The sequence below is a fragment of the Mesorhizobium sp. AA23 genome, from assembly GCF_001672435.1.
Classification (GTDB): Bacteria; Pseudomonadota; Alphaproteobacteria; order Rhizobiales; family Rhizobiaceae; genus Mesorhizobium.
Genome location: NZ_LYTP01000001.1, coordinates 638,507 through 693,243, shown reverse-complemented (window position 1 = coordinate 693,243; position 54,737 = coordinate 638,507). Strand labels below are relative to the sequence as shown.

The 54,737-nt window shown below is 64.2% G+C and carries 57 protein-coding genes, 1 other RNA gene and 2 pseudogenes (2 of these 60 running past the window's edge); 42 read left to right on the top strand and 18 right to left on the bottom strand.

Translation table 11 applies throughout. From position 1 onward, the window contains the following. A protein-coding gene (locus A9K66_RS03360; protein ID WP_067319561.1) for an endonuclease/exonuclease/phosphatase family protein crosses the window boundary here: on the bottom strand, window positions 1–36 show its 5' portion. 828 nt of this gene lie to the left of the window's left edge; the window shows 36 of its 864 coding nt (coding positions 1–36); it begins with the start codon at window positions 34–36; its stop codon lies beyond the left edge, outside the window. A gap of 148 nt (window positions 37–184) precedes the next feature. Between A9K66_RS03360 and obgE the strand changes: the two genes are divergently transcribed. The 5 genes from obgE to A9K66_RS03335 all read left to right on the top strand — a co-directional run bounded on the left by obgE (window position 185) and on the right by A9K66_RS03335 (window position 5,877). Continuing rightward, window positions 185–1,222, top strand: a complete 1,038-nt coding sequence (gene obgE / locus A9K66_RS03355) for a GTPase ObgE (RefSeq protein ID WP_067319559.1) — start codon at window positions 185–187, stop codon at window positions 1,220–1,222. After that, window positions 1,219–2,376, top strand: coding sequence for a glutamate 5-kinase (gene proB, locus A9K66_RS03350; protein ID WP_067319557.1), 1,158 nt, complete (start codon window positions 1,219–1,221; stop codon window positions 2,374–2,376). The genes obgE and proB overlap by 4 nt, the downstream gene beginning before the upstream one ends. Before the next feature lie 18 nt (window positions 2,377–2,394). Continuing rightward, on the top strand, window positions 2,395–3,681 hold the full coding sequence (locus A9K66_RS03345) for a glutamate-5-semialdehyde dehydrogenase (RefSeq protein WP_067319555.1): 1,287 nt from the start codon (window positions 2,395–2,397) through the stop codon (window positions 3,679–3,681). Window positions 3,682–3,930: 249 nt separating this feature from the next. Continuing rightward, window positions 3,931–4,518 (top strand): nicotinate-nucleotide adenylyltransferase, encoded by a 588-nt coding sequence (locus A9K66_RS03340; protein WP_067319708.1) that lies wholly within the window; start codon window positions 3,931–3,933, stop codon window positions 4,516–4,518. A gap of 81 nt (window positions 4,519–4,599) precedes the next feature. Then, window positions 4,600–5,877: an MFS transporter gene (locus A9K66_RS03335; protein WP_067319553.1), complete on the top strand. Its 1,278-nt coding sequence runs from the start codon at window positions 4,600–4,602 to the stop codon at window positions 5,875–5,877. A gap of 5 nt (window positions 5,878–5,882) precedes the next feature. Here the strand turns inward: A9K66_RS03335 and A9K66_RS03330 are convergent, their stop codons facing one another. Further along, on the bottom strand, window positions 5,883–6,734 hold the full coding sequence (locus tag A9K66_RS03330; RefSeq protein WP_067319551.1) for a mechanosensitive ion channel domain-containing protein: 852 nt from the start codon (window positions 6,732–6,734) through the stop codon (window positions 5,883–5,885). 241 nt (window positions 6,735–6,975) lie between these two features. Here A9K66_RS03330 and rsfS point away from each other — a divergent pair, with 241 nt between their 5' ends. From rsfS to A9K66_RS03280, 10 genes are all read left to right on the top strand, one after another. After that, window positions 6,976–7,353 (top strand): ribosome silencing factor, encoded by a 378-nt coding sequence (rsfS, locus tag A9K66_RS03325; RefSeq protein ID WP_059189846.1) that lies wholly within the window; start codon window positions 6,976–6,978, stop codon window positions 7,351–7,353. Between the two features lie 61 nt (window positions 7,354–7,414). Beyond that, a complete protein-coding gene (rlmH, locus tag A9K66_RS03320) occupies window positions 7,415–7,897 on the top strand; it encodes a 23S rRNA (pseudouridine(1915)-N(3))-methyltransferase RlmH (protein WP_067001603.1) in 483 nt (160 codons plus the stop codon). 147 nt (window positions 7,898–8,044) lie between these two features. Further along, window positions 8,045–9,379: a murein hydrolase activator EnvC gene (locus A9K66_RS03315; protein WP_067319549.1), complete on the top strand. Its 1,335-nt coding sequence runs from the start codon at window positions 8,045–8,047 to the stop codon at window positions 9,377–9,379. Between the two features lies 1 nt (window position 9,380). Further along, window positions 9,381–10,712 (top strand): S41 family peptidase, encoded by a 1,332-nt coding sequence (locus tag A9K66_RS03310; protein WP_067001610.1) that lies wholly within the window; start codon window positions 9,381–9,383, stop codon window positions 10,710–10,712. Between the two features lie 212 nt (window positions 10,713–10,924). After that, a complete protein-coding gene (locus A9K66_RS03305) occupies window positions 10,925–12,124 on the top strand; it encodes a divergent polysaccharide deacetylase family protein (protein ID WP_067319547.1) in 1,200 nt (399 codons plus the stop codon). Between the two features lie 51 nt (window positions 12,125–12,175). Next, the gene (locus A9K66_RS03300; protein ID WP_067319545.1) at window positions 12,176–12,691 is read left to right on the top strand and encodes an RNA pyrophosphohydrolase; all 516 of its coding nucleotides are present in this window, start codon (window positions 12,176–12,178) and stop codon (window positions 12,689–12,691) included. Window positions 12,692–12,891: 200 nt separating this feature from the next. Further along, window positions 12,892–14,034, top strand: coding sequence for an alanine racemase (alr, locus tag A9K66_RS03295; RefSeq protein ID WP_067319543.1), 1,143 nt, complete (start codon window positions 12,892–12,894; stop codon window positions 14,032–14,034). Between the two features lie 271 nt (window positions 14,035–14,305). Continuing rightward, window positions 14,306–14,725, top strand: a complete 420-nt coding sequence (rnk, locus tag A9K66_RS03290; protein ID WP_067319541.1) for a nucleoside diphosphate kinase regulator — start codon at window positions 14,306–14,308, stop codon at window positions 14,723–14,725. Then, complete coding sequence (locus tag A9K66_RS03285; protein WP_067319539.1) at window positions 14,722–15,252, top strand: hypothetical protein; 531 nt, start codon at window positions 14,722–14,724, stop codon at window positions 15,250–15,252. Before rnk ends, A9K66_RS03285 begins: the two co-directional genes overlap by 4 nt. A 20-nt stretch (window positions 15,253–15,272) precedes the next feature. Further along, window positions 15,273–16,532 carry a D-amino acid dehydrogenase gene (locus A9K66_RS03280; RefSeq protein ID WP_067319536.1) on the top strand — a complete coding sequence of 420 codons (1,260 nt, stop codon included), beginning with the start codon at window positions 15,273–15,275 and terminating at the stop codon, window positions 16,530–16,532. 1 nt (window position 16,533) lies between these two features. Here the strand turns inward: A9K66_RS03280 and A9K66_RS03275 are convergent, their stop codons facing one another. Both A9K66_RS03275 and A9K66_RS03270 read right to left on the bottom strand, forming a co-directional pair. Next, a complete protein-coding gene (locus A9K66_RS03275) occupies window positions 16,534–18,624 on the bottom strand; it encodes a phosphatidylserine/phosphatidylglycerophosphate/cardiolipin synthase family protein (protein ID WP_082953670.1) in 2,091 nt (696 codons plus the stop codon). Between the two features lie 68 nt (window positions 18,625–18,692). Beyond that, a complete protein-coding gene (locus A9K66_RS03270; RefSeq protein ID WP_067319532.1) occupies window positions 18,693–19,133 on the bottom strand; it encodes a hypothetical protein in 441 nt (146 codons plus the stop codon). Here A9K66_RS03270 and A9K66_RS03265 point away from each other — a divergent pair. After that, on the top strand, window positions 19,132–19,509 hold the full coding sequence (locus A9K66_RS03265) for a hypothetical protein (RefSeq protein ID WP_156750996.1): 378 nt from the start codon (window positions 19,132–19,134) through the stop codon (window positions 19,507–19,509). The two genes, A9K66_RS03270 and A9K66_RS03265, sit on opposite strands and share 2 nt — an antisense overlap. Before the next feature lie 37 nt (window positions 19,510–19,546). Here A9K66_RS03265 and A9K66_RS03260 read toward each other — a convergent pair whose 3' ends face one another. Beyond that, entirely contained in the window at window positions 19,547–20,428 is an 882-nt protein-coding gene (locus A9K66_RS03260) for a LysR family transcriptional regulator (protein ID WP_067319528.1), read from the bottom strand. A 366-nt stretch (window positions 20,429–20,794) separates the two neighbouring features. Between A9K66_RS03260 and A9K66_RS03255 the strand changes: the two genes are divergently transcribed. From A9K66_RS03255 to A9K66_RS03240, 3 genes are all read left to right on the top strand, one after another. Next, window positions 20,795–22,291 (top strand): CoA-acylating methylmalonate-semialdehyde dehydrogenase, encoded by a 1,497-nt coding sequence (locus A9K66_RS03255; RefSeq protein WP_067319526.1) that lies wholly within the window; start codon window positions 20,795–20,797, stop codon window positions 22,289–22,291. A gap of 419 nt (window positions 22,292–22,710) precedes the next feature. Continuing rightward, entirely contained in the window at window positions 22,711–23,010 is a 300-nt protein-coding gene (locus A9K66_RS03250; protein WP_067001648.1) for a hypothetical protein, read from the top strand. Between the two features lie 241 nt (window positions 23,011–23,251). Next, on the top strand, window positions 23,252–23,569 hold the full coding sequence (locus A9K66_RS03240; RefSeq protein ID WP_067319522.1) for a hypothetical protein: 318 nt from the start codon (window positions 23,252–23,254) through the stop codon (window positions 23,567–23,569). Between the two features lie 42 nt (window positions 23,570–23,611). Here A9K66_RS03240 and A9K66_RS03235 read toward each other — a convergent pair whose 3' ends face one another. Beyond that, on the bottom strand, window positions 23,612–24,271 hold the full coding sequence (locus A9K66_RS03235; protein WP_067319520.1) for a GntR family transcriptional regulator: 660 nt from the start codon (window positions 24,269–24,271) through the stop codon (window positions 23,612–23,614). 115 nt (window positions 24,272–24,386) lie between these two features. On the opposite strand from A9K66_RS03235, the gene A9K66_RS03230 reads away from it, so the two are divergent. The 13 genes and pseudogenes from A9K66_RS03230 (at window position 24,387) to A9K66_RS03170 (ending at window position 39,116) form a co-directional block, all read left to right on the top strand. Beyond that, window positions 24,387–25,280 carry a dihydrodipicolinate synthase family protein gene (locus A9K66_RS03230; RefSeq protein WP_067319518.1) on the top strand — a complete coding sequence of 298 codons (894 nt, stop codon included), beginning with the start codon at window positions 24,387–24,389 and terminating at the stop codon, window positions 25,278–25,280. Between the two features lie 64 nt (window positions 25,281–25,344). Beyond that, window positions 25,345–26,661: an FAD-dependent oxidoreductase gene (locus tag A9K66_RS03225; RefSeq protein ID WP_067319517.1), complete on the top strand. Its 1,317-nt coding sequence runs from the start codon at window positions 25,345–25,347 to the stop codon at window positions 26,659–26,661. Between the two features lie 36 nt (window positions 26,662–26,697). Continuing rightward, window positions 26,698–27,699 carry a 4-hydroxyproline epimerase gene (locus A9K66_RS03220; protein ID WP_067319515.1) on the top strand — a complete coding sequence of 334 codons (1,002 nt, stop codon included), beginning with the start codon at window positions 26,698–26,700 and terminating at the stop codon, window positions 27,697–27,699. A gap of 453 nt (window positions 27,700–28,152) precedes the next feature. Then, complete coding sequence (locus A9K66_RS03215; protein WP_067001669.1) at window positions 28,153–29,055, top strand: branched-chain amino acid ABC transporter permease LivH; 903 nt, start codon at window positions 28,153–28,155, stop codon at window positions 29,053–29,055. A gap of 5 nt (window positions 29,056–29,060) precedes the next feature. Further along, complete coding sequence (gene livM / locus A9K66_RS03210; RefSeq protein ID WP_067319513.1) at window positions 29,061–30,452, top strand: high-affinity branched-chain amino acid ABC transporter permease LivM; 1,392 nt, start codon at window positions 29,061–29,063, stop codon at window positions 30,450–30,452. Continuing rightward, window positions 30,452–31,525, top strand: a pseudogene (locus A9K66_RS03205) (ABC transporter ATP-binding protein); the annotation flags it as partial. The gene livM and the pseudogene A9K66_RS03205, both read left to right, overlap by 1 nt. Window positions 31,526–31,557: 32 nt before the next feature. Continuing rightward, window positions 31,558–32,286, top strand: a complete 729-nt coding sequence (locus A9K66_RS03200) for an ABC transporter ATP-binding protein (RefSeq protein ID WP_067319509.1) — start codon at window positions 31,558–31,560, stop codon at window positions 32,284–32,286. Window positions 32,287–32,303: 17 nt separating this feature from the next. After that, window positions 32,304–32,651 carry a DUF6867 family protein gene (locus A9K66_RS03195; RefSeq protein WP_067001681.1) on the top strand — a complete coding sequence of 116 codons (348 nt, stop codon included), beginning with the start codon at window positions 32,304–32,306 and terminating at the stop codon, window positions 32,649–32,651. A 139-nt stretch (window positions 32,652–32,790) separates the two neighbouring features. Then, a complete protein-coding gene (locus A9K66_RS03190) occupies window positions 32,791–33,909 on the top strand; it encodes a branched-chain amino acid ABC transporter substrate-binding protein (protein ID WP_067001684.1) in 1,119 nt (372 codons plus the stop codon). Window positions 33,910–34,172: 263 nt separating this feature from the next. Beyond that, entirely contained in the window at window positions 34,173–37,631 is a 3,459-nt protein-coding gene (gene pyc / locus A9K66_RS03185) for a pyruvate carboxylase (RefSeq protein ID WP_067319507.1), read from the top strand. 355 nt (window positions 37,632–37,986) lie between these two features. Continuing rightward, window positions 37,987–38,247, top strand: coding sequence for a DUF2312 domain-containing protein (locus A9K66_RS03180; protein WP_067001689.1), 261 nt, complete (start codon window positions 37,987–37,989; stop codon window positions 38,245–38,247). A gap of 121 nt (window positions 38,248–38,368) precedes the next feature. Next, window positions 38,369–38,809, top strand: a complete 441-nt coding sequence (locus A9K66_RS03175) for a hypothetical protein (protein WP_067001692.1) — start codon at window positions 38,369–38,371, stop codon at window positions 38,807–38,809. Between the two features lie 7 nt (window positions 38,810–38,816). Further along, a complete protein-coding gene (locus tag A9K66_RS03170; protein WP_082953654.1) occupies window positions 38,817–39,116 on the top strand; it encodes a hypothetical protein in 300 nt (99 codons plus the stop codon). Between the two features lie 51 nt (window positions 39,117–39,167). Here A9K66_RS03170 and msrB read toward each other — a convergent pair whose 3' ends face one another. From msrB to A9K66_RS03145, 6 genes are all read right to left on the bottom strand, one after another. Beyond that, window positions 39,168–39,572 carry a peptide-methionine (R)-S-oxide reductase MsrB gene (gene msrB / locus A9K66_RS03165; RefSeq protein ID WP_067319505.1) on the bottom strand — a complete coding sequence of 135 codons (405 nt, stop codon included), beginning with the start codon at window positions 39,570–39,572 and terminating at the stop codon, window positions 39,168–39,170. A gap of 136 nt (window positions 39,573–39,708) precedes the next feature. Next, window positions 39,709–40,899 carry a VWA domain-containing protein gene (locus A9K66_RS03160; protein WP_067319503.1) on the bottom strand — a complete coding sequence of 397 codons (1,191 nt, stop codon included), beginning with the start codon at window positions 40,897–40,899 and terminating at the stop codon, window positions 39,709–39,711. A 10-nt stretch (window positions 40,900–40,909) separates the two neighbouring features. Further along, on the bottom strand, window positions 40,910–41,314 hold the full coding sequence (locus A9K66_RS03155) for a type II toxin-antitoxin system HicB family antitoxin (protein WP_067319501.1): 405 nt from the start codon (window positions 41,312–41,314) through the stop codon (window positions 40,910–40,912). An 11-nt stretch (window positions 41,315–41,325) separates the two neighbouring features. Further along, window positions 41,326–41,487, bottom strand: a complete 162-nt coding sequence (locus tag A9K66_RS29030) for a type II toxin-antitoxin system HicA family toxin (protein WP_280944304.1) — start codon at window positions 41,485–41,487, stop codon at window positions 41,326–41,328. Between the two features lie 84 nt (window positions 41,488–41,571). Next, window positions 41,572–42,018 carry a GNAT family N-acetyltransferase gene (locus tag A9K66_RS03150; protein WP_067319706.1) on the bottom strand — a complete coding sequence of 149 codons (447 nt, stop codon included), beginning with the start codon at window positions 42,016–42,018 and terminating at the stop codon, window positions 41,572–41,574. 90 nt (window positions 42,019–42,108) lie between these two features. After that, complete coding sequence (locus A9K66_RS03145; RefSeq protein ID WP_067319499.1) at window positions 42,109–42,948, bottom strand: MoxR family ATPase; 840 nt, start codon at window positions 42,946–42,948, stop codon at window positions 42,109–42,111. A 150-nt stretch (window positions 42,949–43,098) separates the two neighbouring features. On the opposite strand from A9K66_RS03145, the gene ssrS reads away from it, so the two are divergent. The 5 genes from ssrS (at window position 43,099) to A9K66_RS03120 (ending at window position 46,303) form a co-directional block, all read left to right on the top strand. After that, a non-coding RNA gene (ssrS, locus tag A9K66_RS03140) (6S RNA) lies at window positions 43,099–43,254 on the top strand. A gap of 82 nt (window positions 43,255–43,336) precedes the next feature. Then, window positions 43,337–43,921: a 5-formyltetrahydrofolate cyclo-ligase gene (locus tag A9K66_RS03135; protein WP_067319497.1), complete on the top strand. Its 585-nt coding sequence runs from the start codon at window positions 43,337–43,339 to the stop codon at window positions 43,919–43,921. Window positions 43,922–44,014: 93 nt separating this feature from the next. Next, on the top strand, window positions 44,015–44,440 hold the full coding sequence (locus A9K66_RS03130; RefSeq protein ID WP_067319495.1) for a DUF3592 domain-containing protein: 426 nt from the start codon (window positions 44,015–44,017) through the stop codon (window positions 44,438–44,440). A 190-nt stretch (window positions 44,441–44,630) separates the two neighbouring features. Beyond that, entirely contained in the window at window positions 44,631–45,455 is an 825-nt protein-coding gene (locus tag A9K66_RS03125) for a YmdB family metallophosphoesterase (RefSeq protein WP_067319494.1), read from the top strand. 80 nt (window positions 45,456–45,535) lie between these two features. Beyond that, window positions 45,536–46,303: a TerC family protein gene (locus A9K66_RS03120; RefSeq protein ID WP_067001713.1), complete on the top strand. Its 768-nt coding sequence runs from the start codon at window positions 45,536–45,538 to the stop codon at window positions 46,301–46,303. Between the two features lies 1 nt (window position 46,304). Here the strand turns inward: A9K66_RS03120 and A9K66_RS03115 are convergent, their stop codons facing one another. Both A9K66_RS03115 and A9K66_RS03110 read right to left on the bottom strand, forming a co-directional pair. Continuing rightward, window positions 46,305–46,694 carry a VOC family protein gene (locus tag A9K66_RS03115; protein ID WP_278053523.1) on the bottom strand — a complete coding sequence of 130 codons (390 nt, stop codon included), beginning with the start codon at window positions 46,692–46,694 and terminating at the stop codon, window positions 46,305–46,307. 25 nt (window positions 46,695–46,719) lie between these two features. Further along, a complete protein-coding gene (locus A9K66_RS03110; RefSeq protein WP_067001716.1) occupies window positions 46,720–47,202 on the bottom strand; it encodes an SRPBCC domain-containing protein in 483 nt (160 codons plus the stop codon). 51 nt (window positions 47,203–47,253) lie between these two features. Between A9K66_RS03110 and A9K66_RS03105 the strand changes: the two genes are divergently transcribed. The 3 genes from A9K66_RS03105 (at window position 47,254) to A9K66_RS03095 (ending at window position 48,888) form a co-directional block, all read left to right on the top strand. Beyond that, complete coding sequence (locus tag A9K66_RS03105) at window positions 47,254–47,577, top strand: helix-turn-helix domain-containing protein (RefSeq protein WP_067001718.1); 324 nt, start codon at window positions 47,254–47,256, stop codon at window positions 47,575–47,577. A gap of 217 nt (window positions 47,578–47,794) precedes the next feature. Next, window positions 47,795–48,544 (top strand): YebC/PmpR family DNA-binding transcriptional regulator, encoded by a 750-nt coding sequence (locus tag A9K66_RS03100; RefSeq protein WP_067319492.1) that lies wholly within the window; start codon window positions 47,795–47,797, stop codon window positions 48,542–48,544. Between the two features lie 32 nt (window positions 48,545–48,576). Beyond that, the gene (locus tag A9K66_RS03095; protein ID WP_095799760.1) at window positions 48,577–48,888 is read left to right on the top strand and encodes a SelT/SelW/SelH family protein; all 312 of its coding nucleotides are present in this window, start codon (window positions 48,577–48,579) and stop codon (window positions 48,886–48,888) included. Window positions 48,889–48,917: 29 nt separating this feature from the next. On the opposite strand, the gene A9K66_RS03090 is transcribed toward A9K66_RS03095, so the two are convergent. After that, the gene (locus A9K66_RS03090; protein WP_067319488.1) at window positions 48,918–49,394 is read right to left on the bottom strand and encodes a DUF1772 domain-containing protein; all 477 of its coding nucleotides are present in this window, start codon (window positions 49,392–49,394) and stop codon (window positions 48,918–48,920) included. A 1-nt stretch (window position 49,395) separates the two neighbouring features. Continuing rightward, window positions 49,396–50,222, bottom strand: a pseudogene (locus tag A9K66_RS03085) (NAD(P)H-binding protein). A gap of 110 nt (window positions 50,223–50,332) precedes the next feature. On the opposite strand from A9K66_RS03085, the gene A9K66_RS03080 reads away from it, so the two are divergent. Next, complete coding sequence (locus tag A9K66_RS03080) at window positions 50,333–50,971, top strand: TetR/AcrR family transcriptional regulator (protein WP_067319486.1); 639 nt, start codon at window positions 50,333–50,335, stop codon at window positions 50,969–50,971. A 92-nt stretch (window positions 50,972–51,063) separates the two neighbouring features. On the opposite strand, the gene rpmE is transcribed toward A9K66_RS03080, so the two are convergent. Beyond that, window positions 51,064–51,285: a 50S ribosomal protein L31 gene (gene rpmE / locus A9K66_RS03075; protein WP_040974396.1), complete on the bottom strand. Its 222-nt coding sequence runs from the start codon at window positions 51,283–51,285 to the stop codon at window positions 51,064–51,066. 205 nt (window positions 51,286–51,490) lie between these two features. Here rpmE and A9K66_RS03070 point away from each other — a divergent pair, with 205 nt between their 5' ends. Next, window positions 51,491–53,293 carry an ABC transporter transmembrane domain-containing protein gene (locus tag A9K66_RS03070; RefSeq protein ID WP_067319702.1) on the top strand — a complete coding sequence of 601 codons (1,803 nt, stop codon included), beginning with the start codon at window positions 51,491–51,493 and terminating at the stop codon, window positions 53,291–53,293. Window positions 53,294–53,312: 19 nt separating this feature from the next. Here A9K66_RS03070 and A9K66_RS03065 read toward each other — a convergent pair whose 3' ends face one another. After that, on the bottom strand, window positions 53,313–54,737 hold the 3' portion of the coding sequence (locus A9K66_RS03065) for a peptidase M32 (RefSeq protein ID WP_067319484.1). The gene runs 60 nt beyond the window's last position; only the last 1,425 of its 1,485 coding nucleotides appear in the window; the start codon falls outside the window, past its right edge; the stop codon is at window positions 53,313–53,315.

Here is a 54,737-nt window from a genome sequence, read left to right as displayed (position 1 = left end):
GATGCCATACTGGATATTGTAAGTGACAAGCTTCATTCGCCCCTCCCGGTCTCGCCCGCGAACAGTGCTACCGCGCCCCTGGCTAAAGTGCATCCGGCGCTTTAGTTGCAAACGGGCCTCGCCCTTGGCTCCACCTTGGTTTAGAGCAATCCCGCAAGCGCAATAGCAGAAACCTGAAAATCCGATGAAATTCCTCGACCAAGCCCGAGTTTACATCCGGTCCGGCGACGGTGGTGCCGGATCGATGTCGTTCCGCCGCGAGAAATTCATCGAGTTCGGCGGTCCGGACGGCGGCGACGGTGGCCGAGGCGGCGATGTCTGGGTCGAAGCCGTCGATGGCTTGAACACACTGATCGACTACCGTTACCAGCAGCATTTCAAGGCCAAGACCGGCATGCACGGCATGGGCCGCAACATGACGGGCGCCAAGGGCGCCGACGCGACCCTGAAAGTGCCGGCCGGCACCCAGGTATTCGCCGAGGACAATGAGACGCTGATCTGCGATTTGACCGAGGTCGGCCAACGCTTTCTGCTCGCCAAGGGCGGCAATGGCGGCTTCGGCAACCAGCATTTCAAGACCTCGACCAACCAGGCGCCGCGCCGCGCCAATCCCGGCCAGCCGGGCGAGGAGTTGAGCATCTGGCTGCGGATCAAGCTCATCGCCGATGCCGGCCTTGTCGGCCTGCCCAACGCCGGCAAGTCGACTTTCCTTGCGACTGTCACCGCCGCCAAGCCGAAGATCGCCGACTATCCCTTCACCACGCTCTATCCCGGCCTCGGCGTGGCCCGCATCGACGGCCGCGAATTCGTCCTGGCCGACATCCCCGGCCTGATCGAGGGCGCGCATGAGGGCGTCGGCATCGGCGACCGCTTCCTCGGTCATGTCGAGCGCACGCGCGTGCTGCTCCATCTCGTCTCGGCGCAGGAGGAAAATCCCGGCAGGGCCTACAAGACCGTGCGCGCCGAGCTCGCAGCCTATGGCCATGGGCTGGCCGAGAAGATCGAAATCGTCGCCCTCAGCCAAGTCGACATCCTCGACGCGGACGCCCGCAAGAAGAAGGCTGCCTCGCTGAAACGCGCCGCCGGCCGCGCGCCGATGCTGTTGTCGGCCGTCACCGGCGAAGGCGTCGAGGCTGTGCAGCGCGCGCTGATGGCGGTGGTCGCCGAGGCGCGCGACGCCGTTCCCGCTACAGTCGATACGCGCTGGCGGCAAAACCCATGAAATCGCTGAAGTCATACCGGCGCATAACCGTGAAGATCGGCTCGGCGCTGCTCGTCGACCGCGCGACCGGCTTGAAGCGCGATTGGCTGACCTCTTTAGCCGAGGACATCGCGGTGCTCGCCAATGCCGGCGCGGAGGTGCTCGTCGTCTCCTCGGGCGCCATCGCGCTCGGCCGCACCATTCTCGGGCTTGGCAAACGCGCGCTGAAGCTCGAGGAAAGCCAGGCGGCGGCGGCCGTCGGACAGATCGCGCTTGCGGGCGCCTGGTCGGACGCGCTGGGCAGGGACGGGCTCAAATCCGGGCAGATTCTGTTGACCCTCGGCGATACCGAGGAGCGCCGCCGCTACCTCAACGCCCGCGCCACGATCTCGACCTTGCTCAAGATGAAGGCGGTGCCGGTCATCAACGAGAACGACACGGTCGCGACCTCCGAAATCCGTTATGGCGACAACGACCGGCTGGCAGCGCGGGTGGCGACCATGATGGGCGCCGATCTTCTGGTGCTGCTTTCCGACATCGACGGGCTCTATACGGCGCCGCCGGCCAAGGACCCGCAAGCCAAGTTCATTCCGGTGGTCGAGCGCATCACGCCGGACATCGAGGCGATGGCGGGCGCCGCCGCTTCGGAACTCTCGCGCGGCGGCATGCGGACGAAACTCGACGCGGGCAAGATCGCAAACGCCGCCGGCACGGCGATGATCATCACCGCCGGCACCAAGCTGTCGCCGCTGATGGCGATCGAGCGCGGCGAGCGCGCCACTTTCTTCAAGCCCAGCGCCAACCCGGTGAAGGGCTACAAGACCTGGATCGCGGGACAGTTGGAGCCGGCCGGGCGGCTCACCGTCGATGCCGGCGCTGTCGGCGCGCTGAAATCGGGCAAGTCGCTGCTGCCGGCCGGCGTCAAGCTCGTCAGCGGCAATTTCTCGCGCGGCGACACGGTGGCGATCCTGTCGCCCGAGGGCCGCGAGATCGCGCGCGGGCTGGTTGCCTATGATGCCGCCGATGCCGTAAGGATTGCGGGTTTGAGGACGGCCGAGATCGAAAATGTGCTCGGCTATGAAGCGCGCTCGGCGATGATCCATCGCGACGACCTTGTGGTAAGCCGATCCAGTGATCAAGTATTGGCCGACGACCAAGTTTTGGCCGACGAATGACCCAGCGGAGGATGAACCATGCTGAAGCTGCATGACAAATCCGGGGAAGATACGGTGGCGCTGATGGCCGATATCGGCTTCCGCGCCCGCGCCGCTGCCCGACCGTTGGCCGTCGCATCGACCAAGGCCAAGAACGACGCCTTGGCCGCGATGGCCGACGCCATCCTGCGCAACGAGCAGGCGATCCTAGAGGCCAACGCCATCGATATGTCGAACGGCGAGGAAGCCGGGCTGTCCGGTTCCTTCATGGACCGGCTGAAACTCAACCCCTCACGTATCAAGGCGATGGCCGACGGCATTCGCGACATCGCGGCGCTCAAGGATCCGGTCGGCGAGGTAATTGCCGAATGGGACCGGCCGAACGGCCTCCATATCGAGCGCGTGCGCACGCCGCTCGGCGTCATCGGCGTCATCTATGAAAGCCGCCCGAACGTGACGGCCGATGCCGGCGCGCTCTGCCTGAAAGCCGGCAATCCCGTGATCCTGCGCGGCGGCTCGGATTCGATCAATTCGTCATCGGCTATCCATGCCTGCATGGTCGAAGGGCTGAAGGCAGCCGGCCTGCGGCAAGACGCCATCCAATTGGTGCCGACCACCGACCGCGCCGCGGTCGGCGAGATGCTCAAGGGCCTAGCCGGCAATCTCGACGTCATCATCCCGCGCGGCGGCAAGAGCCTGGTCGGGCGCGTGCAGACCGAGGCGCGCGTGCCGGTCTTTGCCCATCTCGAAGGCATCTGCCATCTCTATGTCGATCGTTCGGCGAAACTCGACATGGCGGTCCAGATCGCCGTCAACGCCAAGATGCGGCGCACCGGCGTGTGCGGCGCCGCCGAGACGCTGCTAGTCGACCGCGCGGTGGCGTCCACGCATCTGGTGCCGATCCTGGAGGCCCTGCGCGCCGCCGGCTGTGAGGTCCATGCAGAGGTCGAGGTGATGAAAGCCTTCGCCGACGCCAGCCCGGCGACCGACGCCGACTGGGTGACGGAATATCTCGACGCGATCATCGCGGTGAAGCTGGTCGACGGCGTGGCCGGCGCGATCGAGCATATCGAGACCTTCTCCTCGCATCACACCGAGGCGATCGTCGCCGAGGATGCGCAAGCGGTCGACAAATTCTTCAGCGAGATCGACTCGGCGATTTTGTTGCACAATGCCTCGACACAGTTCGCCGACGGCGGCGAGTTCGGCATGGGCGCCGAGATCGGCATCGCCACCGGCAAGATGCATGCGCGCGGACCCGTCGGCGTCGAGCAGCTGACCTCGTTCAAGTACCGCGTGCGCGGGTCGGGGCAGGTGAGGCCTTGATATCGCTTGCCCTAAGAGGCTGAAGCTTGCGCCTAGGCACCCCCCTCCGGCCTGCCGGGCATCTCCCCCGCAAGGGGGGAGATCAGCTGATTCTCCCGGTTTCGCCGGTCACCAACACTGCAGGATTTGCGGCTGCGAAGGAGCTGCCAATCTCCCCCCTTGCGGGGAGGATGCCCGGCAGGGCAGAGGGGGGTGCCTAGCGTCATGCTTTCCCAGCCCGAGCAGCCCGTCCCAGCGCCCTATCTCCACATGCCCCACGCTGGCAAAGGGCTGGCCGTCGGCCTGTTCGGCGGCTCGTTCAACCCGCCGCATGCCGGTCACGCGCTGGTCGCCGAGATTGCGCTGAGAAGGCTGGCCCTCGACCAGCTCTGGTGGATCGTGACGCCCGGCAATCCGCTGAAAAGCGCGCGCGAGCTGGCGCCGCTCGCCGAGCGCGTCGCGCTGTCCGAAAGGATCGCCAGGAATCCGAAGATCAAGGTTACTGCCTTCGAGGCGGCGCAGCATGTCCGCTACACCGCGGACACGCTGGCGCTGGTCAAGGCGCGCAATCCGGGCGTCGACTTCGTCTGGATCATGGGTGCGGATTCCTTACGCGACTTCCATCGCTGGCAGCGCTGGCGCGAGATCGTGCTGACCTTCCCGATCGCCGTCATCGACCGACCGGGCGCCACGCTCTCCTTCCTGTCCTCGGTCGTCGCCAAGACCTTCGACTATGCCCGCGTCGACGAAGGCGACGCCCCGCTGCTCGCCCGCATGCGGGCGCCGGCCTGGACCTTCATCCATGGCCCGCGCTCGTCGCTTTCCTCCACCGCGATCCGCAAGGCGGCGAAGGGCTGAGGCGCCCTTCTTCCACAAGGGGCCGAGCGATGTCGCTTTTACGGCGGCCTTTCGCATTCCGATCAGCCAAGCTGCGAGGGCATGCTGACGCAGACCCAAACCGATCCCGGACAATCGGCGCCGCTGATTGCCATTGCCGGCGTCATCGTGTCGATGGCGCTAATCGCGATCGGCAACGGGCTGATGTTCGCCTTCATTCCGGTGCGGCTCGGCGCCGATGGTTTCGATCCGACCTGGGCCGGACTGATCGTCACCGGCCTTTCGGCCGGCGGGCTCGCCGGCTGCATCCTGACCGGACCCTTGGTGCGCCGGGTCGGCCATGCCCGCGCGTTCATGGTGCTTTCGGCGCTGATCGCGCTCTCCAACGTGGCGATCGGCGCCGGACCGATGCCGCTGCTGTGGATCGCGGCGCGGGCGCTCTACGGCTTCGCCATATGCGGCCTCTTCATCGTCGCGCAGAGCTGGCTCAACGACGCCTTGCCGAACGCCATACGCGGCCGGGTGATGGCGGTGTTCTACGTCGCCTATATCGCCGGATTGGGCGTCGGTTATGCGACGCTCGCCGCGATCGACATCCAGACGGCGGCGGCGCCGCTGATCGGCATCGCCTTCACCGCGTTGTCCATCCTGCCGGTGGGCATGACGCGGCTTGCCCAGCCGCCCGCGCCGCAGGCCGCTTCGGTGGCGCTCGGCCAAGCGTGGAGGATCTCGCCAGTCGGCGTCGTCGGCATGCTGGCGGTGGGCGGCCTGTCGATGATCATTTCCGGTTTTGCGCCGATCCACGCCACCGCCAAGGGTTACAGCCAGGCAGAGGTGGCGCTGCTCTTGTCGGCGATGCCGGTCGGCACGCTGATCCTGCAGATACCGCTCGGCTGGCTCTCCGACCGTACCGATCGCCGCTATGTGCTGGCGGGCACGGCGGCGCTGGCGGTGGTGGCGAGCCTGCTCGCCATCGCCTTCGACGGCGGCGCGCTGATGGCCCTGGTGGCGATCTATCTCATCTGGGACGGTGCATCGGAATCGATCTATTCGCTGTCCAGCGCCCACGCCGCCGATCGCGCCAGGAAGGAAGAGCTGCTGGCGCTGTCGAGTTCGCTGCTCTTTGCCTGGTCGCTGTCCGGCTTCATCGTACCCGGCATCGTGACGGCGCTTTCCGCCGTCTTCGGCACCGAGACCTTCATCTATGTCGGCATCGCCATCGCTTCCGCGTTCTGCCTGTTCGTGCTGTGGCGGGTGTTTGCGGCGCGACCGATGCCTGCTGCCGCAACCGGCAGCTTCGCGCCGATGTCGGCGCAGACGCCCCTGCCGGTGGAGCTCGCCTTCGCGTCGGAGGAGCCGACAAAGCCGGCCAAGGACTGACGAGATTATTGTTTGCGGACTTCCTGGGACGGTATCTCGGGCGGCGGCAGGGGGATCGAAATGCCCTCGTTGTCGAAGGCCAGCTTGGCGCGTTTGGTCATGTCGATCTGGGTGGCGAAATAGTCGGCCGCGGAAGTCCAGTAGCGCAGGGTCAGTGAAACCGTGCTCTCGCCAAGCCCTGCGATGAAGGCGATCGGCGCCGGCTCGCGCCGCACGCGCTTCTCGGCATTGGCGATGGCAAGCAGAGTCTTCTGCCCGCGGTCGATGTCGTTCCATGAACCGATGCTCAAGCTGATATCGGTGCGCCTGACGCCGTTGCGGGTGAAATTGCGCACCGGCTGGTTCCACAGCGTCTGGTTGGGCGCCAGGATGTAGATGCCTTCGACAGTGCGCAGCTTGGTCGCGAACAGGCCGATCTCCTCGATCGAGCCGGCGATCGCACCGACCTCCACATATTCGCCGATGCGGAAGGGCCTCAGCGCAAGCAGCATGATGCCGGCGGCGATGTTCTGCAGCGTACCTTGCAGTGCAAGGCCGATCGCCAGACCGGCAGCGCCGATCGCGGCGATGATCGAAGCCGTCTGCACGCCAAACTGGCCGAGCACCATGATAACGACAAGGATCAGGATGCCGTAGCGGACGACCTGGGAGAAGAAGTGGCGCAGCGTCTCGTCAAAGCCGTGAATATGACCGAGCCCGGCATAGATCGATCGCTCGGCAAGGCCGGCAACGAGGTAGCCGACAACCAGGAGGATCACAGCACCGATTGCCGAGAAGGAATAGGAGACTATCAGCGAGCTTAGCTGCGCAAGCCCGGCCTGAATCGTGATGAGGGCGCTCTGCGGGTCGATTGGCATGGTTGGGAATCCCCTTTGTCCGGTGTGCCGATAACCCATGCGGCGCGCAGGGGTTCCGCTCTTTTCAGCCTTCCGAGGGCCTGTCCGGCCTGCCGAGGCCGCCCTGAGAGCGCGCCCGTCTTGAAACTGCAATGGAACTCTGCCTATCTAAGCAGGGTCACCTGATTTGCCGGGTGATTTGGTTGTTCTTATTGGGAAAGGAAACACACTGAGAACAGCACTGCGGAAGAAGGCCGATATCGTGCCTTCGCCGGCCGGGATCAGCGGAAGCGATGCTGCCTCCCTCGCCATCAAGACAGTCCTTGCCAGTCTGGAAGACTCCAAGGCCGAAAACATCGTCTCAATCGACATCCAGGGTAAATCGAGCCTCGGCGACTATATGGTCGTCGCATCGGGCCGATCGCACCGCCATGTCTCGGCGGTCGCCGACCATCTCCTCAAGGCGCTCAAGGATGCCGGTCTCGGCATGGCGCGCGTCGAAGGGCTGGCCAGCGCCGACTGGGTCCTGATCGATTCCGGCGACATCATCGTCCATGTCTTCCGTCCCGAAGTCCGCGAATTCTACAATCTCGAAAAGATGTGGCAGGCGCCGGATCTCGAGGAAGAGACCTTGCACTGAGCCGTATCGCGGGCCGTGACCGTTCCGGTCCGGCGCCGATCGAGAGCTCGCCGAGGCGAGGATGAAGATCACCGTTCATGCCGTGGGCCGGATGAAGACCGGCCCCGAGAGAGAGCTCGCCGACCGCTATTTCGAGCGCTTCGCCAAGAGCGGGCCCGCGGTCGGGCTGGAATTTGCCGGCATTGTCGAGACATCCGAGAGCCGCGGCCAGAGCGCCGACGAACGTCGCCGCGAGGAGGGCCAGAAGCTGCAGGGTCAGCTGCAGCAAGGCAACGTGCTGTTCCTGCTCGACGAACGCGGCAAGGCGCTGTCCTCGGAGGACCTGGCGGCCCGCATCGGCCAGTTGCGCGACAGCGGCCGCAAGGCGCTGGTCATCGCGATCGGCGGCGCGGACGGCCATCACAAATCCTTGCGCGAAGAGGCCGATCTGGTGTTGTCGTTCGGAGCGCTGACCTGGCCGCATCAGCTGGTGCGCGTCATGCTGGGCGAACAGCTCTATCGCATCGCCACCATCCTTGCCGGGCATCCCTATCACCGCTCGTGAGTCATCGTTCGCGCTGTGACCCCGAAAGCTGGGGATCACGTCCGCTTGCACCGATTTCCGCCTCAATGAACCGACATCACGGTTGTTGCGGGTGCTCCAACATGGTTGATGGTTCGTTAACGAAGCGGCGGATAGAGTCGAGGCCTGATGTCTGAGGGCTGGAATTCGAGAACGCGCGCCTGGCGCAGCCGCTGCGGCTTGACACTTGTCGCCGCGCTGATCGCGCTCGGGCCGGCTATGGCCGCGGAAAATTCGCTCGATGTCGCACCGGACCCCGACAAGAGCCGGGTCGAATACGAGCAGATCTCCAAGGAAATCTCCTTGTCCTCCGAGCGGCTGGCCAAGCTTGCCGCCGACGTCGCGACGGTCAAGAAAGACCATGCCTCGATCAGTGCGGCGCTGATCCAGTCGGCGATGACCGAGCAGAAGCTCGGCCAGGACATCGAGGACATCGGCGCCAAATTGGAAGGACTGAAGGCCGAGCAAGAGAAGCTGCACGCTTCGCTGGTGGCGCGGCGCGACGTACTTGCCGAGGTGCTCGGCGCGCTGCAGCGCATGGGGCTCAATCCGCCACCGGCGATCCTGGTCAAGCCGGAGGACGCGTTGTCGTCGGTGCGCAGTGCCATCCTGCTCGGCGCCGTGGTGCCGGAATTGCGCCAGCAGACCGACAGGCTGCTCGCCGATCTCAAGGAACAGACCCGGGTGACGGCCTCCATCGAGGCCGAACGCGGGCGGCTTACCGCTGCCGTCACCGAGCAGACGGCGGAAAAGAAACGACTGACCATGCTGCTCGCGGCCAAGCAGAAGCTGCAGGCCGATACCGAAGCGGCCCTGGCAGCAGAGCGGCAGCGCTCGCAGCAGCTGGCGGACAAGGCCAGCAGCCTCAAGGACCTCATCGCCTCGCTCGAGGCCGACAAGGCGCGCAAGGCGGCCGACCAGGCCAAGGCGGCCGATCGGAAATCGGCGGACGCCGACACGACCGCATCGACGGCGGAACCCGCCGCGCCGCCGGTGCCGGAGGGCAATCGTTTAACCGCTTCCGCCCCGTTCGCGGCGCTCCAGGGCCAGATCGCGCTGCCGGTCATCGGCAAGATCAAACGGCGCTTCGGCACCGACGACGGCAATGGCGCAATGATGCAGGGAGACATGGTTGCGACACAATCGGGGGCCATCGTCACCGCGCCGGCGGATGGAAACGTTCTTTATGCGGGGCCGTTTCGCTCCTATGGTCAACTCTTGATCCTCAATGCGGGCGATGGGTATCATGTCGTCCTGGCGGGGATGAGCAGAATCAGCGTCGCGACCGGACAGTCGGTGCTCGCAGGAGAGCCGATCGGCGCGATGGGAGAGGCCCGGGTGGCAAGCACCTCGGCCTCGCAGAATGGAAATGCGACGCCGGAACTCTATGTTGAGTTCCGCAAGGATGGAAAACCCGTCGATCCGAACCCCTGGTGGGCGGACCGATTTTCTGGAAGGACGTGAAATGATGCGGAAATTGTCGCTTCTGTTTGCCGGCGCGCTGATGGGCGCATCGGCAATGAGCCTGGTCTACGGCGCACCTGGCTCGGCGGCGAATGCTGCGGGTTCCGAGACCTACAAGCAGCTGGCGATCTTCGGCGACATCTTCGAGCGCGTGCGCGCGCAATATGTGACGCCCCCGGACGACAAGTCGCTGGTTGAGAACGCCATCAACGGCATGCTCGCTTCGCTCGACCCGCATTCGTCCTACATGAATGCCGAGCAGGCGCAGGATATGCGCGTGCAGACCAAGGGCGAGTTCGGCGGCCTCGGCATCGAGGTCACGATGGAGAACGACCTGGTCAAGGTGATCACGCCGATCGACGACACGCCGGCCGCAAAGGCGGGCGTGCTTGCCGGCGACTATATCGCCAAGATCGACGGCGAGGAGGTGCGCGGCCTCACCCTCAATGACGCGGTCGAGAAGATGCGCGGCCCGGTCAACACGCCGATCAAGCTCACCATCCTGCGCCAGGGCGCCGACAAGCCGATCGAGTTGACGGTCGTGCGCGACATCATCAAGGTCAAGGCGGTGAAATACCGGGTCGAGAACGACATCGGCTACATGAAGATCACCTCCTTCACCGAGAAGACCTATGACGATCTCGAGAACGCCATCGAGAACATCAAGAAGCAGGTGCCCAACGACAAGCTGAAGGGCTATGTACTCGACCTGCGCCTCAATCCGGGCGGCCTGCTCGACCAGGCGGTGAGCGTGTCGGACGCCTTCCTGAAGCGCGGCGAGATCGTCTCGACCCGCGGCCGCGATCCGAAGGACGTTACCCGCTTCGACGCCAAGCCGAAGCAGAACGACGACATCGGCGGCAAGCCGCTGATCGTGCTGGTCAATGGCGGCTCGGCAAGCGCGTCCGAGATCGTCGCCGGCGCGCTGCAGGATCTGCGCCGCGCCACCGTCGTCGGCACGCAGTCGTTCGGCAAGGGTTCGGTGCAGACCATCATCCCGCTCGGCGAGAACGGCGCGCTCAGGCTCACCACCGCGCTCTATTACACGCCGTCGGGCAAGTCGATCCAGGGCAAGGGCATCACGCCCGACATCAAGGTCGAGCAGCCGCTGCCGCCGGACCTGCAGGGCAGGGACCTGACCCGCGGCGAATCGGACCTCAAGGGCCACATCAAGGGGGCCGACGAGAGCTCGACCGGCTCGGGCTCGGCCGCCTATGTGCCGCCGGAGCCGAAGGACGACCTGCAGCTGATCTATGCCGAACAGCTGCTGCGCGGCCAAAAGACCGATCCGGCCTTCCCGCCGAACCCGGACAAGGCTGTGCTGAACCAGTAAAGACGGGGAGGGCCGGGGCAGATCACTCTGGCCGGCCGACCGAAGCGATGCAATGCTGCCGGGACCGCGAGGTTCCGGCAGTTTGATTCGGGGACAGGGTGGTTCGGCAACGGGCGCTGCGTCGCCTAAGGTTTTGAATTTGCGCGTGAGCGCTGACGATTCGATCAGCTGCGCTGATCCGATCAGCCGCGTCACGGGCCTGGGGATGCGGCTTGGCTGACATCGGCAAGGACATCGAACGCCCGCTCGGACAGACGCTCCGGCCAGAGCGCCCTGCCTCGCGCACCTTCGGCGCCGGCACGCTTGGCGCGGCGGTCGCCGTCCTCACTGTAGTGGGTATTTCCGGTGCGATCGCGTTGCGTGAAAAACCTTTCCGCAAACCGCAAGAGACGGCCGTTTCGACGCCGAAGGTAATCGTGGCGCCGGCTCCCGCGCCGGCACCGGCGCCGACGCCGGCACCGGCCGAGGTGGCGGCGGCGAAGCCCAATGCGAGCACGCCGATGAAGAGCGATGGCCCGCAAATCATCCATCTCCAGTCTGAAGAGGGCGATGGTCCGCCGAAGGCCGGTATCGTCATCCGCGATCCTTCCACACTCAGCCAGAATCTCAAGGTCGCGCATATTCCCGACAGGGCGCTGATCGAGGCGAGCGACAGCGGCCCGCTGCCGGTGCGCTCCGCCGATGGCCGGCGACCGTTCGACGTCTATGCGCGGCCCTGGTCCGGCGCGCGCGGCGCGCGCGTGGCGATCGTCATCGGCGGGCTCGCCGTCTCCCAGACCGGCACGCAGGCCGCGATCGCCAAATTGCCCGCCGAGGTGACGCTGGCTTTCGCGCCGCAGGGCAACAGCATCGACCGCTGGATGAAGGCGGCGCGCCAGAGCGGACATGAGATCGTCATGCAGATACCGCTCGAGCCGTTCGACTATCCCAGCGTCAATCCGGGACGCAACACGCTGACGGTCGATGCGAGTCCGGACGAGAACCTGAAGAGCCTGCACTGGGCGCTGTCGAGGACGACCAACTATACCGGGGTCATGAACTATATGGGCGCGCGTTTCTCGGCTGATGCAAACGCGATGGGCCCGTTCATGGCTGAGCTCGGCAAGCGCGGGCTCGCCTATGTCGACGACGGCTCCTCCGCGCGGAGCCTGGCGCCCGACCTCGCGCTGAAGGATGGCGTCCCGTTCGTCGCCGGCGACATGGCGATCGACGCGGTGCAGGACCGCGGCGAAATCCTCAAGAAGCTGGACAGCCTCGAGGCGACGGCACGCGCCAAGGGCAGCGCCGTCGGCATCGGCTCGGCCTTCGATATCACCGTCGACACGGTTGCGTCCTGGGTGGCAGAAGCAAAGAAGCGCGGCATCGAGATCGTGCCGATTTCGGCGGTGGCGATCGATCCGCAAAAAGGCTGACGCCGACCCTTTCGCCTGAATGCATCTCCAAAACGGCTGGAAATCTGAACGATGGCCAAGAAGATCGATCCCGAAACGCTGCCCTATCGCCCTTGCGTCGGGCTGATGATCCTCAACCCGGCCGGGCTGGTCTGGGTCGGGCATCGCATCGCCGAGCCGGACAGCGAATTCTCCGGCACCACGAAACTCTGGCAGATGCCGCAGGGCGGCATCGACGAGGGCGAGGAGCCGCTCCCGGCGGCGGAGCGGGAGCTTTACGAGGAGACCGGTATGCGCAGCGTGTCGCTGCTTGCCGAAGCGCCGCACTGGATCAATTACGACCTGCCGCCGCATCTGGTCGGCGTCGCCTTCAAGGGCCGCTATCGCGGCCAAACGCAGAAATGGTTCGCCTACCGCTTCGAGGGCGACGAGAGCGAGATTGAGATCAATCCGCCGCCGGGCGGCCACAAGGCCGAATTCGACCAATGGGCATGGCGGCCGATGCGGGAGCTGCCCGACCTGATCGTGCCGTTCAAGCGCAAGGTCTACGAGCAGGTGGTGGCCGCGTTCCAGCATCTTGCTCGCTAGGCGATGGCAGGCGCGCTTCCAACTAAGTTCGGTTAGCGAAGAGGTTGGCACCGTAGTCGAGATCATGCTTTGTTGATGCAGATGCGCCGCAGGCAAAGAGGCAAACATGAACGACGCGCGACAAGCGCACTTCGCCGGCGTCGAGAAGCAAGCAGCTCCGCAACAAGTGTGACCCGTCTTTGTCTGACGCAATTGCCCCGATGACCGGCACCAAAACGTCTTTGCCGCAAACGACCGCCACCAGCGGCTTCATGCCCAGCGAAACCGCAGCCGGCGCGATCCTGACCATCGATCTTGGCGCCATCCGCGAGAACTACCGGCGGCTGAAGGCGCGGCTGGCGGGCGTGCGCTGCGCCGGCGTGCTCAAGGCCGACGGCTATGGCCTCGGCGCAGCGCGCGTGGCATCGGCGCTGATGAAGGAAGGCTGCGAGATCTTCTTCGTCGCGCTGCTCGGCGAGGGCATCGCGCTGCGCAAGGCGCTTGGACCCGGACATGAGATCTTTGTGCTCAACGGCCTGCCGCCGGGCTCCGAGCCGGAAGCGATCGCGACTGGGCTTCATCCTGTCATCAACAGCACCGCTCAGTTGAGGGCGTGGCGTGAAGCGGCGCTTGCCGCCGGCCGAAAGCTGCCGGCCGCTGTTCAGGTCGACAGCGGCATGTCACGGCTCGGTATGCCGACGGCTGACGTCGAGGCGCTCGCGGCGGATGCTTTCGGCGGCATCGACATCCGCCTGGTGATGAGCCATCTCGCCTGCGCCGACGAGCCGCGCAATCCTGCCAACGAAGCGCAGCGGCTCGCGTTTGAGCGGCTGCGCGGGATGCTGCCCAAGGCGCCGGCCTCGCTTGCCAATTCGTCCGGCATCTTTCTCGGATCGGCCTACCACCACGACCTCGCGCGGCCGGGCGCGGCGCTCTACGGCATCAACCCAACGCCGGGCGAGGCGAACCCGATGATGCCGGTGGTCCGGCTGCAGGCGAAGGTGGCTCAGACGCGCAACGTCGAAGACGGCGCCGGCGTCGGCTACGGCCACACCCATCATGCGCGCGGACCGCTCAGGCTGGCGACAATCTCGCTCGGCTATGCCGATGGCTGGCACCGGCGCGCGGCGTCGGCCGCCTGGTTTGAGGGCGTGCGGCTGCCTTTCGTCGGGCGGGTATCGATGGATTCCATTGTCCTCGACATTTCAGCGCTTCCGGTCGATCAACTGGGCGAGGGCGACCTCGTCGAGCTCATCGGGCCGTCGCAAAGCCTCGACGACGCGGCCGCACATGCCGGAACCATCGGCTACGAGGTGCTGGCCAGCTTGGGTGCGCGCTTTCACCGCCGCTACATCGGCGGGTGAAAGGGGCGGCTTGCTTGACAAGCCGATGCATCTCGGCAAGGGTCGAGGCATGAGCAACCTCGCCCATAGCAGAACCTTTTTCAGGGTTTGCCCCATCGCGGGAGCGTAGCCCCGGCGCGGTCGTGTTGGCGACCGCCGAGCCGGGGCATTTGAATTCCTGACATCGTCATCGAGCCAGCCAGCCTTTCGCGGCTGTCGGCTCTTCGTCGCCGCCTTTGAGCGGGCTGCAGTGCGCGTCGGTTCGTCGACGTGCAAATCCAGGAGGTTTGCCATGAATGCCACAACCCAATCGCGTTCCCGAAACACGATCCTCGTCAGCGACGCGGACCACGACCGGCTCAGCGGCCTTGCCAGAGCCTTTCTCGAGCGGACGCCCGAGATGGCCGAGGACCTGCTCGCCGAGATGGACCGCGCGCGGATCGCCGCCGAAGCGGCGATGCCAGCCGATGTCGTGCGGATGGGCACGACGGTGACGCTTCACGACGGGGAAGGAAGCATTCAGCGCGTCACGCTAGTCTATCCCGCCGAGGCCGACATCGCCGAAAAACGCATCTCGGTGCTGACGCCGCTCGGAACCGCGCTGATCGGCGCGCGTGCCGGCCGCACAGTCTCCTGGCGAAGCCGCGACGGCCGGGTGCTTTCGGCGACCATCCACGCGGTCGAGCAATCCGCGTCGCGGAGAGCGCCATGACCAGGACCATCTATCGTCTCACGACGAAGGATCTCGCGGTTCTCGAAGCGATGCTGATGCGCCGGCGCGCCTTTGCCGACGCGATCGTGCCGATGCTCGAACGCAAGCTCGCCGAGAGCAACATCATCCCGGCCGGCATGGTCGAGCCCGACATCGCCACGCTGAACAGCCGGGTAGTCTTCCGGATCAACGACGGAGCCCCGGAGACGAGGACGTTGATGCTGGGCGACGCCTCCGCTCCTGTCGGATTCGGCCTGCCGCTCGGCACCTGGCGCGGCCTCTGCCTGCTCGGCATGAGGGCGGGCCAGTCGGTAGTGGCCGAGCGCCCCGACGGCAGCCGCGAGCGCATCCTTCTCGAGGATGTGGCCTACCAGCCGGAGGCCAAGCATCAGGCGACTCGGACTGCCGGACAGCGACCCCGTGGCCCCAGGCTGGTGTACAGCGCCGCAGGCGATCGTTGGCCCCTTGGCGGGTGCGGCAAAATCCGGCAGACAGAAGGCGACGATCCCGGCCCTTCGGCGGCATGATCGGTTTGAGGGAGCATAGAATGAAAGTCCTGGTGCTGGGCGGCGGTGTGATCGGGATCACCACCGCCTACTTCCTTGCCGAGGCCGGCCACGAAGTCACGGTGATCGACCGGCAGCAGGGCCCGGCGCTGGAGACCAGCTTCGCCAATGCCGGCGAAGTGTCGCCGGGCTATGCCTCGCCATGGGCAGGGCCCGGCATTCCCGTGAAAGCCGTCAAATGGCTGTTGATGAAATACGGACCGCTGGTGGTGCGGCCGGCCTTCGATCCGCATATGTGGACATGGCTCTTGAAGATGCTGCGCAACTGCACGGCCGAGCGCTATGCGCTGAACAAGTCGCGCATGGTGCCCTTGGCCGAGTACAGCCGCGACACGCTGAAGGCGCTTCGCGCTACGATCGGCATCAGCTATGACGAGCGAGCCAAGGGCACGCTGCAGCTCTTCCGCAGGCAGAAGCAGCTCGACGGCACCGGCGGCGATGTCGAGGTGCTGAAAAAATACGGCGTTCCCTACGAGCTCCTCGACCGGGACGGCTGCATCGCGGCCGAGCCGGCGCTGGCCGGCGTGCGGGAAAAATTCGTCGGCGGGCTGAGGCTGCCCGGCGACGAGACCGGCGACTGCAAGATGTTCACCGACCAGCTGGCCGAGCTTTGCGTGGCGCGCGGCGTCGCCTTCGAATACGGCACGAGCATCCGGCGCGTCGTCAGGAACCGAAACCGCGTCGTCCAGGTCGGCACCGACAAGGGCTGGCGAACGGCGGAGGCTTATGTGATGGCGCTTGGCAGCTATTCGGCTCCCTTCATGCGCAAGATGAAACGGCCGATCCCCGTCTATCCGGTCAAGGGCTATTCCATCACGCTGCCGATAACGGACGCGGCGGCGGCGCCGGTGTCGACCATCATGGACGAGACTTACAAGGTGGCTATCACCAGGCTCGGCGACCGCATCCGCGTCGGCGGCACCGCGGAGATTTCGGGCTTCGACCTTCGTCTGCATGAATCGCGCCGCCGCACGCTCGAGCACTCCGTCGGCGACCTGTTTCCGGCGGGCGGCGATCTCAAGGCGGCGAGTTTCTGGTGCGGCTTGCGGCCGATGACGCCGGACGGGCCGCCGTTGGTCGGGCGCAGCGAATTGTCCAACCTCTATCTCAACACCGGCCACGGCACGCTGGGCTGGACCATGGCCTGCGGCTCGGCGAAAGTGCTTGCCGATATCATTTCCAACCGGGTGCCGGAGATCAACGCGCTCGACCTTAGCCCGGACCGCTACATCAAGGCTTGATTTAGAAGGCCTGTTTCACCCACCCATTGCTGAATAGCAGCCGGTAAGCCCAGCCGATCGTGACATTGGTGGCGATCGGCTGCGAATGGGCGAGATAGTCGTCATAGACCGACTTCATGCGGCGGTAGAAGGCCGGATCGAGCACCATCATGCCGTTTTCCGAGTCGTGGACGAAGCTGCGATTGTTCAGGTTGACCGAGGAGATCGTCACCAGGCGCTGATCGATCATCATGATCTTGGAATGCAGCACCACGTCGGGCGCCTTGAATTCGCGGATATTGATGCGGTCGCCATATTTCTCCACGAACAGCTTGTTGAGCGCGGTGAGGAAGCGGCCGCCTATGTCGCCCTTGAGATCGATGCGGCCGACGACGTCGATGCTGACGCCGCGGGCCAGCGCCCGATCGAACGCTCTCGCGAGACTGGGCGTCAGGTTGAGATAGGGATTGACGATCTCGATGCGGTGCTCGGCGGTGTCGATCAGTTCGACGAAGTAGTTTTCCAGTGCATGCCCGTCCTCGTAAGGCACGGAAATGAAGTGCCGCACCACGCCTTGCGGATGGCCACCGGAACGAACCGGAATGGAAAACGGCCGCGACAGGTTGGTGTCGGCATCGCGCAGCCAGACGGTCGAGAAATGCGCGGCCAGCGTTTCGACCGTCGCCTGGTCGGCGATCTCGATGTCGAAGTCGCTCCAGTTGGAATAGTAGTTGAGCGAGAAGCCGTCGGTCTTGCCGTATTGCTGCAGCTGAGGGTAGCGCGACAGGTCGATCGGCCTATGAAACAGGAACCCGTCATGGATGTTGCGGCCGCCGATGATGACGCGCGAGCAGCCGGGTTCCTCGGCCAGGGTCGCCAGCATCTTGATGTGATGGGTCTTGTGCAGCTGTGAGAGCTGCTCGTCGATCGGCGCGCCGTGATCGGCCTGCCAGCGATATTCCTGCAATTGGACGTTGGGAAACTCCGCCGCCAGCCGATGCAGCAGGGCGTCGTCCTTGTCGCGCTCCAGCACGTCGGTGACCAGGATGCGTACCGTGGTGCCGACCGCCGCGTGGTGGCGGATCAGCCGCTCCATGATGCGGCCGGAGAAATCGGCCTTGAACTCCAGCGACGACAGGTAGATCAGCTTGAGTCTCGGCGCGTTGGAGAAATCGAGCGGCAGTTCGGGATCGGCCTCGTCGAAGGCGCTGTCGGGCAGCGTCTTACCGAGCAGCGCCTCGACCTTGGCATTGAAGCCGTCGCGCGATTTGCGCAGCAGGGTCGGCGACCCGAGCGGCAGCGCGCAGGTCTGCGACAGCCAGCGGCCGGCATAAAAGGCGCGGTCGAGCGCTTCGAGCCCGGCCGGATCTGGCACCGGACAACGATCATAGCGGCTGTCGAGTGCCGTGATCCAAGGGTCGGCCGCCTCCTCGCGCAGGATGGTCAGCTTCGCGCCGGACGGCGCGAGGCTGGAGCTGACGGTGAGGTCGCAGCGGGTGAGCGCTTCGCTTGGAAACAGGCTGGCAGATGTCTCGGCCGCCGGCAGGCTGAGATGGAACGGGGCACCTTTGGCAATTGTGCGCGACCGGCCCGAGACGCGCATCGCCAGCGATCCGTCGCAGCTGCCGCCGATCACGACCGTTTGCCGGCCGGCTTGGCGGAGCACGATCTCGACCGAGCGCGCCTGCAGGCCGGAGAAGCTGAAGCTCTTGGGTGCGGACGGCCTGGCGGCAGCGTCGAGATAGAGCGTCTGGCGCGACATGCGCCAGCGACCGGTGAAATGGCCTTCGCCCGGTTTGCCTGGTGCCAGCGGCTGCTCCGTGCTGTCGAGCGGCTTCGCCAGCCGTCGCAGCGCCGGATAAGTTGCCTGGAAACGATTATTGTGGACGTCGCGCCAGTCACGGCCGAAGCGGCCGGTACCATTGGTGCGGTCGAGCGCATCGATTCGGCTTTGGGCCAGCAACGCCTCGAATCGCTTTTCATAGGCGGCACTGCCATTGTCCGCGAAGTAACCGGCGCTGGCGATCTCGGCGCCGCTTCGATCCGCCGAGATGGGCGGACGCGCGCAGGCTTCGTCTCCCGGAAAGAAGGCGCAGGCGGAACGGCCCGGCATGCCGGCGCATCCGGCGAGCGCGGTCAGCGCCAGGCCAAGCAGCAGCCTTGTCACGACGGCTCCCGGTCTCACCCGGTCGCCCCGTTCATGACCTTGAGCTGGGCGGGGTCGCGCGGCGGCATGAAGCCCTGCGGAAAGACCTTGCAGACCGGAAGCGCGAAGGTGGCTATCAAGAGCTCGGCCTTGCCGCGCATCTTCCTTGGCGCCGTCTTGTCGCCGCGGATCGTCCTTGCCGAAGCGATCAGCGCGCCGTCGCAATCGCAATGATTGTGGCGGGCGATATAGCAGGCATCGTGGATCCGGCAGGCGGCATCGAGCCGGTCGACCGGGGTGGCCGAGAGATCGCCGGTACGGGTTCCGGGACCGCAATAATTGCCGAAGACGAAAGGCGAGGGGCGGGCCATCGCATTGCGGATCGACTTCGGCAGTTCCGCTTCGGGAACCCTGGCCCACGGATTGGCGCAGCCGGAGAGGCAAAGCAGCGGCAGGATGGCAAGAATGGCTCGCATGTCTGCGCCGGCTTTCCCAGATTCCCCCTCGCCTGCCATGGCATGGCGAAGTACTGGTGCCACACTGGCCGATTTTGTGGCAAGCGCAAGGCAGGTCGGCTCCGCCTTCGGTTCGGCCAGTTTCAGCAACGACAGGCTGGCGCGACTCCCGGACGGCTATCCCGTGCGGATGGCTGACATGGATTTCCACCTCGGCGACGGCGATGTCAGCTTCTACGGCCACGCCAGGATCGCGATTTCGATACGCGACCGCCACTACGGCTTAGTCAACTGCGGGCTCATGGGCAACAGCGCCGAGGAAGCCGGCCGGATGTGGGCGCCGTTCGCCGCTGAGGCCGACGAGGTTGTGAATTCTTTCGTCCTCGATGCGCCTTGAAGGCGGTTCCAAAGCGGGTCGGCTTTTTTTGGCGGCATCAGACGAACAACCCCTTTTCCCGCTCCACCGCCCTGGTGATGAAATTGGCGACGAGCTGGACCCGGCGCAGCGGCCTCACTGATTCGTGATAGACCAGCCAGTACGCGCGGCGGATGGGCGCGACGATGTCTACCGGCACCAGCTCCGGCATCGAGCGGGCGACGAAGGTATGCAGGATGCCGATGCCGGCGCCCGAGCGCACCGCCTCCGCCTGGCCAAGCGCTGACGAGATGGCGAAGCTGGTGCGCCAGCCCGGGCTGAACTCCGCGGCATAGTCGAGCGAAGGGCTGACGATGAGGTCGGGCACATAGCCGATCAGCGTGTGCCGATCGAGCTCGGCTGCTGACTTCGGTAGGCCGTTGGCTTCCGCATAGGTGCGGGAGGCGAACAGGCCGAGCGTATAGTCGACGAGCTTCCCCGCCACCAATCGGCCCTCGGTCGGCCGCTCTACGGCAATCGCGATGTCGGCCTCGCGCCGCGACAGGGAGAAGGAGCGCGGCACCGGCACCAGCTGGATGGTGAGCTCGCGGTGGAGCGCCGTCAGCTCGCCCAAACGCTTGGCGAGGAAGGCGACACCGAAACCGTCGGGAGCGCCGATGCGCACCGTGCCGGAGACGTCGTCGCCCTCGCCGGCGATGGTCGATCGCGCGGCGATCATGTCGCTCTCCATGCGCTCGGCGATGTCGAGGAAGCGCTCGCCGGCCGGCGTCAGCTCGGTGCCGGTGGTCAGGCGGCGGAAGAGTTTCGTCCGCAGCGCTTCCTCGAGCGCCGCGAGCCGTCGCGAGACGGTGGCGTGGTTGAGCTCCAGACGTTTTGCCGCGCCGAGGATCTGGCCGGCGCGCGCCACGGCGAGGAAGATGCGGACATCATCCCAGTTCATGGGGATGGTCCAGGTTAGTCGCCAGCGCTGCGTTCCCGCCCACCCCCCTCTGTCCTGCCGGACATCTCCCCCGCAAGGGGGGAGATCGGATGTCGCGTTCGCTTTCGCCAATCGCCAACGGTGCAGGATGAGCCCCGGCGATGAAACTGCCAATCTCCCCCCATGCGCGGGAGATGTCCGGCAGGACAGAGGGGGGTGTGAAGGAACTCAATCTTCGATCCTTTCAATGACCGAACCTTTTGCGGCAATTAATGCACGTCCGACTGCCGCTGTCTATTTCGCGCACAACGGTTGCGTTCTAGCTCGCGTTGCCATTGCGGACGCAAAGGCGGACAATGCCTCATCATCAAAACAGGGAGAGAACCCATGATCGAGTACGGTCATTTCATTGGCGGCAAGCGTGTCGCCGGCACCAGCGGCCGCAAGCAGGACGTCATGCAGCCGATGGACGGCTCGGTGCGCGCTACGGTGGCGCTGGCCTCGGCGCAGGAGCTGCGCGCCGCGGTCGAGAACGCCAAGGCCGCGCAGATCAAGTGGGGCGCCACCAACCCGCAGCGCCGCGTGCGCGTGCTGATGAAGTTTCTCGAACTGGTCCAGCGCGACTATGACGAGCTGGCCGACATCCTGGCGCGCGAGCATGGCAAGACCATTGCCGACGCGCGCGGGGACATCCAGCGTGGCCTCGAAGTGGTCGAGGTCTGCATCGGCGCGCCGCATATGATGAAGGGCGAGTTCACCGACGGCGCCGGTCCGGGCATCGACACCTATTCGATGCGCCAGCCGCTCGGCGTCGTCGCCGGCATCACGCCGTTCAACTTCCCGGCGATGATCCCGCTGTGGAAGATCGCGCCGGCGATCGCCTGCGGCAACGCCTTCATCCTGAAGCCTTCGGAGCGCGACCCGGGCGTGCCGATCCGCATCGCCGAGCTGTTCATCGAGGCCGGCCTGCCGGAAGGCGTGCTGAACGTGGTCAACGGCGACAAGGAAGTGGTCGACGCCATCCTCGACGATCCGGACATCAAAGCCGTCGGCTTCGTCGGGTCAACGCCGATTGCGCAGTACATCTATGCGCGCGGCTGCGCGGCGGGAAAACGCGTGCAGTGCTTCGGCGGCGCCAAGAACCACATGATCATCATGCCCGACGCCGACATGGACCAGACGGTCGACGCGCTGGTCGGCGCCGGCTACGGCTCGGCCGGCGAGCGCTGCATGGCGATCTCGGTGGCCGTGCCGGTCGGCAACGACACCGCGAACCGGCTGATGGAAAAGCTGGTACCGCGCGTCGAAAGCCTGAAGGTCGGTCCGTCGACCGACTCCTCGGCCGATTTCGGCCCGCTGGTGACACGCCAAGCCCTGGAACGCGTCAAGGGCTATGTCGATATCGGTGTCAAGGAAGGCGCCAAGCTGGTTGTCGATGGCCGCGGCTTCAAGATGCAGGGCTACGAGAACGGCTACTACATGGGCGGCTGCCTGTTCGACAACGTGACGCCGGAGATGCGCATCTACAAGGAAGAGATCTTCGGGCCGGTGCTTTCGGTGGTGCGCGCGCCGACCTATGAGAACGCCATCAACCTCGCCAACGACCACGAGATGGGCAACGGCGTCGCCATCTTCACCCGCGACGGCGACGCCGCGCGTGACTTTGCTTCCAGGGTCCAGGTCGGCATGGTCGGCGTCAACGTGCCGATCCCGGTGCCGATCGCCTACTACACCTTCGGCGGCTGGAAGGCGTCTTCCTTCGGCGACCTCAACCAGCACGGCCCGGACGCGTTCCGCTTCTACACCAAGACCAAGACGGTCACCTCGCGCTGGCCGTCCGGCATCAAGGACGGCGCCGAGTTCGTCATCCCGACGATGAACTGACCGTACGGTTTTCGGCCGCGCGTCCTCGCCGCGTTGCGGCTGCGGGCACGCGGCAGGCATCAAGGACGGCGCCGAGTTCGTCATCCCGACGATGAACTGACCGGACGGTTTTTTTTCGAGAGCCTCGTGAGAAAGCGCGGTTTGCACCCGCGCTTTCTGTTTGGGGCCTTGCAGAGGAGGCTGGTTGTCCTTCACCTCATCGATATTTGGCGTAGCTTGTCGTCTCGCCCGGTCGTCGCTTGCAACTTCAGATGCATGATTTGCGACGAGACATGTCGAGGCTGCATCCGCACCTCCTAATGATTCCATGGAACCAACAGGCCGCCATTCGCCTTAGGCTGTATTCCTGCCATGCGTGCAGGCCAATCAAACAGCGCCGGTGGCAGCCGGGGTTCTCGTCTGGCGCGAGGAGGTGTCGGATGACACGATTTCTTATGGCGACGATGTGCCTTGCGGCGGCAGCGCTGTCGGTCGGCCAGGCCAATGCGGCAGCACAATGCGCACCACGCGCCGACATCATCAAGGCGCTCGGCGACAAGTTCCACGAAAGCGAGGCAGGGCGCGGGCTGATCAATCCGAACGTCGTGCTCGAGATCTTTGTCTCCGACCAAGGCAGTTGGACCGTTCTTGCCTCCGATACCAAGGGGCAGAGCTGCATCCTGTCCGTTGGTGAAGGCTGGGACAGCCCGACGATCACGGCAGCCGTGCCGGGAGCCTAACACTCACTGGCGCCACGGCTCGTTCAGTGAAAGCCGCGCCGGCGCCCGCATCAACGCCCGCTTGTCTACCGGGCGCAGCTTCACCATATCGAATGCAGGGAGTGATAAATCTCCCTGCGACAGACCGGAAACCAGAAGGAGTGACGTGATGGCGACGTCGAGTCCGGCCTGGAGCGTTCCGGCACACTGAGGCGGCCGAATGTGCCTCTTTTGCCGGAATGCCACGGCGAAGGAGGTGCCCATGGCACGCAGATTTTCGTTCCGAGTGGTGAAGGCGGCAGTCGCCGGCGCCGTCATGGCTTTGCCGGCAGTCCCGGTGCAGGCGCAAGTCCTCTGCGGGGGCCATGACGATCTGGTCGCGGGGCTGGCAGAGACGTTCGAAGAGAAGCGGCTGGGCTATGGCCTGGGTGGAGACGTCGCCATCTTCGAGGTGTTTGTGTCGGCGAGCGGAACCTGGACCATCCTGATGACCGACGTTAAGGGCCAGAGTTGCATCCTGGCGGCCGGCGAGGGATGGGAGCACACGCTGGCCACCGCGGTCCGGCACCCGGGCGGGTGAACTGCGTAACCGGACAGTTAAGTTAAGCCGGAACCGCTCCGGTCAGCGCGTCGCGGCCGCCTCGGCGTGGTGGCGCAGCAGCGCCATCAATTTATTGGCGTCCTTGGCGGCGGCTTCCTCGTCGCCGTCGAGGATCGAGCGGATCAGCGCGACGTGGTGCTCGGCCGATTCGGCGAGCCCGGTATCCGCCTTGTAGCGGAACCAGAAGCGCCGGCTGTGCGTCTGCAAGGGCGCCGCCACGCGCGCCGCGAATGGATTGTCGGCGGCGATCGCCAGCGCCTCGTCAAGTTGCTTGTCGGCCTGAATGAAGGAAAGCACGTTGCCGGAGATCACTGCCTTCTGCATGGCAAGGGCTGCTTCGTGAAACAGGTCGGCCGCCTCGCGGGTGACGAAGCGGGCGGCCGAGCGGGCAAGCACCACCTCGATGCCGCGCCTGGCATCGATAACGCGCAGCCAGTCGCCGGGGTGGAGCGGAGCGACCGCGATGCCGGCGCGTGGTCTGACGTCGAGTAAGCCTTCCCAGGCCAGCCTCTGGATCGCCTCGCGCACCGGGGTACGGCCGAAGCCGAGCCGCTCGATCAGCGCGCCTTCGGTGACGAAGCTTGAAGGCGCCAGTTCAAGAGTGACGATCATGTGCTCCAGCACACGATAGGCCCTGGTCGCAACCGGCTCGAAGGTTGCGCTCGTGTCGTTGGATATCAATGCGGATATCAATGGGCCAGCTCCTGATATATTTTTCATATATCATAGCGGATTCAGCATTGACAGCCCGCGTCTTAATAAATATACCGCTGATATATCAGACGGAGCGATAGCCATGTGGGCCGGAGTTTTCCCTGCAGTCACGACCAAATTCACCCCCGACGACCGCCTCGATCATGCCGAAATGGAGCGTTGTTTCTCCTTGCAGATGGAGGCCGGCTGCGACGGCATCATCGTCTGCGGCTCGCTCGGCGAAGGGCCAATGCTGTCGCATGACGAGAAGATCGAAGTGCTGAAGACGGCGCAGAAGGTCGCCGGGACAAAGCCGGTGCTTCTGACCGTCAACGAACCCGGCACCCGCGAGGCGGCAAGCATCGCACGCCGCGCAGCCAAGGAAGGCGCCAACGGCCTGATGGTGGTGCCGAGCCCGATCTACCACACCAATGCCGAAGAGACGGTCGCCGCACTTCGCGCCGTCGCGGAGGCCGGCGACCTGCCTGTCATGATCTACTCCAACCGGCTCGCCTATCGCGTCGACGTCACTGTCGACCTGATGGAGGAGCTGGCGTCCGACAAGCGCTTCGTCGCAATCAAGGAATCGTCGGACGACATCCGCCGCTCGACCGAGATCATCAATCGCCTCGGCGACCGCTACGACCTCTTCACCGGCGTCGACAACCTCGCCTTCGAGGCGCTGTCGGTCGGCGCCATCGGCTGGGTGGCGGGCCTTGTCACGGCCTTCCCGCGTGAGACCGTCGCCATCTATCAGTTGATGAGAAAAGGTCGCCGCGAAGAAGCGCTGAAGATTTACCGCTGGTTCAGGCCACTGCTCGACCTCGATGTCTCGACCTACCTGGTCCAAAACATCAAGCTTGCCGAAGTGCTGGCGATCGGTACCAATGACCGCGTTCGCATGCCGCGCCAGCCGCTGTCGGGCGAGCGCCGGAAGGCGGTGGAAAAGATCGTCAGGGATGCGCTGGCCGCGCGGCCGGAACTGCCGGCGTTCTGATAGCTTTCTGCTCCCGTTCACGGGGGAAGTAGATGGCGGCAGACAGACGAGGGACAGCGCCAGCGTGCAAGGAAATGCCAAGCCGACCGAAGAGGGGCGCCGCCCTTCATCCGCCCGTCGGGCGCCTTCTCCCCGTGACCGGGGAGAAGGGGAAGATATCGCCATCATCGGCGGCGGCATCATCGGCATTTGCGCCGCCACCTTGCTCGCGGAGGCGGGACGCAGCGTCACCATTTTCGATCGGACGGGCATTTGCGAGGAGACGAGCTCCGGCAACGCTGCCGCCTTCGCCTTCTCTGACGTGCTGCCGCTGGCGCATAAGGGGATGATCAGGCAGTTGCCGAAATGGCTTGCCGATCCGCTGGGGCCTCTTGCCATCCCGCCGGCCTATCTGCCTAAACTTCTTCCCTGGCTGTTCCGCTTCTGGCGCGCGGGCGCCGCCAGGCACTTCGAGGCGAGCCTTGCGGCGCAGGCCGGCATGATGAAGCTCGCCGAAGCCGAATGGATGGGTTTGCTCGACCGCTCCGGCACGCGGCCGATGCTGCATGAGGACGGCTCGCTCGAACTCTACGAAAGCGAGGCCGAGTTCCGCGCCTCGCTGTCCGGCTGGAGGGCGCGCGAACGTTTCGGCATAGGCTTCCGCCATGTCGAGGGTGAGGGGATGGCGGCGCTGCAGCCGGGTCTTTCGCCGCGCTTCGTCAAGGGCACCTTCGTGCCGGGGTGGAAGACAGTCGCCGATCCGAAACTGCTCGGCAAGGCGATCTGGGCCTATGCGGAGCGGCTCGGCGCGCGCTTCGAGCACGCGCGCGTCGAGCGTATCGGGACCGGAACAAACGGCGTCACGCTTATGCTTGCGGACGGCACGGCCCGAAAAGCGAAGCAGCTCGTGATCGCCGCCGGCGCCTGGTCGCATCTGCTGGCCAAAGATATCGGCGACCGCATCCCGCTGGAGACCGAGCGCGGTTACAACACCACGCTGCCGGTGTCGGCCTTCGACGTGAAGCGGCAGTTGATCTTTTCCGGGCACGGCTTCGTCATCACGCCGCTGGAAACCGGCTTGCGCGTCGGCGGCGCCGTCGAGCTGGGAGGCATCGAACGAGCGCCGAATTTCGCGCGCTCGAAGGCGATGCTGGAAAAAGCCAAGCGTTTCCTGCCCGGGCTCGATCCGTCGGGCGGCCGCGAGTGGATGGGCTTCCGGCCATCGCTGCCGGATTCGCTGCCGGTCATCGGCAGGGCGCGGGCGCCGAACATCGTCTACGCTTTCGGCCACGGCCATCTCGGCCTGACCCAGGCGGCAGCGACCGGCCGCTCGATCCGAGATCTCCTTCTCGGGCAGGAGCCGCCGATCGATCTCACTCCTTTCCGCCCGCAACGGTTCTGACAATTCGCCAGAATTCTGATATTTCAGGGAGCCATCATGGCCAAGACATCCTTCTTCTGCATCGACGGCCACACCTGCGGCAATCCGGTGAGGCTGGTTGCCGGCGGCGGCCCACTGCTAGAAGGCGCGACGATGATGGAACGGCGGGCGCATTTCCTCGCCGAATATGACTGGATCCGGACCGGGCTGATGTTCGAGCCGCGCGGTCATGACGTGATGTCCGGCTCGATCCTCTATCCGCCGACGCGCGAGGACTGCGATATCGCGATCCTCTTCATCGAAACCTCGGGCTGCCTGCCGATGTGCGGCCACGGCACCATCGGCACCGTGACGATGGCGATCGAGCATGGGCTGGTGAGGCCGAAGACGCCGGGCGTGCTCAGGCTCGACACGCCGGCCGGCCTAGTCGTCGCCGAATACAAACAGGTCGGCGAATATGTCGAGGAGGTGCGCATCACCAACGTGCCGTCCTTCCTTTACGCCGAAGGGCTGTCGGTGGAGTGCCCGGTGCTTGGCGAGATCAGCGTCGACGTCGCTTATGGCGGCAATTTCTATGCCATCGTCGAGCCGCAGGAGAACTACCGCGACATGGCCGACCATTCGGCCGCCGACCTCATCGCCTGGAGCCCGCTTGTGCGCCAGCGCCTGAACGAGAAATACTCGTTCGTGCATCCGGAGAACCCGGGCATCAACCGGCTGTCGCACATGCTGTGGACCGGCAAGCCGAGAGATGCCGAGGCCGATGCCCGCAATGCCGTGTTCTATGGCGACAAGGCGATCGACCGCTCGCCTTGCGGCACCGGCACCTCGGCGCGCATGGCGCAGCTCCACGCCAAGGGCAGGCTCGAGGTCGGCGACAGTTTTGTCCATGAGTCGATCATCGGCTCGCTGTTCAAGGGCAGGGTCGAAAAGGAGGTCAGCGTTGCCGGCAAACCAGCCATCATCCCCTCGATCGGCGGCTGGGCGCGCATGACCGGACTGAACACCATCTTCATCGACGACCGCGATCCGTTCGCGCACGGGTTCATCGTCACCTGATCGCTCCCGTTCGGCGCGTCAGGCCGCCTCGTCGTTCGTCGAAACCTGACTACCGAACCAATCGGCAAAGGTGATTTCGGCCGCCGTTCGCCTCGCCGTCACATGACCGTCATACCGGGCAGAATCCTGACTTGGCGGAATGCGCGGGACGGCAAAATCGAGCGCTGCTGCTGACGCAAGGAATCTTCTCATCAATTTATTTTGACGGCGATTTCTTCGAAACGACGCGCATGATACGGCTTAATCGTCAAAGACATTGCGTTGTGCCAATGATAGGGTCCGCGATAGTCCAGTGGCCGGGTGCGAGAAAGCGGGCAATCGGGCAGCGTGCTTCCAAACCACGCGCGGCGATTGAAAAATCACGTTGCAATCCGGGCTTGAAACTTTACGACTAGGGGCAATACGAAAAGGAATGCGTCCTCGAAGGCGACATTCCAGGGGAGCCGCTTAAATATGCAGTATTTCGTCCAGCAGCTTATCAACGGGCTGACGCTGGGATCTATCTACGGGCTGATCGCGATCGGCTACACGATGGTCTACGGCATCATCGGCATGATCAATTTCGCCCATGGCGATATCTTCATGGTGGGCGCCTTCACGGCCCTCATCGTCTTCCTGATCCTCGGCGCGATGTTCTATTCGGTGCCGGTGGTGGTGGCGCTCCTCATCATGATGATCGTGGGCATGCTGCTCACCAGTCTTTACAACTGGACGATCGAGAAGGTGGCCTACAGGCCGCTGCGCGGATCGTTCCGGCTCGCGCCGCTGATCACCGCCATCGGCATGTCGATCGCCCTGTCCAACTTCGTGCAGGTCACGCAAGGCCCGCGCAACAAGCCGATCCCGCCGCTGGTCAGCCAGGTCTATACGATCGACGGCATCAGCGTCTCGCTGAAGCAGATCATCATCGTGCTCGTCACTGCCGTGCTGCTGGCGATCTTCTGGTATCTCGTCAACAGGACGGCATTGGGGCGGGCGCAGCGCGCCTGCGAGCAGGACCGCAAGATGGCGGCGCTGCTTGGCGTCGACGTCGACCGCACAATCTCCATCACCTTCATCATGGGCGCAGCGCTTGCCGCGGTCGCCGGGACGCTTTTCTTGATGTATTATGGCGTGGTGGTCTTCTCAGACGGTTTCGTGCCGGGCGTGAAGGCCTTCACGGCGGCGGTGCTTGGCGGCATCGGCTCGCTGCCGGGCGCAGTGCTCGGCGGGCTTTTGATCGGCTTCATCGAGAGCATGTGGTCGGCCTATTTCTCGATCGACTACAAGGACGTCGCGGCCTTCTCGATCCTGGCGATCGTGCTCATCTTCCTGCCCTCCGGCATCCTGGGCCGGCCTGAAGTCGAAAAGGTCTGATCCTCATGGCCGTTACCGTTTCTCCGGAGCGCGACGTCGTCGCTACTCCCATCCAGCGCGCGTTCCGCGAAGCGCTCTACGCCGGCGCCATCGCGCTCGGCCTGTTCGTGCTGTTCATCGGTCTCAGGACCGATCAGAACATCAACAACGAGCTGATCCTGGTGCAGCGCTGGGGCCTGCTCGCCCTGGTGGTTCTCGCCGTTGTCGTCGGGCGCTTCCTCTATGTTGCCTATGCGGTTCCTGCGCTCGAACGATCAAGGGCTGAAAGGGCCAAGGCGCCTGCGATCGCCGTGGAGCCCGGCTTCGTGCGGCGAAACTTCAACAAGATCGGCGCCACGGTGCTGATCCTCTATCCAGTGGTGATGGTGCTCCTGTTCGGCTTCCAGGGCTCGCTGAAATGGGTCGACAATTTCGGCATCCAGATCCTGATTTATGTGATGCTGGCCTGGGGCCTCAACATCGTCATCGGGCTAGCCGGCCTGCTCGACCTCGGCTATGTCGCCTTTTACGCCGTTGGCGCCTATGCCTATGCGCTGCTCGGCACGCATTTTGGCCTGTCGTTCTGGATCCTGCTGCCTGCCGCCGGCGCCATGGCCGCCTTCTGGGGCGTCATGCTCGGCTTCCCGGTGCTGCGGCTGCGCGGCGACTATCTGGCTATCGTCACGCTCGCCTTCGGCGAGATCATCCGTCTGGTGCTGATCAACTGGCGTGAGGTGACCAATGGCTCGGCCGGCATTTCCGGCATCCCGAAGGTCTCCTTCTTCGGGCTCATGTCGTTCAACGTCTCGGACCCGAACTACATCGCCAAGGTGCTGGGGATCGCTCAGTCCGGCGCCTACTACAAGATCTTCCTCTATTATCTCATTCTGGCGCTCTGCTTCCTCACCGCCTTCGTCACCATCAGGCTGCGCCGCCTGCCGGTGGGCCGCGCCTGGGAAGCGCTGCGCGAGGACGAGATCGCCTGCCGCTCGCTCGGCATCAATACCACCACCACCAAGCTGACGGCGTTCGCCACCGGCGCCATGTTCGGCGGCTTCGCCGGCTCGTTCTTCGCCGCGCGCCAGGGCTTCGTCAGCCCGGAATCCTTCGTCTTCCTTGAATCGGCGATCATCCTGGCCATCGTCGTGCTCGGCGGCATGGGCTCGTTGGGCGGCATCGCGGTGGCGGCACTGGTGATGATCGGCGGCACCGAGATCCTGCGCGAGCTGGGCTTCCTCAAGGTGGTGTTCGGTCCGGACTTCACGCCGGAGCTCTACCGCATGCTATTGTTCGGCGTTGCGATGGTGATCGTCATGCTGTGGAAGCCGCGCGGCTTCGTGGGCAGTCGAGAACCAACAGCCTTCCTCAAGGAGCGAAAAGCGGTCTCAGGCTCCTTCACCAAGGAGGGCCACGGCTGATGAACGCGCAAGTTTCCATGAACGACTTCATCCTGCAGGTCGAGCATCTGTCGATGAAGTTCGGCGGCCTGATCGCCATCGGCGACCTGTCGTTCCAGGCCAAGCGCGGCGAGATCACCGCGCTGATCGGACCGAACGGCGCCGGCAAGACGACCGTGTTCAATTGCATCACCGGCTTCTACAAACCTTCGGAAGGCATGATCACGCTCAGCCGGCGCGACGGCTCGAACTATTTGCTCGAGCGCCTGCCCAATCACGAGATCCCCGCGCGCGCCAAGGTGGCGCGCACCTTCCAGAACATCCGCCTATTCTCGGGCATGACGCTGCTGGAGAACCTCCTGGTCGCCCAGCACAACAAGCTGATGAAGGCCTCGGGCTATACCTTCCTCGGCCTGTTCGGCTTCTCCAGCTACCGGCAGGCCTCGGCTGAATCGATCGATCTCGCCAAGCACTGGCTGGAAAAGGCCAATCTCGTCGACCGCGCCGACGATCCGGCCGGCGACCTGCCCTATGGCGCGCAACGGCGGCTGGAGATCGCGCGCGCCATGTGCACCGGACCTGAGCTTTTGTGCCTCGACGAGCCGGCCGCCGGTCTCAATCCGAAGGAATCGGCCTCGCTCAATGAACTGCTGATGGACATCAAGGACAACACCGGCACGTCGATCCTGCTCATCGAGCACGACATGTCGGTGGTCATGCAGATCTCCGACCATGTCGTGGTGCTGGAATACGGCCGCAAGATCTCCGACGGCAGCCCGCAGTCGGTCCGGACCGATCCGCGCGTGATTGCCGCCTATCTCGGTGTCGACGACGAGGAAGTGGAAGAGGTGCTGACCGAAGTCGGCGACGAGGATGTCATCGAGCAGCTCGATACCGGGCCTGATGCGGCGCACGGGCCGGGCAGTTCCGCCTCGATGATGGCGGGGCCGGTTTCCGATACTGTCGAACACGCGGACGAGGGCGAACGGGTCATGGTATCGAGAGGCGCCTCGAAAGCGGCTCAGGTCGATGCCAAGGCCAAAACGCCAAGAAAGTCGTCCGAGCGGGCCACGGGCAAGCCAGCCGCGAAATCCTCGACAGCCAAGCCGCGCGGAGGGCGTAAGTAATGGCCGGCACAACGCTGCTCGATATCAAGGGCGTGCAGACCTATTATGGCAACATCCGCGCGCTGAACGGTGTCGACGTCACCGTCAACCAAGGTGAGATCGTGGCGCTGATCGGCGCCAACGGCGCCGGCAAGTCGACGTTGATGATGACGATCTTCGGCGCGCCGCGTGCGCGCAGCGGCACCATCACCTTTGCCGGCAACGACATCACGCAGTTGCCGACGCACGAGATCGCGCGGATGCGCATCGCCCAGTCGCCTGAGGGACGCCGCATCTTTCCGCGCATGACGGTGATGGAAAACCTGCAGATGGGCGCCAGCCTCGACAACCTAAAACATTTTGACGAGGATGCCGAGAAGGTGTTTGCGCTGTTCCCGCGGCTGAAGGAGCGCATCGGCCAGCGCGGCGGCACGCTCTCGGGCGGCGAGCAGCAGATGCTGTCGATCGGCCGTGCGCTGATGGCCCGGCCGAAGCTGCTTCTGCTCGACGAGCCGTCGCTGGGATTGGCGCCGCTGATCGTCAAGCAGATCTTCGATGCAATCCGCGAATTGAACCGGACCCAAGGGCTGACCGTGTTCCTAGTCGAGCAGAACGCTTTCGGCGCGCTGAAGCTCGCCAATCGCGGCTACGTCATGGTCAACGGCAATGTGACGATGAGCGGCACCGGCAAGGAGCTGCTCGCCAATCCGGAAGTGCGCGCCGCCTATCTCGAAGGCGGCCACCACTGAGTTCAGGAGACTTCATCATGCAGGGCATTCTCTACGAGGAAGCCTCGATCTGGCAGTTCCTGTTCGTCACCTGCCTGCTCGGCGGATGGGCGGCCTGGATGACCGGCAAGGCGAGCGCGCAGACTTGGCGCAGCTTCTTTCAGCTGTTCCTCTATATGCTCGGACTCGGCATCGGCATAAGGTTCATCCACCACGCGCTGTTCGACGGCACGATGTTTTCGCTGCACTACTATATCGTCGACACCATCGTGCTAATGATACTGGGCTTCCTTGGTTATCAATACACGCGCACGAACCAGATGGTCACTCAGTATAATTGGCTCTACGAAAGAGCCTCCTTATTGAGCTGGAAACCAAAGGGTTGAGTTTCATGATCAACGCCGTTCCGGGGAATGAATTTGGCGTGACAAGTGCCTGAAAATCGGCATTCTATGCTTTCTGCGATAAGGGTGGGCATCGCATGAAAGTATCATCCACGCCCACTCCGTAAATGGGAGCGTTTCAATGAAAAAATCACTCTTGTCCGCCGTGGCGCTGACCGCGTTCATCGCGTTCAGCGGCAGCGCGTGGGCCGACATTCTGATCGGCGTCGCCGGTCCGATCACCGGTCCGAACGCGGCCTTCGGCGCGCAGCTGCAGAAGGGCGCCGAACAGGCGGTCGCCGACATCAACGCGGCTGGCGGAGTCCTCGGCCAGCAGCTTAAGCTGAGCGTGGGTGACGACGTGTCGGATCCGAAGCAGGGCATCTCGGTCGCCAACAAGTTTGTCGCCGACGGCATCAAGTTCGTCGATGGCCACTTCAATTCGGGCGTCTCAATTCCTGCGTCGGAAGTCTATGCCGAGAATGGCATCCTCGAAATCACGCCGGCCGCGACCAATCCCAAGTTCACCGAACGCGGCATGTGGAATACGTTCCGCACCTGCGGACGCGACGACCAACAGGGCAAGGTTGCCGGCGACTATGTCGCCAAGAACTTCAAGGACGCCAAGATCGCGCTCATCCATGACAAGACCCCTTATGGCCAGGGCCTTGCCGATGAAACCAAGAAGGCGCTCAACGCCAATGGCGTCAACGAAGCCATGTATGAAGGCATCAATGTCGGCGACAAGGACTTCTCGGCGCTCATCGCCAAGATGAAGGAAGCCGGTATCTCCGTCGTCTACTATGGCGGCCTGCATACGGAAGCCGGCCTCATCATCCGCCAGCTCGCTGACCAGGGCCTCAAGGCCCAGTTCATGTCGGGCGACGGCATCGTGTCGAACGAGCTCGCCTCGATCGCCGGCGACGCCGTCCAAGGCACGCTGATGACGTTCGCGCCGGATCCGCGCAAGAACCCGAACGCCAAGGAGCTCGTGGAGAAGTTCCGCGCTGCCGGTTTCGAACCGGAGGCCTACACGCTCTACTCCTACGCCGCGATCCAGATCATCGCTGCGGCCATCACGAAGACCGGCTCCGCCGACGATGCGCAGAAAGTCGCCGAGACGATCAAGTCGGGCGGCCCCTGGAAGACCGCCATCGGCGACATTGGGTATGACTCCAAGGGCGACATCACCCGCCCGGACTATGTCATGTACACCTGGAAGAAGGGTGAAGACGGCAAGTACTCCTACTTCGAGCAATAAGCCGGCAAAGAAGAGCCGACTTTCCGAGATGCCCGGCGCTGAGCGCCGGGCATTTTTTGTTGGCCGCGCACCCATCCTGCCTTCGTGTCCCTCGCCGAGTTCGTCGGCGTTGTCGTCCAGGCGCTCGGAGGCCGTCGCGAAGGTTTGGCGCAAACAAACGATTTAAATCGATTGAAGTGTCGCGCTATTTTGTTTGCGCTGCAGCATTTTCACGCTAATCATTGCGCCGGTTCACCTCACCTTCCGCTACTGGAGCCCAGTCCTTGGCAATCACGAAGATCCTCGTCGCCAACCGGTCCGAAATCGCCATCCGCGTCTTTCGCGCGGCCAACGAGCTAGGCCTCAAAACCGTGGCGATCTGGGCGGAAGAGGACAAATATTCGCTGCACCGCTTCAAGGCCGACGAAAGCTACCAGGTCGGGCGCGGTCCGCATCTCACCAAGGACATGGGTCCGATCGAAAGCTATCTGTCGATCGACGAGGTGATCCGCGTCGCGCGCCTCTCGGGTGCCGATGCGATCCACCCCGGCTACGGCCTGTTGTCGGAAAGCCCCGAATTCGCTGAGGCCTGCGCTGCCGCCGGCATCACCTTCATCGGGCCGAAGCCCGAAACGATGCGCCGGCTCGGCAACAAGGTGGCGGCGCGCAACCTGGCGATCGAAGTCGGCGTGCCGGTCGTGCCCGCCACCGATCCGCTGCCCGACGATATGGACGAGGTGAAAAAGCTCGCCGCGGAAATAGGCTATCCGGTGATGCTCAAGGCCTCGTGGGGTGGCGGCGGCCGCGGCATGCGCGCCATCCGCGCTGAAGCCGACCTCGCGCGCGAAGTCATGGAAGGCAAGCGCGAGGCGAAGGCCGCCTTCGGCAAGGACGAGGTCTATCTCGAAAAGCTGATCGAGCGCGCCCGCCATGTCGAGGTGCAGGTGCTGGGCGATACGCAGGGCAATGCCGTGCATCTGTTCGAGCGCGACTGCTCGATCCAGCGCCGCAACCAGAAGGTCGTCGAACGTGCGCCGGCTCCCTACCTCGGCGAGAAACTGCGCGAGGAACTCTGCGGCTACGCGCTGAAGATCGCGCGCGAGACCAGCTATATCGGCGCCGGCACCGTCGAGTTCCTGCAGGACGCCGACACCGGCAAGTTCTATTTCATCGAGGTCAACCCGCGCATCCAGGTCGAGCATACGGTCACCGAGATGGTGACCGGCATCGATATCGTAAAGGCGCAGATCCACATCCTCGACGGCTTCGCCATCGGCACGCCGGAGTCCGGCGTGCCGGCGCAGAAGGACATCAAGCTCAACGGCCACGCCCTGCAGTGCCGCATCACCACCGAGGACCCGGAACACAATTTCATCCCCGATTACGGGCGCATCACCGCATATCGCGGCGCCACCGGCTTCGGCATCCGCCTCGACGGCGGCACCGCCTATTCGGGCGCGGTCATCACCCGGTTCTACGATCCGCTGCTCGAAAAGGTGACGGCCTGGGCGCCGACGCCGGCCGAGACGATCGCGCGCATGAACCGGGCATTGCGCGAGTTCCGCATCCGCGGCGTCGCCACCAATCTGACCTTCCTCGAAGCGATCATCAACCACCCGAGCTTCGCCGACAATTCCTACACCACCAAGTTCATCGACACGACGCCGGAGCTGTTCGAGCAGGTCAAGCGGCAGGACCGCGCCACCAAGCTGCTCAACTATCTCGCCGACGTCAGCGTCAACGGCCATCCCGAGACGCGCGGACGGCCGGTGCCGAAGGCGGATGCGGCGGCACCTGTGGTGCCCTATCTCAACGGCAAGGTGCCGGACGGCAGCAAGCAGCGGCTCGACGCGCTCGGGCCTCAGAAGTTCGCGGTATGGATGCGCGAGCAAGCCCAGGTGCTCGTTACCGACACGACGATGCGCGACGGACACCAGTCGCTGCTCGCCACCCGCATGCGCACCTACGACATCGCCGGCATCGCCGGCACCTATGCGCGCGCGCTGCCGCAGCTGCTCTCACTGGAATGCTGGGGCGGCGCCACTTTCGACGTCGCCATGCGCTTCCTCACCGAGGATCCGTGGGAGCGTCTGAGCAGAGTGCGCGAGGCAGCCCCCAATCTTCTGCTGCAGATGCTTCTGCGCGGCGCCAACGGCGTCGGCTACACCAACTATCCCGACAATGTCGTGCAGCATTTCGTCAAACAGGCAGCCGCCGGCGGCGTCGACCTGTTCCGCGTCTTCGACTGCTTGAACTGGGTCGAGAACATGCGCGTCGCGATGGACGCGGTGGGTGCCGAGGGCAAGCTGATCGAAGCGGCGATGTGCTACACCGGCGACATACTCGATCCGGCGCGCGCCAAATACGACCTGAAATATTATGTCGGGCTGGCGAAGGAACTGGAAGCGGCCGGCGCGCATATCATCGCCGTCAAGGACATGGCGGGCCTGTTGAAGCCCTCGGCGGCGCGCGTGCTGTTCAAGGCGCTGCGCGAAGAGACCGACCTGCCGATCCATTTCCACACGCATGACACCTCCGGCCTGTCGGCGGCGACGGTGCTGGCGGCGGTCGAGACCGGCGTCGACGCCATCGACGCGGCGATGGATTCGTTCTCCGGCAACACCTCGCAGCCTTGCCTCGGCTCGATCGTCGAGGCGCTCAAGGGCACCGAGCGCGACCCCGGCCTCGACCCGCAGTGGATCCGCCACATCTCGTTCTACTGGGAAGCGGTTCGCAACCAATACGCCGCCTTTGAAAGCGACCTCAAGGGACCGGCCTCGGAAGTCTATCTGCACGAGATGCCGGGCGGCCAGTTCACCAATCTCAAGGAACAGGCGCGCTCGCTTGGGCTCGAAACGCGCTGGCACGAGGTGGCGCAGGCCTATCACGACGTCAACCTGATGTTCGGCGACATCGTCAAGGTGACGCCGTCGTCGAAAGTGGTCGGCGACATGGCGCTGATGATGGTGAGCCAGGACCTCACAGTCGCCGATGTCGAGAACCCGGCGAAGGACATCGCCTTCCCGGATTCGGTCGTCTCGATGCTGCGCGGCGATCTCGGCCAGTCGCCCGGCGGTTGGCCGCAAGCGCTGCAGAAGAAGGCGCTGAAGGGCGAAAAGCCGATCACCGTCCGGCCCGGCTCGCTGCTCAAGCCGGCGAACCTCAAGGCCAGCCGCAAGGAGATCGAGGAGAAGCTCGAGCGCAAGCTCACCGAGTTCGAATTCGCCTCCTGGCTGATGTATCCGAAAGTCTTCACCGACTTCGCCGCCGCTCAGGAGACCTATGGCCCGGTCAGCGTGCTGCCGACGCCGACCTATTTCTACGGCATGAAGTCGGAAGACGAGATCTTCGTCGACATCGAGAAGGGCAAGACCCTGGTGATACGCTGCCAGGCGTTCGGTGACGTCGACGAAAAAGGCATGGTCACCGTCTTCTTCGAGCTCAACGGCCAGCCGCGTCGCGTGAAGGTGCCGGACCGCGCGCATGGCGCTTCGGCCGCCAAGGCGCGGCGCAAGGCCGAGCCGGGCAACGAGGCGCATGTCGGGGCGCCGATGCCGGGCGTGGTGTCGGCTCTTGCCGTGGCGCCAGGCCAGGCGGTCAAGGCGGGCGACGTGCTGCTCTCGATCGAGGCGATGAAGATGGAGACCGCGTTGCACGCCGAGCGCGACGGCGTGGTGGCAGAGGTGCTGGTCAAGGCCGGCGACCAGATCGATGCGAAGGATTTGCTCATCGCCTTTGGCTGAATGTGCTGATCTTCAGGTGAGGCCGGCCTGCAAACGCCGGCTTCCTGGGGTTCCGGCCTTCGCCGCCGAAGCACTCACCAGGCACGTCGCAGTTAAGGCTACGGCCAGCTTAGGCCCATGCCCACGTACTCCAAGCACGCTCGGCTCCGGTTCTCGGAACAACCGTTCTCGCCCGCTTCGCGCCCGTCTTCGACTCCGGCTCGGCCTGACCAGAATCTCAGCACAGCCTGGGGTGCTCCAACCCTTCATGCCGCATCGATAATGTCTTGACCCGCCGCGCCTGCTCGGGCATCGAACCCGCTCCAATTTTGCCGGGCGGGAATCGCCGTGGCGCAAAAAAACGCGGAGAGAAAAAATGGCCGACGAGATCACCGAGACCAGCCAGACTGTAGCCGCCGGCCAGCTGCGCGCCATCATCGAGCGCATCGAGCGGCTCGAGGAAGAAAAGAAGACGATTTCCGACGACATCAAGGACGTCTATGGCGAGGCCAAGGGCACCGGCTTCGATACCAAGGCGATCCGCACCATCGTCCGGCTGCGCAAGAAGGATCAGGCCGAGCGCCAGGAGGAGGAGTCGATCCTCGATCTGTATAAGGCCGCGCTCGGCATGGTCTAAGGCGCGCGGCTAGATCAGCTCAGCGTTTTGATGGAATCGCTGAACTGCTCCAACCATTTGCTTTTGCGCAATTCCGACGGAAACCGTTACACTTTCCTGGAATTGCCCTCTAGGGACGGCCATGAGTGAGTTCGACTTCGGCGGCCATCGCGCTTCGGAGTTCCGGCATCGCGGGTTCTGGGCGCTGTTCGCCGAACGGCACCCGGAAGAAAGGGCGCGGCTGGCGCGACGCGGGCCATGGTTCTGGCAGCGCGGAATGCCGGAGTTCGCCCTGGTGCTGTCCATGTATGTCGCGCCCAGCGAGAACGTGGTCGGCGTCTTCTTCGGCCGCAACGAGAAGCTCGGCGCGACGGAGGTCTGGACGCGGCTGATGCCGTTCCAACCGGCGATCGAGGCGCGGCTGAAGCTCAGGCCGGAGCAGAGCGCGCAGAATCTCGGCATCAATTCGCAGTGGCGGGTCAACTGCTTTGCCGAGGACAATTGGCCGGCCATGGCCGACTGGCTGGCGACGGAATGCTCGCGCTTCGAGCAAGCCGTCACCCAAGTGCTGAGGCAGGAGTAGAGCACAGATGGTTGCCGGCTTCTTGCGCTCGCGCTGGCAAGGCAATGTGCCGCTCGACCGGCTGTTCTGGCGCGACATGCTGCTCGCCGGCACGGCGATCAACATCGCTTCGTCCGGGCTGGCGCTTGTCCTGCTTGGGCTGAAGCTGCCGCTCTGGCTGGTGCTCACGGTGCATTTCCTTCCCGCCCCCTACAACATCTTTCTCGCCCTTGCCGTCTGGCGGACGGCAGAAACGGCCGGCGGGTTCAAGGCGCAGCTGATGATGCTGGGCTCGGCGCTCTGGCTGATTGCGACGGTCGTTGTCTGAATCGAAAAGGGCGGCCGAAGCCGCCCTTACGAAACTATGACGAACTGCCTGTCAGGCCGCCGGCTCGAAGCGCAGCGCCACACCGTTGATGCAATAACGCAGGTCGGTCGGCGGCGGACCGTCCTCGAAGACATGGCCGAGATGGCTGCCGCAACGCGAGCAGTGGCACTCGGTGCGGACCATGCCGTAGCTGCGGTCGACGGTGGTCTCGATCGAACCCGGGATCGGATCGTTGAAACTCGGCCAGCCGGTTCCGCTCTCGAACTTCAGCTTGGATTCGAACAGCGGCTGGTCGCAGCCGACGCAGAAGAAAGTGCCGGCGCGCTTCTCATAAAGCAGGGCGCAGCTGCCGGGGCGCTCGGTGCCGTGGTTGCGCATGACGGCATACTGCTCCGGCGTCAGCCGGGCGCGCCACTCGGCATCGGTGCGGGTGACGGGATAGGCGTGGGTGTCCATGAAATCTCCTCGGCCTTGGCGGCTCGTTGTTGGTTGGCATGTCATGTTCGCACGAAGATAGGTGTTTGTTACACCACTGACCAGCGCTGGGACTGACAACGCAATCGCCGCTGGTTTCCGCGAATTACTGTCACGCTCAATGCTTCCTCGATAGCTGCTTCGTTGCCGCTTCGAGCCCGGCAAGCGTCAGCGGGAACATGCGGCCGCCGAAGATGTCGCTGATCATCGCAATGGAATGGGTGTAGCGCCAGTTCTTCTCAGCCTCAGGGTTCAACCAGACCGCGTTCGGCCACTGCTGCAGCAGCCGACCGAGCCAGACGCCGCCGGCCTCCGGGTTCCAGTGCTCGACCGAGCCGCCGGGATGCGCAATTTCGTAAGGGCTCATCGAGGCGTCGCCGACCACGATCACCTTATAGTCCGGCCCATATTTGTGGATGAGGTCGAAGGTGGGGATCGTCTCGGCCAGGCGGCGGCGATTGTCCTTCCAGACGCGCTCGTAAAGACAGTTGTGGAAGTAGTAATACTCGAGCTGGCGGAATTCGGCGCGCGCGGCGGAGAACAGCTCCTCGACGGTTTTGACGTGACCATCCATCGAGCCGCCGACGTCGAAGAACATCAGGAGCTTCACCGCGTTGCGCCGCTCCGGCCGGGTTCTCACGTCCAGATAGCCGTGCTCGGCGGTGGCGTGGATGGTGCCGGGCAGGTCGAACTCTTCCTCGGCGCCCTCGCGCACCCAGCGCCGCAGCCGCTTCAGCGCCACCTTGATGTTGCGGGTGCCGAGCTCGATCGCGTCGTCGAAGTTCTGGAACTCGCGCTTGTCCCAGACTTTCACTGCGCGACGGTGGCGGCTTTCGTGCTGGCCGATGCGCACGCCTTCCGGATTGTAGCCATAGGCGCCGAAGGGCGAGGTGCCGCCGGTGCCGATCCATTTCGAGCCGCCCTGGTGCCGGCCCTTCTGCTCCTCCAGGCGCTGCTTTAGCGTCTCCATCAGCTTGTCGAAGCCGCCCAGCGCCTCGACCAGCTTCTTCTCCTCGTCGCTCAGGTGCTTTTCGGCGAGCCGGCGCAGCCATTCCTCGGGGATGTTGGCGACGTCGACAGCGTCCGGACCGGCGAGCGCTTCGACGCCCTTGAAGACATGCGCGAACACCTGATCGAAACGGTCGATATGGCGCTCGTCCTTCACCAGGGCCGAGCGCGCGAGGTAGTAAAAACCGTCGACGTCGTAGTCGACCAGCCCAGCTTCAAGGCCTTCGAGCAGCGACAGATACTCCCGGAGCGAAACGGGAACCCGCGCGGCTTTCAGTTCAAGGAAGAAGGGGATGAACATCGCCAGACGGCTATCTCTGCCCCTCGATCTTTTCACGCGCGGCACTCGCAATGAAGGCAGAGCGCGTCAGGCCCCGGCGGCTGGCTTCAGTATCGATCGCCGCAAGCAGACCAGCGTCCAACGACAGGTTTGCCCGGACTGACCGACCGGAGTCGATCAGCAGCGGGATCATGACGGCAGACTCGCCTGCGGCGCTATCGATCTCACCTGATCGTAACAAGTCCGCCACCGTTCGTGGTTCGGGTAACGAGACGTGCTTTGCCAACCGAGTTTCGGCCCATTCGCGTATCGCCGATGCTGCATCGGCAATCGCCTCCTCGGGGCTGGCGCCGCCGCCATGGCAGCCCGGGAGGTCGGGGACCCGGATTCCCCAGACATTATCCGCGCCGTCCAGAACTCCGATATAATGCGTCATGCGATCAGGCCTCAAATCCATCCGGCGAGCTTGGCGATCGAGCGTGCAACGCCCGGAGATTGCTCGCGGTGCCGCGGCACGATGATGGTCACATCCGGTTTTCCCGGGTGCTCGTATTTGTCGTGCTTGCCGCCTCCGACGCTCGACCAGCCGTCGCGCAAAAGCCGCGCTATGATCTTGCGCGTGTTAGTTCAATCAGCGGCACGGCGGCTTTCCAATGCGCAATATATTGCGCAGCTGGACCGGTTTCAACCGTTTCACAACAGATCGTACTCGATGAAGCCCGTGCGCCGGGCCACATGGTCGTACAGCCGGCGCGCGGTGGCGTTGGTCTCGTGCGTCATCCAGTAGACGTTCTTCACGCCGATCTTGCCCGCCTCGTCCTGCACCGCTTTGATCAACGCCGCGCCGATGCCCTTGCCGCGCACTTCGGGGTCGGCGAACAGATCCTGCAGATAGCAGGTGTTGACCTCGGACCAACAGGAGCGGTGGTAGAGATAGTGGGTCAGGCCGACGGCCTTGCCCTCAAGCGTGGCGATAAAGCCTTTCGGCTCGAACTCGCCCGCCGTGAACAGGCGTTTCCAGGTGACGTCGTAGACCTCGTCCGGCAGCTTGGTCTCGTAGAAGGTGAGATAGGCGGTCCACAGCCGGCGCCAGTCGGAGCGGTCGGACTGGGCAAGCGGGCGAACGGTGATCTCGGACATGTTTTCCTCCAATGTTTTGGTCGGAAGCTGCGGCAACCGCCGCCTGTCGGCAACGGTCCACAGACAGACAAAGCGCTATTGCTGCCAAGCCTATTGCTGGCGCCTGGCCATGAAGGCCAAGCGTTCGAAGAGGTGCACGTCCTGCTCGTTCTTGAGCAGCGCGCCATGCAGCTTCGGCAACATGTTCTTCGGATCGGAGCGCAGATCCTCCGGCGCGATGTCGTCGGCGACCAGCAGTCGGATCCAGTCGAGCGCTTCGGAGGTGGATGGTTTCTTCTTCAGCCCGGGCACGTCACGGATCTCGTAGAACTGGGTAAGCGCGGCCCGCACGAGATTCTGCTTGATGCCGGGATAATGCACGTCGACGATCCGGTGCAGCGTCTCGATATCGGGGAAGCGGATGTAGTGGAAAAAGCAGCGGCGCAGAAAGGCGTCCGGCAACTCCTTCTCGTTGTTGGAGGTGATGATGACGATCGGCCGAAATTCGGCGCGGATGGTCTCGCCGGTCTCGTAGACGAAGAACTCCATCCGGTCGAGTTCCTGCAGAAGATCGTTGGGGAATTCGATGTCGGCCTTGTCGATCTCGTCGATCAGGAGAACGACCTTTTTCGGTGCCGCGAAGGCGTCCCACAGCTTGCCGCGTTTGATGTAGTTCTTGATGTCGCTGAACCGGTCGTCACCGAGCTGGCTGTCGCGCAGCCGCGAGACGGCGTCATACTCGTAGAGGCCCTGCTGCGCCTTGGTGGTCGATTTGACATTCCATTCGATGAAATCGAGGCCGAGCGCCGCCGCCACTTGACGGGCGAGTTCGGTCTTGCCGGTGCCCGGCTCGCCCTTGACCAGCAACGGTCGCTCCAGAGCGATCGCGGCGTTGACCGCCACCATCAAATCCTTGTCGGCGACGTAAGCCGCGGTGCCTTCGAAACGCATTTCTTCTCCTGATCGTTGGGCCGCGACCCTAAGGACGCTGGCCAGGCTGTGCAAGGCATGACAACGCCGCAAGGCCCATGACGCAGATTTGCGGCCGCTTGGAGCGGTGTCCTTCTGGCGCTCGGTCAACCATGGGCCTATATTGGTTTTGGCGGTCTGCGCTTCCCGGCAGGAGAAATTTATCCCCGGGGCCTTATCGATCCTTAGGGAGCTGTCCCTGGGAAGACCCGTGGGTTTTCTCACACGGCGCCCACCTACTTTGTAGGCACCCGGGATCGACCTCTCCACCGGTTGTGTGGATCGCCACTCTCCCGTTTTTGAATTTGATGCGGTAGAAAGCGTCGCCCCTGCAACTTCGTCCGGATACGACCTTTTCTAACGTCTGCGCATGACCTCATCAAAAGACCTGAAAAAACAGCTTCGCAAGGAAGCTCTGGCGCGGCGGGATGCGCTGGACGAATTCTGGCGGGTCGAGATCGCGCTCGAAATGGCTGAGACGGCGCGTGACCAGATCGCCGTCGAACCGGGCCAGATCGTCTCCGGCTTCTGGCCGATGCGCTCCGAGGTCGATGTGCGGCCGCTGATGTTCGCGCTGCGCGAGAAAGGCGCCAGGCTTTGCCTGCCGGCGATCCTCGACAAGACAACCATCGTCTTCCGCGAGCTGGTGCGCGGCGCGCCAATGGTCGAGATGGGTTTCGGCACGGTCGGACCGCACGAGCAGGCCGAAGAGCTCGACCCCTCGCTCATGTTTGTTCCGCTCGCAGCATTCGACGCGCGCGGCCACCGCATCGGCTACGGCGCCGGCTATTACGACCGGGCGATCGCCAGGCTGGCCGACAAAGGGCTGGCGCCGCGGCTGATCGGCATTGCGTTCGACTGCCAGGAGGTGTCGCAAGTGCCGGATGAGAACCATGACGTGATCATCCCGGAAATACTCACCGAGAGCGGGTTACGCCGGTTTACCGCCTCTTAGAATATTCCGACCCGCTTCGCGCGATTCCAATCCCTATCCAACAGTATTCCTGCTATCCAATCCAAGTTGAGGTTAGCAAGGGATTTTGTCTTCATGCGATTCATCCTGATGCCGTTTGCTCTGATCGCGGCAGCACTGTTTGCAATGGGATTGCATATCACCGGAACCACCCTGTACCACCAAGCCGCCTGGGGGCAGACGGTCGCTACCGTGACGGATGTCAGTCCTTTCACTGAAATGCACAAAAATGGCCTCGCCATAGAGCGCATCAATGTCGCCCTCGCCTATATGGTTGACGACGTGCCGATGACCTGGTCCGGAAAGGGAAACCTTGTCGGTCTCCACGAGGCGTCGATCGGCGACAAGGTGAAATTCTACTACGACCCTGGCGATCCAGCGACCCTCGATACCGCCGGAATGAAGGGCTGGCGCGGCATGCTGTTGATCCTTGCAGGTACCGGCGGCTTCACCGTCTTCTACGTTTGGTTTTTCTGGCTGCGCGGACGGAGCGCGCGTTAGACGTCGCCGTCGGCTGCTAGGACGGGGCGGTGGTGCCGTATAAGACCATCATGTGATCATCCCGGAAATACTCACCGGGAGCGGGTTGCGCCGGTTCACGCCGCAATTGTAGAACAGCGGTTGAGAAACGCATGATCTTTTGCGGAAAGTCATGCAGCTTTTGCTTGGCGGACTTTCGACGCGGGATCGTATGAGACTTCTCTTCCTCGGCGACATGGTCGGAAAAACTGGGCGCACGGCGGTGTGGGAACAGCTGCCGGGCTTGATATCCGACTTCAAGCTCGACTTCGTCATCGTCAATGGCGAGAACGCCGCCGGCGGCTTCGGCATCACCGAGGAGATATTTCGCGAGACGCTCGCGGCGGGCGCGGATGTCGTCACCACCGGCAACCATGTCTGGGACCAGCGCGACGCGCTGGTCTTCGCGCCGCGCGAGGAGCGCTTCCTGCGCCCCTCCAATTTTCCCAAGGGCACGCCGGGGCGTGGTTCTGGCGTCTATATCGCCAGGAACGGCGCGCGGGTGCTGGTCGCCAACATCATGGGGCGCGTCTTCATGCATCCCGAGCTCGACGATCCGTTCCAGGCCGGCGAGCGCGAGCTTGCCGCCTGTCCGCTTGGCGAACAGGCCGACGCAGTAGTGATTGATTTCCATGCCGAGGCGACTTCGGAAAAGATGTGCTTCGCGCATTTCGTCGACGGCCGTGCCAGCCTTGTGGTCGGCACCCACACGCACCAGCCGACCGCCGATCATCAGATACTCAACGGCGGCACCGCCTATATTTCGGACGCCGGCATGTGCGGCGACTATGATTCCTCGCTTGGCATGGACAAGGAAGAGCCGCTCAACCGCTTCCTGTCGAAAGTGCCGAAAGGTCGTTTCGAGGCCGCGAATGGACCGGCGACGCTCTGCGGCGTCGGCGTGGAAATCTCCGACCGCACCGGGCTCGCCGAGAAGATCGCGCCGTTTCGCCGCGGGCCGAGACTCGAGGAAACCGCGCCGTCCTTCTGGTCATGATATTGATATGAGCACCGGTCGTACCTAACTGGCGACGAAACCCGCGAAAACTGCTCTAGATCGTAGAGGGGACGACCTCCATGCAGCTTGTCGAGTTCCTGGCGCCGCACTTTGCCTTTGTCTCCGATCCCACAGCCTGGATCGCGCTGCTGACGCTGGTGGTGCTGGAGGTGGTGCTCGGCATCGACAACCTGATCTTCATCTCGATCCTGACCAACAAGCTGCCGGAAGCGCAGCGCGCCCGCGCCCGCAAACTCGGCATCTCGGCGGCACTGGGCATGCGGCTGGTGCTGCTCGCCACGATCTCGATCATCGTGCAATTGACGACGCCGGTGTTCACGGCGTTCGGGCATGGCTTTTCCTGGCGCGACCTGATCCTGATCGCCGGCGGCCTGTTCCTTGTCTGGAAGGCGACCAAGGAAATCCACCACACGGTCGATCCGCAGGATCATCAGGACTCGATGATGGGCGGCACACTGCAGATGAGCCTGGCCGGCGCGATCTTCCAGATCCTGCTGCTTGACCTCGTCTTCTCGATCGATTCCATCATCACCGCCGTCGGGATGACCGACGAGATCGCCATCATGTACATCGCTGTCATCGTGGCGGTGAGCGTGATGATGCTGGCGGCGACGCCGCTCGCCAACTTTATCGCCAAGAACCCCACAATCGTGATGCTGGCGCTCGGCTTCCTGCTGATGATCGGCATGACGCTGATTGCCGACGGCATGGGCTATCACGTGCCCAAGGGCTACATCTACGCCGCCATGGGTTTTTCCGCGCTGGTCGAGGGCCTCAACATGCTGGCGCGGCGTCGAAAGAAGCAGCGGTCCGGCGGCGGGCATTAAACTAGGGCAGGTTGATCTGCCAGGAAACGCCGAAGCGGTCGTTGAGCCAAGCGAAACGGCGGCTGAAGCCGTAATCGTCGGTCGGCATCAGAAACGCGCCGTCCTTGGCCAGCACCCCGACAATGCGATCGAGCTCCTCCTCGGAGGAACAGTCGACGAAGAGCGAGAACGACGGCGTGAAGGAGAAGGCGTGATGCACGGGGCTGTTGAAGACCATGACCTCAGTGCCGCCGATCACGACACGGGCCAGCTTGAGCGCACGTTCGGGCCCGTCCTCACCGGCGCCATAGCGTGTGACGTCGACAACGCGGCTTTCTGGAACGGTGTCGCAATAGAGGGTCATGGCCTCCTCGGCCTGACCTTCGAACATCAGGAACGGCGTTACCTTCACGGCCGGGCCTCCTCGCTCAAAGGAGTCAAATATTGGTCTCGTTGGCCGGCTCGCCTTTCATCTCGGCGCGATAATAGCCGTCGCGCAAATTGATGCCGTATTCGAGATACGCCTTCATGCAGGCGAGCATCTGCGACCAGCCCTCGCAATTGAGGTAGGATTTCTTCAGTCCGACCTCGCCTTCGTGCCAGCCGGCCTCGGCGATGGTAACGAAGGTGCCGCCGTCGTCCAACGGCTCGAAGTTCATCTCGATGCGTGTCTTGTAGGCCGGCTTGCCGTCAGTGTCGGCCGCGTCCCAGCGCAGCACGATACGCCTATCCTTGATCACCTCGTCGACCTCGACCGGCACCGTCTTCCACCAGGTGACGGTGGTGCCGGCGACCAGCGGAGCAGAGGCGCCGCCAATGGTGGTGAAATAGCCGCTGAGCTTCGTCGGGTTGACCACGGCGTCGAAGACTTCGGCGACCGGCTTGCCGATGCGTCCGGAAATCCTGAATCCAAGAGACATATCCACAGCTCCTTCCTTGCCTCGTGAAACAATATGTTATAAAAACATAACATGTCAAGCCCAACCTCGGACGATCGTGTTTTCAAGGCCTTGGCGCACTCGCGCCGGCGCGAGTTGCTCGACCGGCTCAAGGATCAGCCGCAGACCACCGGGGCGCTCTGCGAGGCTTTCCCGGACATGGATCGCTGCACGGTCATGATGCATCTGAAGGTGCTGGAAGAGGCCGATCTGGTCGTGGCGAGGCGCGAGGGGCGCGAGCGCTGGAACCATCTCAACGCGCTGCCGATCAGGCAGATCCACGACCGCTGGATCGGCCAATATGCGGGCCATGCGATCAGCATCCTCGACCGGCTGAAGTCGGATCTGGAGGGATGATGCCGCGCTGCAAGGGCAATCTCGGTCTGTCCGCCGTCAGGGTCGACGGTCCGGCTGGACGAATTGAGCCGATTTATCTATAAGCCGGCCATTCCGACAGAGAGCCCCGCGGGCCTTCGCAGGCACGCTTGCAGCGTTCTGAAATTTTGAATTCGAGCATTTGCCGGGTGATCGCGCCCGGCCGAGAAATGCTCTAGCCGAACACGACAGGGGTGCCATGGCTGGCCATTCGCAGTTCAAGAACATCATGCACCGGAAAGGCCGCCAGGATGCGGTGCGGTCGAAAATGTTTTCCAAGCTGGCACGCGAAATCACCGTCGCCGCCAAGACCGGCACGCCGGACCCGGCGATGAACCCGCGGCTGCGCCTTGCGGTGCAGAACGCCAAGGCGGTGTCGATGCCGAAGGACAACATCCAGCGCGCCATCAACAAGGCCTCCGCCGGAGATGCCGAGAACTACGAGGCCGTGCGCTATGAGGGCTATGGCCCCGGCGGCGTGGCGCTGATCGTCGAGGTGCTGACCGACAACCGCAACCGCTCGGCGTCCAATGTGCGCGCCGCCTTCACCAAGGCCGGCGGGGCGCTCGGCGAAACCGGCTCGGTGTCGTTCATGTGGAACCGCGTCGGCGAGATCTATTACCCGGCTTCGGCCGGCAGCGCGGACACGGTGATGGAAGCCGCGATCGAGGCCGGTGCTGACGACGTCGAGTCGGACGAGGAAGGCCACACCGTCTATTGCAGCTTCGAAAATCTCGGCGAGGTATCGAAGTCGCTCGAAGCCGCGCTCGGCGAAGCGGAGTCGGTGAAGCCGATCTGGCAGCCGCAGAACAATGTGCCGGTCGATGAAGAACGGGCGCAGTCGCTGATGAAGCTGGTCGCCACTCTCGAGGACGACGACGACGTGCAGAGCGTCTACGCCAATTTCGAGGTCGACGACGAAACCATGGCCAAGCTCAGCGCGGCCTGATCGGCTGATCTATGAGCGGAACTCGATCCGACATGAGCGAGAAGCCGCGGCCCGCCATCCGCATCACCTACTGCACGCAATGCCAGTGGCTGCTCAGAGCCGGCTGGATGGCACAGGAGCTGCTCTCGACCTTCGGTACCGATCTCGGCGAGGTGACGCTGGTGCCGGGCACCGGCGGCATCTTCACGATCTCCTGCAACGACCAGCTTATCTGGGAGCGTAAGCGCGACGGCGGTTTTCCGGAGGCGGCGAAGCTCAAGCAGCTGGTCCGCGATGTCATCGACCCGGAGCGCGATCTGGGACACGCCGACCGCAAGACGCACAAGAAGACGGACCCCGCCTGAGGCGGTGTTTTATCCGCTGGCCGCTCTCTTCAAATCAGCGCCAGGATGAAGCAGGCCATCGCCACGATCGCGGTGATGGTGCGGACGTGGTTCCACATTACCCATTGGCGCAGATGGTTCGCCCACACGGCGGCGCCGTTGCTGCTGGCCGGGTCGACGGCGGCCAGCGCGTCGTTGAGCGGCACGTTGAAGATCATGGTCACGATCGGGTTGCCGACGAGATAGATTACGGCGCCGGCAAGCAGCCAGTACGAGCCCGATTGGCTCCAACCCGCGATGGCGGCGGCAATCAGCACCAGACAAATGAGGCCGGTGCCGAAAAGCGCCGTCATGAAGGCGGGCGTAATTACGGTGATGTTGATCGAATTCATCGCTGCGATGCCGGCTGGGACGGGCAGCCTGGCAAGTGCTGCCATGACGAAATTGGAAAAGGCGAAGAAGACGCCGCCGACCACGCCAGAGCCGATCGCGGCAATGAAGGTGAGGGCGGGAAGAATTTTCATCATCTCAGTTACTCCAGACGCCGCTGGCTGCGGTTTCGGTTGCATAGGCGAAGAAGTCTTTCGGCCGGCGGCCGAGCGCGCGCTGCACGCCGTCGGTCAACGTTTCGTTGCGGCCGTCGAGCACCTCGCTGAAGAGCTCGTTGAGCAGCCAGGCGAATTCCGGCGGCAGGTTGTGCGCAGCCACCGTTTCGGTGAATGCGAGATCCGCCGATAGCGGATGTCGCGGCCAGTGGCTTTGCCGATTTCGGCGACGGCCTGAGCAAAGCTCAGCAGACGCGGGCCGGTGAGTTCGTAAAGCTGGCCGGCATGGCCCGGCTCCGTCAGCACGGCTTCGGCGACATCGGCGATATCGTCGACATCGACGAACGGTTCGCCGACAGCGCCGACCGGCAGGGTGACTTCGCCTTCGAGTATGGATTCGATGAGGAAGCCTTCGCTGAAATTCTGCGAGAACCATGAGCAGCGCAGGATCGTCCAATCGGCACCGGAAACCTTGACCATTTCCTCGGCGCGCTGAGCCTCCGTCTCGCCGCGGCCGGAGAGCAGCACCAGCCGCTTGTTGCCGCGCTCGACGGCAAGTTTGGCCAACGCCTCGACAGTTTCGGCGGCGCCCGGCACCGCGATGTCAGGATAGTAGCTGATGTAGACGGCGCCGACGCCGTCGAGGGCCGCGCCCCAGGTGTTCTTGTCCGACCAGTCGAAGGGAGGCGTGCCTGCGCGGGAGCCGATCCGCACCGGGATCCTGCGGGCGATCAACCGTTCGGCCAGCCGCCGGCCGGTCTTGCCGGTGCCGCCCAGGATCAAAATCGGTTTCTGTGACGTGTCGGTCATCTCGATCTCCTGGTTTTCTGAATATGAGTAATCCTCATGTTTGCAAAAGTGATAAACCCTCGTATTTTGTGAGTCAAGCCAGTTTCTCGAGGATCTTTCGGAGGAAGCTCATGCAAGGCAGGGTAGCCGCGAAGCTCGACCAGGAAATCGCAATGCCCCGGCGAGCGCCGACGCAGCAACGCAGCCGCGAGCGGGTCGAGCGGATGCTTGCCGCCGCCGCGGCGCTGATCGCCGAGCAAGGCAGCGATGCCATGCGCATGGGCGAGGTGGCGGAAAGAGCAGGGGTGTCGATCGGCTCGCTCTACCAGTTCTTTCCCGACAAGCGGGCGATCGTCTGGGCGCTGGCCGAGCGCTACACCGCCGAAAGCCAGGCCTGCATCTCGGCGGCGCTGAAGGACGTCAGCGACGCCGAGGGGCTGAAGCGGGCGTTTTCGGAGCTGGTCGACATCTATTACGGGATGTTCCTGGCCGAACCGGTGATGCGCGACATCTGGTCGGGCACGCAGGCCGACAAGGCCTTGCGCGAACTCGAACTGGCCGACAGCCGGGCCAATGCCCGATTCCTCGTCGCGGTGCTGAAGCGGTTGCGTCCCGGCGCAGATACCGTGGCGATGGAGACGGCGGCGCTGCTAGTCTGGCAGATGGGCGAGGCGGTCATGCGGCTGGCGATCTCCGTCGACCGGGAGGAGGGCGACAGGCTGGTCGCGGCCTATAAGCGCATGGCGCTGCGGGAGCTGGTGGAAGGGTAGGTACAACCTGGTCGGGTTTCCCGCAGCGTCTGTGGCCAACAAAAAACCCGCCTCGGAGGCGGGTTTTTGATCTGCGACACGTTTAGAAAGGCTTAGAGGCCGAAACCTTCGAAACGCTTCTTGAACTTCGACAGGCGGCCGCCGCGGTCGAGCAGGGTCTGCTGGCCGCCGGTCCAGGCCGGGTGCGTGGTCGGGTCGATGTCGAGGTTCATCGTGTCGCCTTCCTTGCCCCAGGTCGAGCGGGTCAGGTATTCGGTGCCGTCGGTCATGACGACCTTGATGGTGTGGTAGTCGGGATGGATATCGGCCTTCATTGTCGTGTTCCTGGCTTGCCGGCGCTGGTGACGGGCCGATGGCCTGCGTCGATGCGCCCCTTTTTAAAACTCGAAGCCGCAGCTAATGAAAAGCCACGGCTTCTAAAACGGTCGGCGAGCCTATACATCAGCCGGAATTGAATCACAAGGCCGCGGCAGGCGCATATTGAAGCGCATGACGAACACGCGGCCAGAGGAAACGCTCATGGCGGATATTGGTGTCAGTGGTGACGAGCGCAGGCGCTCGGTCCGGCCGCTCAGGAACCTTTTTCCGTACGTCATGCAGTACCGCAAACTGGCGGTCGGCGCGATCATATCGCTGATCGTTGCGGCAGGGACGACGCTGGCCCTGCCGATGGCCGTCCGGCGCATGATCGATCACGGCTTCCAGGCGGCGGGCACTACCTTCATTGCCGAGTATTTCGCCGCGCTGGTGCTGATGGCGGCCGTGCTGGCGGCGGCGTCCGCCAGCCGCTACTACTTCGTCATCACGCTCGGCGAGCGGGTCGTCGCCGACATCCGCCGCGATGTCTTCTCCCATGTCACGACGCTCTCGCCGGCCTTTTTCGATCGCTCGCAGTCGGGCGAGATCGTGTCGCGGCTTGCCGCGGATACCACGCAGGTGAAGTCGGCGGTCGGCGCCACGGCATCGGTCGCGCTGCGCAATCTCATCCTCGGCGTCGGTGCCGTGGCGATGATGGTCTTCACCAGCCCAAAACTGTCCGGCCTGGTACTGGCCGCCATCCCGCTGATCGTGCTGCCGCTCGTCGCCTTCGGCCGTTCGGTGCGGCGCAAGTCGCGGCTGGCGCAGGATACGCTGGCGGAAGCCACTGCCTATGCCAGCGAGCAGATCGGCGCCGTGCGCACGCTGCAGGCCTTCACCAACGAGAAGCTGGTGACGGGGCGCTTCTCGGCCGCCGTCGAGGCCGCCTTCGAGGCGGCGCGCACGTCGGTCTTCGCCCGCTCCTTTCTCACCTTCTTCGCCATCTTCATGATCTTTTCATCGGTGGTGGCGGTGCTCTGGTTCGGCTCGCGCGACGTGCTTGCCGGCACGATGTCGGCCGGCACGCTCGGCCAGTTCCTGCTCTATTCGGTGTTCGCCGCCGGCGCACTCGGCGCGTTGTCGGAAGTGTGGAGCGAGCTGTCGCAGGCGGCGGGCGCCGCCGAGCGTCTGACCGAGATCCTGGCCGAGAAGCCCGCCATTCAGGCGCCCGCCGATCCGCAGCCGCTGCCGGCCAAGGCCAAGGGCGCGATCAGCTTTGACGATGTCTCCTTCTCCTATCCCGCGCGGCCGGACCGGGCCGCCGTGCATGGGCTGAGCTTCCAGGTGAAGCCCGGCGAGACGGTGGCGATCGTCGGTCCTTCGGGCGCGGGAAAAAGCACCGTCTTCTCGCTTATCCTGCGCTTCTACGATCCGGAGAGCGGCCGTGTCGTCATCGACGGCGTCGATCTGCGCCAGGCCGATCCGGCCGCAATCCGCCAGCGCATCGCCATCGTGGCGCAGGACGTCACCATCTTCGCGGCCAGTGCTGCCGACAATATTGGCTTCGGCCGGCCGGGCGCCAGCGATGCCGAGATCGAGGCGGCGGCAAAGGCGGCGCTTGCCGACGAATTCATCGGCAAGCTTGAAAAGGGCTATGACAGCCAGGTCGGCGAGCGCGGTGTGACGCTTTCGGGCGGCCAGCGCCAGCGCGTGGCGATCGCCCGCGCCATTCTGCGCGACGCACCGATCCTGCTGCTCGACGAGGCGACCTCGGCGCTCGACGCCGAAAGCGAAACGCTGGTGCAGACGGCGCTGGAGCGGCTGATGCGCGGCCGCACCACCATCGTGATCGCCCACCGGCTGGCGACGGTACTCAAGGCCGACCGCATCCTGGTCATGGAAGGCGGGCGCATCGTCGAGGAAGGCACCCACCAAAGCCTTGTCGCCAAGGGCGGCACCTATGCGCGGCTCGCCAAGCTGCAGTTCGAGACCGGAGCGAGCGCCTTCAAGGGCGCGGCGGAGTAGCGCCCGCCGGCAGGCGTTATCAGTCGCCGTACCGCTTGCGCAGGTGCTCGGTGAAGTAAACGGCGTTGAGCTTCTCGCCGGTGGCGCGCTCGAGCAGGTCCGGCGTCGACCAGCGCGAGCCCTGCGACCAGATCTTGTCGCGTCGCCACTCATTGATGGCGCTGAAGTCGCCCTTGGCGAGATCTCCGTCGGCTGACGGATGCTCCCTGGTCAAGGCGGCCCACTGCTGTGCCGCCATCATGGCGCCCAGGGTGTAGGACGGGAAATAGCCGAAGGCGGCGCCCGGCCAGTGCACGTCCTGCATCGGCCCGTCGGCCGGGTTGTCGATGGTCGACAGGCCGAGATAGTCGCGCATCTTGGCATCCCAGGCCTCGGGCAGGTCGGCGGCCTCCAGCCGTCCTGAGACGAGCTCCTGCTCGAGCTCGTAACGCAGGATGACATGCAGCGGATAGGTGACCTCGTCGGCGTCGACGCGGATGAAGCCGCGTTCCACATGATGGACATGCGGCAGGATGTCGTCGATCGACCAGGCTTCGCCGAGATGCTTCTCGACAACCGGCAGCGCCCAGCGCCAGAAGGCGGGGTTGCGGCCGATCTGCTTCTCCACGAACAGGCTCTGGCTCTCATGCACGGCCATGCCGCGCGCCTTGCCGAGCGGCCAGTGCGACCAGGCTTTCGGCAGATTCTGTTCGTAAAGCGCGTGGCCGGTCTCGTGCAGCACTCCCATCAGCGCCGACAGGAAATCGGAAGTCTTGTAGCGGGTGGTGATGCGCACATCGGTCGGCACGCCGCCGCAGAAGGGATGGTGCGATACCGCCAGCGAGCCATGGGTGAGGTCGAAGCCGACCGCCGCCATCATGGCAAGACCAAGCTCGCGCTGCTTCTCGACGGCGTAGCTGCCGGAGAGCGGCTTGAGCGCGTGCTTCGCCAGCCGCGCATCCTGCATCGCCAGCGCATGCGGCAGGAAATCCTTGAGGAAAGCCTTCAGCTCGACAAACACCGGCGTGATGTCGGCGGCGCGGTTGCCGGGATCGTACTGCTCCATCAGCGCGTCATAGGGGGCGAGGCCGAGCGCCTCGGCGCGCAGCGCCGCTTCTTCCCGCACCAGCGTCACGACGCCTTCCAGTGCCGGCAGGAAGCCCGCCCAGTCATTCTTGGCGCGCAGGTCGCGCCAGAGCTGCTCGGAGCGCATGCGCGCCGTCGTCTGGCGCTCGACAAATTCGACCGGCAGGCAGGTGAGGTTGGTATATTGGCGGCGCAGTTCCCTCACCGCAGCCTGCTGCTCGTCGTTCAGCGGTTCGGCTTCGGCGGCGGCGATCCAGTCGCCGATCTCCGGTGCGGTAGCCTGGGCGTGCAGCATGCCGGCCAAGGCCGACATCGCCTCGGCGCGCTTCTCGCCGCCGCCAACCGCCATGTGGGTCGCCTCATCGGCGCCGAGAATGGC

What these genes read in the sequence shown, in the direction of transcription:
- A9K66_RS03240 (WP_067319522.1), top strand. Translation starts at nt 23,252, where the DNA reads ATGGCACGCAGATTTTCGTTCCGAGTGGTGAAGGCGGCAGTCGCCGGC.
- A9K66_RS03230 (WP_067319518.1), top strand. Translation starts at nt 24,387, where the DNA reads ATGTGGGCCGGAGTTTTCCCTGCAGTCACGACCAAATTCACCCCCGAC.
- proB (WP_067319557.1), top strand. Translation starts at nt 1,219, where the DNA reads ATGAAATCGCTGAAGTCATACCGGCGCATAACCGTGAAGATCGGCTCG.
- alr (WP_067319543.1), top strand. Translation starts at nt 12,892, where the DNA reads ATGACCGGCACCAAAACGTCTTTGCCGCAAACGACCGCCACCAGCGGC.
- A9K66_RS03105 (WP_067001718.1), top strand. Translation starts at nt 47,254, where the DNA reads ATGTCAAGCCCAACCTCGGACGATCGTGTTTTCAAGGCCTTGGCGCAC.
- A9K66_RS03160 (WP_067319503.1), bottom strand. Translation starts at nt 40,899, where the DNA reads ATGTTCATCCCCTTCTTCCTTGAACTGAAAGCCGCGCGGGTTCCCGTT.
- livM (WP_067319513.1), top strand. Translation starts at nt 29,061, where the DNA reads ATGGCCGTTACCGTTTCTCCGGAGCGCGACGTCGTCGCTACTCCCATC.
- A9K66_RS03150 (WP_067319706.1), bottom strand. Translation starts at nt 42,018, where the DNA reads ATGTCCGAGATCACCGTTCGCCCGCTTGCCCAGTCCGACCGCTCCGAC.
- A9K66_RS03190 (WP_067001684.1), top strand. Translation starts at nt 32,791, where the DNA reads ATGAAAAAATCACTCTTGTCCGCCGTGGCGCTGACCGCGTTCATCGCG.
- A9K66_RS03180 (WP_067001689.1), top strand. Translation starts at nt 37,987, where the DNA reads ATGGCCGACGAGATCACCGAGACCAGCCAGACTGTAGCCGCCGGCCAG.
- A9K66_RS03300 (WP_067319545.1), top strand. Translation starts at nt 12,176, where the DNA reads ATGGCCAAGAAGATCGATCCCGAAACGCTGCCCTATCGCCCTTGCGTC.
- A9K66_RS03345 (WP_067319555.1), top strand. Translation starts at nt 2,395, where the DNA reads ATGCTGAAGCTGCATGACAAATCCGGGGAAGATACGGTGGCGCTGATG.
- A9K66_RS03095 (WP_095799760.1), top strand. Translation starts at nt 48,577, where the DNA reads ATGAGCGAGAAGCCGCGGCCCGCCATCCGCATCACCTACTGCACGCAA.
- A9K66_RS03335 (WP_067319553.1), top strand. Translation starts at nt 4,600, where the DNA reads ATGCTGACGCAGACCCAAACCGATCCCGGACAATCGGCGCCGCTGATT.
- A9K66_RS03285 (WP_067319539.1), top strand. Translation starts at nt 14,722, where the DNA reads ATGACCAGGACCATCTATCGTCTCACGACGAAGGATCTCGCGGTTCTC.
- rnk (WP_067319541.1), top strand. Translation starts at nt 14,306, where the DNA reads ATGAATGCCACAACCCAATCGCGTTCCCGAAACACGATCCTCGTCAGC.
- A9K66_RS03090 (WP_067319488.1), bottom strand. Translation starts at nt 49,394, where the DNA reads ATGATGAAAATTCTTCCCGCCCTCACCTTCATTGCCGCGATCGGCTCT.
- A9K66_RS03265 (WP_156750996.1), top strand. Translation starts at nt 19,132, where the DNA reads ATGTCTGCGCCGGCTTTCCCAGATTCCCCCTCGCCTGCCATGGCATGG.
- A9K66_RS03220 (WP_067319515.1), top strand. Translation starts at nt 26,698, where the DNA reads ATGGCCAAGACATCCTTCTTCTGCATCGACGGCCACACCTGCGGCAAT.
- A9K66_RS03070 (WP_067319702.1), top strand. Translation starts at nt 51,491, where the DNA reads ATGGCGGATATTGGTGTCAGTGGTGACGAGCGCAGGCGCTCGGTCCGG.
- A9K66_RS03080 (WP_067319486.1), top strand. Translation starts at nt 50,333, where the DNA reads ATGCAAGGCAGGGTAGCCGCGAAGCTCGACCAGGAAATCGCAATGCCC.
- A9K66_RS03170 (WP_082953654.1), top strand. Translation starts at nt 38,817, where the DNA reads ATGGTTGCCGGCTTCTTGCGCTCGCGCTGGCAAGGCAATGTGCCGCTC.
- A9K66_RS03315 (WP_067319549.1), top strand. Translation starts at nt 8,045, where the DNA reads ATGTCTGAGGGCTGGAATTCGAGAACGCGCGCCTGGCGCAGCCGCTGC.
- rpmE (WP_040974396.1), bottom strand. Translation starts at nt 51,285, where the DNA reads ATGAAGGCCGATATCCATCCCGACTACCACACCATCAAGGTCGTCATG.
- A9K66_RS03275 (WP_082953670.1), bottom strand. Translation starts at nt 18,624, where the DNA reads ATGCCGGGCCGTTCCGCCTGCGCCTTCTTTCCGGGAGACGAAGCCTGC.
- obgE (WP_067319559.1), top strand. Translation starts at nt 185, where the DNA reads ATGAAATTCCTCGACCAAGCCCGAGTTTACATCCGGTCCGGCGACGGT.
- A9K66_RS03120 (WP_067001713.1), top strand. Translation starts at nt 45,536, where the DNA reads ATGCAGCTTGTCGAGTTCCTGGCGCCGCACTTTGCCTTTGTCTCCGAT.
- A9K66_RS03250 (WP_067001648.1), top strand. Translation starts at nt 22,711, where the DNA reads ATGACACGATTTCTTATGGCGACGATGTGCCTTGCGGCGGCAGCGCTG.
- A9K66_RS03125 (WP_067319494.1), top strand. Translation starts at nt 44,631, where the DNA reads ATGAGACTTCTCTTCCTCGGCGACATGGTCGGAAAAACTGGGCGCACG.
- A9K66_RS03100 (WP_067319492.1), top strand. Translation starts at nt 47,795, where the DNA reads ATGGCTGGCCATTCGCAGTTCAAGAACATCATGCACCGGAAAGGCCGC.
- A9K66_RS03310 (WP_067001610.1), top strand. Translation starts at nt 9,381, where the DNA reads ATGATGCGGAAATTGTCGCTTCTGTTTGCCGGCGCGCTGATGGGCGCA.
- A9K66_RS03270 (WP_067319532.1), bottom strand. Translation starts at nt 19,133, where the DNA reads ATGCGAGCCATTCTTGCCATCCTGCCGCTGCTTTGCCTCTCCGGCTGC.
- msrB (WP_067319505.1), bottom strand. Translation starts at nt 39,572, where the DNA reads ATGGACACCCACGCCTATCCCGTCACCCGCACCGATGCCGAGTGGCGC.
- A9K66_RS03280 (WP_067319536.1), top strand. Translation starts at nt 15,273, where the DNA reads ATGAAAGTCCTGGTGCTGGGCGGCGGTGTGATCGGGATCACCACCGCC.
- A9K66_RS03110 (WP_067001716.1), bottom strand. Translation starts at nt 47,202, where the DNA reads ATGTCTCTTGGATTCAGGATTTCCGGACGCATCGGCAAGCCGGTCGCC.
- A9K66_RS03145 (WP_067319499.1), bottom strand. Translation starts at nt 42,948, where the DNA reads ATGCGTTTCGAAGGCACCGCGGCTTACGTCGCCGACAAGGATTTGATG.
- A9K66_RS03200 (WP_067319509.1), top strand. Translation starts at nt 31,558, where the DNA reads ATGGCCGGCACAACGCTGCTCGATATCAAGGGCGTGCAGACCTATTAT.
- A9K66_RS03155 (WP_067319501.1), bottom strand. Translation starts at nt 41,314, where the DNA reads ATGACGCATTATATCGGAGTTCTGGACGGCGCGGATAATGTCTGGGGA.
- A9K66_RS03215 (WP_067001669.1), top strand. Translation starts at nt 28,153, where the DNA reads ATGCAGTATTTCGTCCAGCAGCTTATCAACGGGCTGACGCTGGGATCT.
- A9K66_RS03130 (WP_067319495.1), top strand. Translation starts at nt 44,015, where the DNA reads ATGCGATTCATCCTGATGCCGTTTGCTCTGATCGCGGCAGCACTGTTT.
- A9K66_RS03195 (WP_067001681.1), top strand. Translation starts at nt 32,304, where the DNA reads ATGCAGGGCATTCTCTACGAGGAAGCCTCGATCTGGCAGTTCCTGTTC.
- A9K66_RS03260 (WP_067319528.1), bottom strand. Translation starts at nt 20,428, where the DNA reads ATGAACTGGGATGATGTCCGCATCTTCCTCGCCGTGGCGCGCGCCGGC.
- A9K66_RS03330 (WP_067319551.1), bottom strand. Translation starts at nt 6,734, where the DNA reads ATGCCAATCGACCCGCAGAGCGCCCTCATCACGATTCAGGCCGGGCTT.
- A9K66_RS03255 (WP_067319526.1), top strand. Translation starts at nt 20,795, where the DNA reads ATGATCGAGTACGGTCATTTCATTGGCGGCAAGCGTGTCGCCGGCACC.
- rlmH (WP_067001603.1), top strand. Translation starts at nt 7,415, where the DNA reads ATGAAGATCACCGTTCATGCCGTGGGCCGGATGAAGACCGGCCCCGAG.
- A9K66_RS03135 (WP_067319497.1), top strand. Translation starts at nt 43,337, where the DNA reads ATGACCTCATCAAAAGACCTGAAAAAACAGCTTCGCAAGGAAGCTCTG.
- A9K66_RS03175 (WP_067001692.1), top strand. Translation starts at nt 38,369, where the DNA reads ATGAGTGAGTTCGACTTCGGCGGCCATCGCGCTTCGGAGTTCCGGCAT.
- A9K66_RS03340 (WP_067319708.1), top strand. Translation starts at nt 3,931, where the DNA reads ATGCCCCACGCTGGCAAAGGGCTGGCCGTCGGCCTGTTCGGCGGCTCG.